This is a genomic window from Psychrobacter sp. TB55-MNA-CIBAN-0194 (genome assembly GCF_040309505.1).
Classification (GTDB): Bacteria; Pseudomonadota; Gammaproteobacteria; order Pseudomonadales; family Moraxellaceae; genus Psychrobacter; species Psychrobacter fozii.
Map to the genome: position 1 here is coordinate 634386 of NZ_JBEOOW010000001.1, position 45422 is coordinate 679807.

37 protein-coding genes and 1 tRNA gene (1 of these 38 only partly in view) are annotated in these 45422 nt (G+C 42.2%); 21 read left to right on the forward strand and 17 right to left on the reverse strand.

Annotated elements, in window-relative coordinates; genetic code table 11:
- A protein-coding gene (gene glpK, locus AAEY75_RS02465; RefSeq protein ID WP_352258199.1) for a glycerol kinase GlpK crosses the window boundary here: on the reverse strand, positions 1 to 110 show its 5' portion. The gene continues 1474 nt to the left of window position 1, outside the view; 110 of the gene's 1584 nt are visible here — the first part of the coding sequence; the start codon lies at positions 108 to 110; its stop codon lies beyond the left edge, outside the window.
- 453 nt (positions 111 to 563) lie between these two features.
- Between glpK and AAEY75_RS02470 the strand changes: the two genes are divergently transcribed.
- From AAEY75_RS02470 to AAEY75_RS02490, 5 genes are all read left to right on the forward strand, one after another.
- On the forward strand, positions 564 to 2201 hold the full coding sequence (locus AAEY75_RS02470) for a TolC family protein (RefSeq protein ID WP_197216284.1): 1638 nt from the start codon (positions 564 to 566) through the stop codon (positions 2199 to 2201).
- 50 nt (positions 2202 to 2251) lie between these two features.
- Positions 2252 to 3118 carry a YihY/virulence factor BrkB family protein gene (locus AAEY75_RS02475; protein ID WP_197216286.1) on the forward strand — a complete coding sequence of 289 codons (867 nt, stop codon included), beginning with the start codon at positions 2252 to 2254 and terminating at the stop codon, positions 3116 to 3118.
- Positions 3119 to 3343: 225 nt separating this feature from the next.
- A complete protein-coding gene (locus AAEY75_RS02480; RefSeq protein WP_352258202.1) occupies positions 3344 to 4543 on the forward strand; it encodes an HlyD family secretion protein in 1200 nt (399 codons plus the stop codon).
- A 3-nt stretch (positions 4544 to 4546) separates the two neighbouring features.
- Entirely contained in the window at positions 4547 to 5833 is a 1287-nt protein-coding gene (locus tag AAEY75_RS02485; RefSeq protein WP_352258204.1) for an ABC transporter permease, read from the forward strand.
- Positions 5833 to 7029, forward strand: a complete 1197-nt coding sequence (locus AAEY75_RS02490) for an ABC transporter permease (RefSeq protein WP_197216292.1) — start codon at positions 5833 to 5835, stop codon at positions 7027 to 7029. The genes AAEY75_RS02485 and AAEY75_RS02490 overlap by 1 nt, the downstream gene beginning before the upstream one ends.
- 156 nt (positions 7030 to 7185) lie before the next feature.
- On the opposite strand, the gene sthA is transcribed toward AAEY75_RS02490, so the two are convergent.
- The 3 genes from sthA to ppsR all read right to left on the reverse strand — a co-directional run bounded on the left by sthA (position 7186) and on the right by ppsR (position 10287).
- A complete protein-coding gene (gene sthA, locus AAEY75_RS02495) occupies positions 7186 to 8835 on the reverse strand; it encodes a Si-specific NAD(P)(+) transhydrogenase (RefSeq protein ID WP_352258206.1) in 1650 nt (549 codons plus the stop codon).
- A gap of 78 nt (positions 8836 to 8913) precedes the next feature.
- Complete coding sequence (locus AAEY75_RS02500; RefSeq protein WP_197216294.1) at positions 8914 to 9309, reverse strand: DUF4377 domain-containing protein; 396 nt, start codon at positions 9307 to 9309, stop codon at positions 8914 to 8916.
- Positions 9310 to 9390: 81 nt separating this feature from the next.
- Complete coding sequence (ppsR, locus tag AAEY75_RS02505) at positions 9391 to 10287, reverse strand: posphoenolpyruvate synthetase regulatory kinase/phosphorylase PpsR (protein ID WP_110923067.1); 897 nt, start codon at positions 10285 to 10287, stop codon at positions 9391 to 9393.
- Positions 10288 to 10866: 579 nt separating this feature from the next.
- Here ppsR and ppsA point away from each other — a divergent pair.
- The 8 genes from ppsA (at position 10867) to AAEY75_RS02545 (ending at position 19274) form a co-directional block, all read left to right on the forward strand.
- Entirely contained in the window at positions 10867 to 13251 is a 2385-nt protein-coding gene (gene ppsA, locus AAEY75_RS02510) for a phosphoenolpyruvate synthase (protein WP_197216296.1), read from the forward strand.
- Between the two features lie 114 nt (positions 13252 to 13365).
- Positions 13366 to 14361 carry an RDD family protein gene (locus AAEY75_RS02515; protein ID WP_197216299.1) on the forward strand — a complete coding sequence of 332 codons (996 nt, stop codon included), beginning with the start codon at positions 13366 to 13368 and terminating at the stop codon, positions 14359 to 14361.
- Positions 14362 to 14652: 291 nt separating this feature from the next.
- Positions 14653 to 15057, forward strand: a complete 405-nt coding sequence (gene rpsF, locus AAEY75_RS02520) for a 30S ribosomal protein S6 (RefSeq protein WP_045446907.1) — start codon at positions 14653 to 14655, stop codon at positions 15055 to 15057.
- 16 nt (positions 15058 to 15073) lie between these two features.
- Complete coding sequence (rpsR, locus tag AAEY75_RS02525) at positions 15074 to 15304, forward strand: 30S ribosomal protein S18 (protein WP_010198808.1); 231 nt, start codon at positions 15074 to 15076, stop codon at positions 15302 to 15304.
- Between the two features lie 24 nt (positions 15305 to 15328).
- On the forward strand, positions 15329 to 15835 hold the full coding sequence (gene rplI / locus AAEY75_RS02530; RefSeq protein WP_197216300.1) for a 50S ribosomal protein L9: 507 nt from the start codon (positions 15329 to 15331) through the stop codon (positions 15833 to 15835).
- 337 nt (positions 15836 to 16172) lie between these two features.
- A complete protein-coding gene (locus tag AAEY75_RS02535; RefSeq protein ID WP_197216302.1) occupies positions 16173 to 16397 on the forward strand; it encodes a hypothetical protein in 225 nt (74 codons plus the stop codon).
- A 317-nt stretch (positions 16398 to 16714) separates the two neighbouring features.
- A complete protein-coding gene (locus AAEY75_RS02540) occupies positions 16715 to 18073 on the forward strand; it encodes a GntP family permease (RefSeq protein ID WP_197216303.1) in 1359 nt (452 codons plus the stop codon).
- 67 nt (positions 18074 to 18140) lie between these two features.
- On the forward strand, positions 18141 to 19274 hold the full coding sequence (locus tag AAEY75_RS02545; protein ID WP_197216304.1) for a glycerate kinase: 1134 nt from the start codon (positions 18141 to 18143) through the stop codon (positions 19272 to 19274).
- 84 nt (positions 19275 to 19358) lie between these two features.
- On the opposite strand, the gene AAEY75_RS02550 is transcribed toward AAEY75_RS02545, so the two are convergent.
- A complete protein-coding gene (locus AAEY75_RS02550) occupies positions 19359 to 20228 on the reverse strand; it encodes a LysR family transcriptional regulator (RefSeq protein WP_197216305.1) in 870 nt (289 codons plus the stop codon).
- Between the two features lie 108 nt (positions 20229 to 20336).
- Between AAEY75_RS02550 and AAEY75_RS02555 the strand changes: the two genes are divergently transcribed.
- A complete protein-coding gene (locus tag AAEY75_RS02555; protein ID WP_352258211.1) occupies positions 20337 to 20837 on the forward strand; it encodes a lactoylglutathione lyase family protein in 501 nt (166 codons plus the stop codon).
- A 750-nt stretch (positions 20838 to 21587) separates the two neighbouring features.
- Here AAEY75_RS02555 and AAEY75_RS02560 read toward each other — a convergent pair.
- The 7 genes from AAEY75_RS02560 to AAEY75_RS02590 form a co-directional block, all read right to left on the reverse strand.
- The gene (locus tag AAEY75_RS02560; RefSeq protein ID WP_110923107.1) at positions 21588 to 21926 is read right to left on the reverse strand and encodes a RidA family protein; all 339 of its coding nucleotides are present in this window, start codon (positions 21924 to 21926) and stop codon (positions 21588 to 21590) included.
- A 59-nt stretch (positions 21927 to 21985) separates the two neighbouring features.
- Positions 21986 to 23233: an NAD(P)/FAD-dependent oxidoreductase gene (locus AAEY75_RS02565; protein WP_197216307.1), complete on the reverse strand. Its 1248-nt coding sequence runs from the start codon at positions 23231 to 23233 to the stop codon at positions 21986 to 21988.
- Positions 23234 to 23548: 315 nt separating this feature from the next.
- Positions 23549 to 26044, reverse strand: coding sequence for a DEAD/DEAH box helicase (locus AAEY75_RS02570; RefSeq protein WP_352258213.1), 2496 nt, complete (start codon positions 26042 to 26044; stop codon positions 23549 to 23551).
- 33 nt (positions 26045 to 26077) lie between these two features.
- Positions 26078 to 27400 (reverse strand): ATP-binding protein, encoded by a 1323-nt coding sequence (locus tag AAEY75_RS02575; protein ID WP_352258215.1) that lies wholly within the window; start codon positions 27398 to 27400, stop codon positions 26078 to 26080.
- A 48-nt stretch (positions 27401 to 27448) separates the two neighbouring features.
- Positions 27449 to 29869 (reverse strand): tellurite resistance TerB family protein, encoded by a 2421-nt coding sequence (locus tag AAEY75_RS02580; protein ID WP_352258217.1) that lies wholly within the window; start codon positions 29867 to 29869, stop codon positions 27449 to 27451.
- 128 nt (positions 29870 to 29997) lie between these two features.
- The gene (locus tag AAEY75_RS02585; RefSeq protein WP_352258219.1) at positions 29998 to 31521 is read right to left on the reverse strand and encodes an ATP-dependent helicase; all 1524 of its coding nucleotides are present in this window, start codon (positions 31519 to 31521) and stop codon (positions 29998 to 30000) included.
- Positions 31467 to 32177 (reverse strand): UvrD-helicase domain-containing protein, encoded by a 711-nt coding sequence (locus tag AAEY75_RS02590; RefSeq protein ID WP_352258221.1) that lies wholly within the window; start codon positions 32175 to 32177, stop codon positions 31467 to 31469. Before AAEY75_RS02590 ends, AAEY75_RS02585 begins: the two co-directional genes overlap by 55 nt.
- A 323-nt stretch (positions 32178 to 32500) precedes the next feature.
- Between AAEY75_RS02590 and ychF the strand changes: the two genes are divergently transcribed.
- From ychF to AAEY75_RS02610, 4 genes are all read left to right on the forward strand, one after another.
- Positions 32501 to 33592 (forward strand): redox-regulated ATPase YchF, encoded by a 1092-nt coding sequence (gene ychF, locus AAEY75_RS02595; protein WP_352258223.1) that lies wholly within the window; start codon positions 32501 to 32503, stop codon positions 33590 to 33592.
- Between the two features lie 129 nt (positions 33593 to 33721).
- Complete coding sequence (locus tag AAEY75_RS02600) at positions 33722 to 34309, forward strand: hypothetical protein (protein WP_352258225.1); 588 nt, start codon at positions 33722 to 33724, stop codon at positions 34307 to 34309.
- Positions 34310 to 34388: 79 nt separating this feature from the next.
- Positions 34389 to 35822: a deoxyguanosinetriphosphate triphosphohydrolase gene (locus AAEY75_RS02605; RefSeq protein WP_352258227.1), complete on the forward strand. Its 1434-nt coding sequence runs from the start codon at positions 34389 to 34391 to the stop codon at positions 35820 to 35822.
- Between the two features lie 104 nt (positions 35823 to 35926).
- Positions 35927 to 36607, forward strand: coding sequence for a TetR/AcrR family transcriptional regulator (locus tag AAEY75_RS02610; RefSeq protein ID WP_110923082.1), 681 nt, complete (start codon positions 35927 to 35929; stop codon positions 36605 to 36607).
- 159 nt (positions 36608 to 36766) lie between these two features.
- Here AAEY75_RS02610 and AAEY75_RS02615 read toward each other — a convergent pair whose 3' ends face one another.
- Together AAEY75_RS02615 and AAEY75_RS02620 are read right to left on the reverse strand one after the other, a co-directional pair.
- The gene (locus AAEY75_RS02615; RefSeq protein WP_110923083.1) at positions 36767 to 37450 is read right to left on the reverse strand and encodes a TetR/AcrR family transcriptional regulator; all 684 of its coding nucleotides are present in this window, start codon (positions 37448 to 37450) and stop codon (positions 36767 to 36769) included.
- Between the two features lie 218 nt (positions 37451 to 37668).
- Positions 37669 to 38457, reverse strand: a complete 789-nt coding sequence (locus AAEY75_RS02620) for a TatD family hydrolase (protein WP_352258229.1) — start codon at positions 38455 to 38457, stop codon at positions 37669 to 37671.
- A gap of 295 nt (positions 38458 to 38752) precedes the next feature.
- Between AAEY75_RS02620 and AAEY75_RS02625 the strand changes: the two genes are divergently transcribed.
- Positions 38753 to 39418 carry an acyltransferase gene (locus AAEY75_RS02625; RefSeq protein WP_352258231.1) on the forward strand — a complete coding sequence of 222 codons (666 nt, stop codon included), beginning with the start codon at positions 38753 to 38755 and terminating at the stop codon, positions 39416 to 39418.
- 21 nt (positions 39419 to 39439) lie between these two features.
- On the opposite strand, the gene tfpB is transcribed toward AAEY75_RS02625, so the two are convergent.
- Together tfpB and tsaA are read right to left on the reverse strand one after the other, a co-directional pair.
- On the reverse strand, positions 39440 to 41227 hold the full coding sequence (tfpB, locus tag AAEY75_RS02630) for a type IV pilus assembly ATPase TfpB (RefSeq protein ID WP_352258233.1): 1788 nt from the start codon (positions 41225 to 41227) through the stop codon (positions 39440 to 39442).
- A 50-nt stretch (positions 41228 to 41277) separates the two neighbouring features.
- Positions 41278 to 42120, reverse strand: coding sequence for a tRNA (N6-threonylcarbamoyladenosine(37)-N6)-methyltransferase TrmO (gene tsaA, locus AAEY75_RS02635; RefSeq protein ID WP_352258235.1), 843 nt, complete (start codon positions 42118 to 42120; stop codon positions 41278 to 41280).
- Between the two features lie 355 nt (positions 42121 to 42475).
- Between tsaA and AAEY75_RS02640 the strand changes: the two genes are divergently transcribed.
- Positions 42476 to 43249, forward strand: a complete 774-nt coding sequence (locus AAEY75_RS02640; RefSeq protein WP_110923088.1) for a ferredoxin--NADP reductase — start codon at positions 42476 to 42478, stop codon at positions 43247 to 43249.
- Positions 43250 to 43408: 159 nt separating this feature from the next.
- Positions 43409 to 43494: transfer RNA gene (locus AAEY75_RS02645), tRNA-Leu, on the forward strand.
- Between the two features lie 284 nt (positions 43495 to 43778).
- On the opposite strand, the gene AAEY75_RS02650 is transcribed toward AAEY75_RS02645, so the two are convergent.
- Positions 43779 to 44570: a tetratricopeptide repeat protein gene (locus tag AAEY75_RS02650; RefSeq protein WP_197216326.1), complete on the reverse strand. Its 792-nt coding sequence runs from the start codon at positions 44568 to 44570 to the stop codon at positions 43779 to 43781.
- Positions 44571 to 45422: the final 852 nt, after the last annotated feature.

Genomic DNA, 45422 nt, shown 5'->3' on the forward strand with positions numbered 1-45422 from the left:
TGCAGCGTTGTCGGCTGCTGTACCATTTTTATCGGACGTGCATGGTCATCGTACAATATCGCGCGACTCGATGTTGTCCCTTGATCTAAAGCCAAAATGTATCCTGCCATGCCACCCACCTTCTACTGGTATTGTTTATACGATTCATTAATTGGTGCAATGATTCAATCATTCATTACGTATTACTGCTTACATTACCTAATAATGTCATTTAATAATAATAATTATTGAATACTAATCCGCTCAAACCTAAAAATACGCCACCCATGGTATTCGCTATCACATTACTTATAAACGAATATTTTAAAACTAAATCAGCTCTCTATCATACTGCTATTGACTATACAATAGAAAACAGGAGAATATTGAGCATTGACCCGTCACCATTGTGGCACTACAGTGTACGCTTTGTTATTGATAACAAAGTTCTGGTCTCTGTAATAGACTGGTATTTCGGCTTTTCTCCATCAGTAAATAGCTACAATGGTTCATACTTTCGCTATAGTTAAGACGTTATCTGACACCAAAACACCTTGCACTCTAATTAATGGCTTATGTGACTTATGAAATTTGCTTTATCGACTCTATCTAATTCGGTGATGATGGTTGCGCTTATAGCTTCAGCGGCATCCAATGTCGCAAGCGCAAACGAGAGTAATACTGAGCTCCAGAATAATGTGACACAAATTACTGATGCCGACTATCCAAGCGATATTCAAAAAACCCGTGCCCAAGACAGCTCAATTACTACAAACCAAGAACTGAATAAAGCTCAGCAACCAATTGGTCTATCTACGGTTATCGACCCAATTACTCATAAAAGTATCGATGATAGTTATTCTTTAGAAGTACCTAGCTTATTGAGTCTCGAACAAGCCCAAAATATTTTATTACAAGTATCGCCGAAAATCGCTGCCAATCAAGCAGCAATCGCCGCCAGTGATTATCAGACTGATGCGCTAAGCACCTTAGACAACCCATTGGTATTTGCACGAGTATCAGCGACTGCTTACCATCTGGACACTGATGTTGATTTATCATCACTCAAAAGTGGTGTTGTCAGCGAAATAGACAGCATCGTCCCAGCTATACCAAACTTGCCCGATTTTGATGGATTGGTTGATGAGCGTATCCCAGATTCTTATAATATAAAACGCTCGGGCTCAACATCGGGTGCAGGACTTGGTGTCTTATGGCCTATCTATACCGCTGGACGCACAACTGCCTTAATAGGCGCTTCTGATGCTCGTACTCAAGAAGCCGTCGCAGACAGCTTGTTGGATAAAAATGAGCTATATAACACGTTGATTGAGCGGTATTTCAAAGCGCAGTTGGCTATCATTGCGGCCTACTTACGCGAAGATGCTTATGATACTCTGCAACAGACTGACCATATGGCTCAGCGACTGTTTGAAGAAGGCTTCATCTCTCGTGTTGATCGGTTAGAAGCACAGTCTGCACTGGCCGATGCAAAAAGCGAATCCGTCAATGCCAACAATGATGCACGCCTTGCGATGATGGCCTTGCAACGCCTATTGCGTACCGAATATCGCATCAAACCTACCACACCACTATTTGTCTCTAGTCGTCCCTTACCAGATGTAAATTACTTTCAAGATTTGGCACTGACCAATCATCCAGGTTTACAAAAAGTAGCGGCCAAGCGTGCGCAAGCACAGCAGTTACACGCACTGTCCGATACGGGTTACAAGCCTACTGTCATGCTGTATGGCTATAGTCAAGTTGAAAAAGACCCTAGTTGGGTTACTGGTATTTCGGCAAGCTGGAAATTATGGGGCGGACTAGATAAAACGGCATCGCTGGCATCGAGCAATGCCCAAATCCGCCAAGCAGATTTGTCTGAAATTGAAGTCAGTGACAATCTATTATTATTAGTAGAAAAAAACTGGCACGATGTCAACAATGCTCAATCACGTTATCAAGCATTACAAAGCAATGTTGATCTGGCTGCAGAAGTACTGCGTTTACGCCGATTGGGGCTGCAAGAAGGCGTGAATACCCCTATCGAAGTGGTGCAGGCTCAGACACAGTCACTCAAAGCACGTACGGAACAAGCACAAGCAGCAAACAGTTACGTACAGTCGCTGGCGGCGCTCATGCAAAGCTGCGGCACGCCTCTCGCGTTTAACGCTTATCTGAATGCTGCCGACATTCAATTGCCGACTTTATATAACGAATAATAATTTGATATGAGTAATTAATTAATCAGCCTATTGCGAATACCTGTCTTATGAAAGAACCAACTTCTACATCAACAAATAGCTGGCTACAGACTTTACTAGAAACCTGGCGTATCGCGAACAGCTCTAATGTTTGGGCACATTGCGCGAGCGTGGGGTTTTTTGGTTTTCTCTCCATTTTTCCAGTAATGGCGGTATTTGTACTGCTTTATGGTCTCGCATTTTCACCCGCTGAGATGCAAGAACAGATTGCGCTTTTACAGCCATTTATACCTGATACAGTATATGAAATCCTAAATTCACGTCTGAGCGACTTGGTCTCTAGCACCACGTCTACACTAACGCTCAGCCTTGTTTTATCGAGCTTACTCGCTCTTTATGCTGGCTCTAAAGGTATCAAGTTTTTAATTATTCTGATCAATCTTGCCTTTCATATCACTCAAGAGCGCGGCTTTATACAAGGCACCATCAGAGCCGTTGGTTTGACCCTTGCAGCAGTAGTTGTGTTGATTATCGCGGTTTCCTCTATTGCTATCATACCGTTGGGGGCGGCCTACTTTCCTTTCCCTCAGATAGCTAAGACCATTGCGCTTTGGAGCCGATGGCCGATATTGGCAGGTATCATATTTTTAAGCTTTTTAGGCTTGTATCGCCTAGCACCAAACCGTGATGCCGTAGCGCTAAAAAAACTGGTGCCAGGAGCAGCGCTAGCAACCGTTCTTTGGATTTTACTGTCTGTCATATTTTCAATTTATGTACAGAACTTTAATAACTATAGCGCTGAGTTTGGCGCGCTTTCAGCGGCTGTGGTCATTATGCTGTGGCTCTATTATTCAGCATTTATCGTGGCCTTTGGTGCAATTTTTAATTCTGAAGCCATAGAAAGTGCCAAACCTTATGCTACCCGTGTTTACTAGGCCATGTCATCAATTAGATTCTGATTCTGAGGCTAAAAATGAGAAAATTGTAGATATACAAGGAAGGAATTGCCGTTAATATGAATATATTGACAAAATTACTGACGATGTTTAGCAAAATTTAGCCATTTTAAGGCCACTAAATGTATTAATGTGCTAATTGATGACACGCCCGAATTATAAACCCTTTATTTTCAACTTTGTTGCTTTAGGAATCTCACCGTCATGACTGAATTTCCAAACGAATCAGACCACTCACAAAAATCAGCTGATTCAACCGAGCCAGTAGTCTCTCAAGATGGCGAAACTTCAGTTGATGCTGCAGAAGATATACCTGATACCCAACAAGAGCAGACAGTGCCTCACTATAAGCGCGATGCAGCAAAAGCTGATAAATCTGCCATGATAAAAAAAGGGCTTCTAGCACTATTTATTTTGATTGTATTAGGCATGGTGGCTTACGGTCTATATAAGAGTAATCAGCACAGTGAACCTGAAGTGATTACCTTACAAGGGCAGATGCAGATGCAGCAAACGTCCATCGCTGCAAAAGTACCGGGGCGTATTTCTAAGATTTTGGTAACCGAGGGTGATGCTGTCACCGCTGGTCAACAGCTTATTGAAATGGACTCGCCTGAGATTAATGCCAAAATTGATCAAGCACGTGCTGGCAAGCAAATGGCACAAAGCCAGTTAGATAAAGCAGAAAATGGCGCCCGCCCACAAGAGATCGCTCAAGCAAAAGCGGCATGGCAAGCCAATAAAGCGGCATCGGACTTGGCAGAAAACACCTATCAACGTGTCAACCGTCTGTATGAAGAAGGACTAATGGCACGACAAAAACGCGATGAAGCATACGCTCAATATCTGGCCACCCAAGACCAAACTGAAGCAGCACGCTTGCAATACGACTTAGCGATGGAAGGCGCACGTAGTGAAGACAAATCAGCTGCCACCGCACAAGTGGCACAAGTCGATGCAAAACTCGATGAAGCCCTAGTCGCAAAAGATGAAGCCAATTTACGAAGCCCAATAGCAGGTATCGTGGACAATGTCATTGTGAATGCTGGCGAAGTCATCGGTCAAGGTGTGCCACTGCTCACGTTGGTCGATACCAGTGATCAGTGGGTCGTGCTCAACGTCACTGAGACGTATTTGAACCAGTTGGCAATTGGCCAGCAGTTTACGGGGACGATTCCAGCGCTATCCTCGGCAAATAAACCTTATACAAAGCAGTTTACGGTCTACGCCACTTCGACATTGTCTGACTTTGCCACTTGGCGTCCGACCAATAATGATGATGGGTTTGATGTACGTACTTTTGAGGTAAAAGCACGCCCAACGACGCCTGATGCACGGATTCGCTCAGGTATGAGTGTCGTTGTGCGCATCAACCCTACTCTTACTAATAAAAGCCCAGAGTAGCCCATGCGCCTGACCAAGCTAAGTGGGGCTTTTTTACGTAGTGCGGCCTATGAGCGGCGGTTTTTAGCCAAAAATCCGTGGGACTTAGCCATGGTAGTTTGGATACCATTAGCAACTGTACTGCTGATTTGGTGGATATTTTCACAAACTCAGATTACGGATTTGCCCATTGGGGTCATCGACCGAGACAACAGCCCAGTGGCCAATACGGCTGTACGCTACTTAGAAGCCAGTCCGACGCTGATGGTAAAACAGACTTATACCTCAGAATCTGACGCAGAGGCCTCTATCTTGCAACGCGATATCTATGCAGTCGTCATTATTCCTGAAGACTTCTCTCGTAATATTTTATCTGGCAAGCCCGCCCCGTTGGTGTTGCAAGTAAACGCGCAGTACGGTACGCATTCGGGCATTATTCAAACCAGCGTACAAACGGTGGCTAGCACATTATCCGCAGGCGTCGAGATACAGCGTTTGGTCAAGCAAGGTATGGCACCTTCACAAGCGGCAATTGCCTACTCGCCGATTAGCATACAACGTATCAGCCTGTTCAATGCTGCGACCAACTATCAACAGTTTTTGGCCTCAACTGTCATTCCTGCCCTGCTGCATATCTTGGCAATGGTGATTGGTGCAACGACGATAGGCCGTGAGCTACGTGATAAGAAAATCGGTCACTGGTACGATGTTATTACTAATAGCAATGTTGATGAAAACCAGCATAACAATCAGTATGACATTACTAATGAAAAAACAGGCTTTTCTGAGAATGGCACTCAGTCCAGACAAGTGTGTATTTCAATATTGTTGTTTGGATTATTGGGCAAGTATTTTTGGCCATTATTGGCTTATAGTATCTGGTCGATGTTGGCAATCTGGTTCGCTGCACCGCAAGCGTCCGTTGCTATTAGCTCGATTGTTGCCACTTATATTGGTCTCTTACTATTGATGATGCTCTCGTTCTTTCTCGGTGCTATCTTAACGTTGAATTCGTTTTCACTGCGCATGGGCTTGTCTTCTACCGGTTTTATTTCCGCACCGTCTTACGCATTTGCGGGTGTGACTTTTCCGTATATCGCCATCAGTGACAATGCTCAGCATTGGTCAGATGTGCTCCCGCTTACCCATTACTTAAAATTGCATATTGCACAGTTACAAATGCATGCGCCTGCTGCGGTGTCATTACCGATTGTCTATGGACTTACCCTAGCCACGACGATTGCGATGCTCCTGACCACATTATTGACCAAACGTGCGTTGGCACATCCTGAACGCTGGGGAGCACGCTAATGCCAGTTTCACCGAAAGAGAATGCGTCCACGACTGATGCAAAATTACACGCACAGACGCAGAATTTTCTTGGTGGGTTTTTGCAAACCCTAAAAGATATCTTTACTGACAAAGGTGTTCTTTTACTGTTGATGATTGCTCCTATGATTTACGGTTTCTTTTATCCTTGGCCCTACTCAACCGAAGTCATCAATCATGTGCCCGTTGGCATTATTGATTATGACAATAGCAATATGTCACGGACTATCGTTCGTTATGCGAGCGCTAGCCCGCAATTAGATACAGAGCGTTTTCTAAATGAGCAAGATGCTAAAGACGCCATATGGTCAGATGAAATCGCTGGATATATGGTCATTCCAAGCGGACTTGAGCAACAAGTCATGTCTGGCAAAAAGGCCAGCGTCAGTGTATTGGGCAATGGTGGTTATTTTTTATTAAATAAAAATGTCCAGATGGGATTTTTGAAAGCCATTAGTACGGTGTCAGCAGGTATCGAGGTTAAGAAAAGCGTGGCTCAAGGCATTTATCCAACGACCGCGACGGCCAATACCCAAGCCGTACCATTGCAAATTATACCTTTATACAACCAAACTGAAGGATATGGTGCATACGTCGTGCCAGCCGTTTCTATTCTGATTTTGCAACAAACGCTTTTGATGTCAACGACGATGTTGATTGGCACATGGTATGAGAAACGTCGTCATAGGACTACTATCCGTGGATGGCTGGGTCGTATTGCAGCGCTTAGTATGTGCAGCTTTATCATCGGCTGCTTTTATTATGGCTGGGCATTTGAGCTGCATCACTATCCGCGCGGACAGAACATGCTCGGTAGTCTATTGTTTCTACTGTTATTTTGTCCAACCGTGGCAACACTTGGCTGTGTATTGGGGTTATGGTTTCGCCAACGTGAACGTGGTATGCAGATTCTCATCTTCAGCTCTTTGCCCATGTTTTTTATCAGTGGCTATCCGTGGCCGGCTGACCAATTACCCGCGTTTTTACAAGCTATACGCTGGCTGATACCCACGACACCTGGCGTCAACACATCGGTACAGCTTAACCAAATGGGTGCAAGCGTCTCACAGGTCGCTATTGGGTTTTATGCACTTGCCGCTCTATGGCTATTTTACTTTATGCTGCTTATGCTTATTCTTTGGTATCACACTGATAAACAAAGTCAGACAGTCGCATAAAACATAGCTCTATTAAAAGTTCTGCATATATGCTTGGATTACAGACTCTGAGCTATGCTTAGATTAATAAATAAGCCACAAAAAAGCGCCTGCACTATTAATAATATAGTAGCAGGCGCTTTTTTATTGATATGACTTTATTTGAATAAGCTTGTTTTAAAAGACGCGATTCAAACCGTTCAATGCCGCAACACGATAGGCTTCCGCCATTGTTGGATAGTTGAATGTCGTATTCACAAAGTACTCAAGCGTGTTATTGCTCTTACACTTCATGACGGCTTGACCAATATGAATAATTTCTGACGCATGATTACCATAACAATGGATACCCAAGATTTCTAGCGTATCACGATGGAACAAAATCTTTAGGACACCCGAACGTTCACCGATGATTTGTGCACGTGCCAGATGTTTAAAGAATGCCTGACCCACTTCATAAGGGACTTTTTCATCCGTCAGTTCTTGCTCTGTTTTACCAATACAAGAGATTTCTGGAATCGTATAAATACCAGTCGGTACGCTAGATACTGGCTCAGCATCATCGTCGCCTACCATAAAGGCAGCGGCACATCGCCCTTGGTCATAGGCAGCAGATGCCAAAGACGGCCAACCAATCACATCACCAGCGGCATAGATATTTTCGATACCTGTGCAATAAGTATCATCGACTTTCAGCTGACCACGGCTATTGGCTTTTAGACCAATGGCTTCTAAGTTTAAGCCTTCTGTATTACCTGAGCGACCATTTGACCAAAGAATGGCGTCTGATTTGATGCGCTTGCCACTCTTTAAGTGCAAGACTACATAATCATCATGAGTTTCAAGGTGATCAATCTCCTCGTTACTACGAATCAGTACACCAAACTGCCTAAAGTCATGCGCGATGGCATCACTAATTTCGCTGTCTAAGTAATTCAGCAGCTGATCTTGGTTATTGATTAAGTCAACTTTATAGCCGAGACCGGTAAAAATAGACGCATACTCACAACCGATCACGCCTGCACCATAAATGATGATTTTTTTAACGACATAATCCATTTGCAGGATTTTATCAGAATCAAAAACGCGTGGATGATCAAAGTCTAGAATGTCAGGACGGTAAGGACGGCTACCGACAGTAATGATGGCTTTATTAAAAGTAATGTTTTCAAAAACATTGTCATCGGTTTCAATGCGTAGCGTGTGCTCATCGACAAAGCTTGCCCACCCTTGAATCACTTCAATGCGGTTGCGCTCATAAAAACGTGTATGCGTACTGACTTGACGACGTATTACTTGACGGGCTTTGGCCAGCACTTCATTGAGTGGTACTTGCTTATATTCCATCGCCTTGGTAAACATCGGATCACGGCGAAAGTTGATCAAGTTAAATACGGATTGGCGCAGCGCTTTACTTGGGATGGTACCCACATGAGTAGAGTTGCCACCTACTTGGTCACGCGGGTCAACGACCACGACTCTTTTGCCAGACTTAGTCAGCTTCATGGCAGCAGCTTCACCAGCAGGGCCTGCTCCTAAAATAACTGCGTCATATTCATACGCATGATCATCGCTCTTTAGGCGGCGAGAGTCTTTGGCAAAACCAGATTTGACATCGATTCGTGTGTCATCAAGTGGATTCACAAGATCAGGGTGATGTATAAAATCATCAGTGACTTGCTCGTGAGTCTGTTCAATATTTTGTTGTTTATTTTTGCTTTCAGTGTGCTCAGGATTAGGTATGTGACCATCCGCTTTATTAGATACTTCGGTATGGGTATCTTCACCGATATCATTAGTCGCGTCGCTTGGTTTTTTACTTCCCATCGTATCCTCTTTATATTTACTGGTTTATTTGATATCTAGACCGTGAGTGAGTCAATAGTTAAATGAGTCAGAGTCACATTATTGAGGGTTGCTCACCATACGTTGTGACACAATATTTTGTAATGTCCAATACCCAGTGAGACTCTGCTTTCCCTCATCGATCTGCGGGCGAGCACTGATCACATATTCAGTACCGAGCGCTGGCTGAAAATCTTCAATCCAATCGTAAGGAATCTGAAACACACTACCATCTTTGGACTTGGCCAGCAGACACTGCATCGGTAATGCAGAGGCACAGGCCACCCGATTTGGCATAATCGTTAACGTTTGTGCATCACCCAATACGATAGACGGCACATAACGTGGCTCAGGTACTGGCTCACGCGACGTCTGACAAGCCGTCAGTAATGTCGCTACACTCAGTAAGCTCGCCAATAATAAAGGGGTTTTGCTAGATTTGTAAGCTGAACTCATAATGTTCTCTATATGATAATGAGATTATATTGAACCGACTATGGTCAAATCGATTAACATTTGATTTGATTAAACGAACCCTTAACCAATACGACGTTTAAGGCCTGTCTTCTGTAAAATACGAGTCGCAATTTCTTCAACGGACATCTCAGACACATCCAAACTTGGAATGCCATGAGTGATATAAATGCCTTGTATCGCGCGCTGCTCTTGCTGACATTGCTGATAGCTCGAATAACGACTGCCTGCACGGCGCTCTTGGCGGATTTTTACCAAGCGATCGGTATCGATGAGCAAGCCGAATAATTTGTCTTTATGTTCACGCAATGCTTTTGGTAATTGATTGTCGTACAAATCATCTTCGGTCAAAGGATAGTTGGCTGCTCGAATACCGAACTGTAATGCTAAGTATAAAGATGTTGGCGTTTTGCCCGAGCGAGAGACCCCAACCAAAATAATATCGGCTGCATTATAGTGACGTGTACGTGCACCATCATCATTGTCTAAGGCAAAATGGACCGCGTCAATACGTTCTTTATAGGTCTCAGAATCGACATTATCGTGGGCATGACCTGAATGTCCATCTGGCTCTACCCCTGTCTCTTCTGCGACACGCCCAATCAAACCCTCATACATATCCAAATTACAGCTTTGTGCTGCGTTAATTTTTTCACGAATATCAGGGTTAACAATCGTATCAAACACTAAAGGCAAAAATCCGTCTCGTTGATAAGCCATATTGATTTGCTCAACGGCATCCTCTGCACGCTCAATACTGTCCACATAGGGCAATACGCGTGTCTCAAAGGGTATCGAAGCAAACTGACTCAAGATAGCACGGCCAAGTGTCTCAGCTGTAATCGCCGTACCATCTGAGATAAAAAATGCCGTTCTAACCGTTTGAGAGCTGTCCAAATTCAGTGCATGATGATTTTGGATAGTGGACTTGACTGGTTCAGATGGATTGCTTGAGTACATAACGTTGACACCTCAATTAGAAACACACATGGTAATCTTTATCTGGTTTTTATTTTCAATCTACTTTAGACTCATCTAACTCTCGATATAAGCACTAAAAGTCGACACATATATAATGGCAGGCCTACATTCTTGATGCCCTACATTATACGCATAATAGCCACCTAATAGAAATCAATGTTACAGGCGCACACTTAGAAACCCACACTACTTTTGATGTCCTAATTGCTGTCCATAGGTCTGCTCACTTCACCTTCTTACTTGTATCGCTTTAGTACTTTCTACTATATATAGGTATTTATTATGAGTAGCTGCTAACCCACTTTTTCCTCACTCCCAAACCCTCTATTTATAAACCCATAAATGATTATCAAATGGCATTTATATCAGCTTTTACTTATATTTCATAAAAACTCTAAAAAGTAAAATCTGTGATACTTGCCATAAATTATGTAGCAAATGCCATAATTTGTGTGTTTTTAACAATTTTTTTGATTTAAGCCCTCGAAATTCTCAAAATATAGCGGTATAATCCACCGTTATAATCTTTACTAAATAACCTTATTTTCTGGAGTTATCATGGCAGCGCAATCTACAGCACTTGTAATCAATCTTGATCAGCTAGGAAAAGACGACATTGAAATGGTCGGCGGTAAGAACGCTTCATTAGGTGAAATGATCAGCCATTTGTCTGATTTGGGTGTTAGTGTACCAGGCGGCTTTGCCACCACATCAAATGCGTTTAACCGCTTTTTGAATGAAACTGGCCTGCTTGACAAAATCAACAGCGAACTAAAGACGTTAGATGTTGATGATGTAAAAAAACTTGCAGAAACTGGTAAAAAGATTCGTACTTGGATTATTGAGCAAGAGCTGCCAAAAGATCTTGAGCAAGAAGTGCGTCAGTCATTTGAAGCCATGAGTGGCGGCGAAGACATCGCTGTTGCTGTACGTTCTTCTGCGACTGCCGAAGATTTACCAGATGCTTCATTTGCTGGTCAGCAAGAGACATTCCTAAACATTCGCGGTATTGATAACGTTCTAATCGCTATTAAAGAAGTATTTGCCTCTTTATACAATGACCGTGCTATCTCTTATCGTGTACACAAAGGTTTTGAGCACGAAGGTGTTGCACTATCTGCAGCCGTACAACGTATGGTACGTTCAGAAACTGGCGCAGCCGGTGTGATGTTCACGCTAGATACTGAAAGTGGCTTTGATCAAGTGGTATTTATCACGTCAAGCTATGGCCTAGGTGAAATGGTCGTACAGGGCGCGGTTAACCCAGATGAATTCTATATCTCAAAACAATTGCTAGCCAACGGTAAACCTTCGGTTATTCGCCGTAACCTAGGCAGCAAGCATAAGAAAATGATTTATGGTGATGAAGGCAGTACTGCCAAATCAGTCAAAACTGTCGATGTTGAAAAACAAGATCGCATGCAGTTCTCCCTCTCTACTGAAGAGCTAACCTCTCTTGCCAAACAAGCCGTAACGATCGAAAAGCATTACGGTCAAGCAATGGATATCGAGTGGGCAAAAGACGGCGATACTAACGAAATCTTTATCGTTCAGGCACGTCCAGAGACGGTTAAGAGCCGCCAAGACAGCAATGTCATGGAACGCTATATCATCAACACGACTGATGCAAAAATCTTATGCGAAGGCCGCTCAATCGGTCAACGTATCGGTTCAGGTAAAGTACGTATCGTTAGCAACTTAAACGAGATGGACAAAGTACAAGAAGGCGACGTACTCGTATCAGACATGACCGATCCTGATTGGGAACCAGTCATGAAGCGCGCTTCTGCCATCATCACTAACCGTGGTGGCCGTACGTGTCACGCAGCTATCATCGCGCGTGAGCTAGGTGTTCCAGCTATCGTTGGTTGTGGTAATGCGACTGAGCTGTTGGTTGACGGTCAAGATGTGACTGCTTCTTGTGCTGAAGGCGATACTGGTTTCATTTATGAGAGCCAAATTGACTTTGAAGTACAAACCAACTCTGTTGAAACGATGCCAGAGCTAGCATTCAAAGTAATGATGAACGTTGGTAACCCAGATCGCGCATTCTCATTCACGCAAATGCCAAACGAAGGTATTGGTCTTGCGCGTCTAGAGTTCATCATCAACCGTATGATTGGTGTGCATCCAAAAGCGTTGCTAAACATGAACAGCTTGCCACGTGAAATATCACAAGCTATCCAAGAGCGTATCGCTGGTTATGCCTCACCTGTTGACTTCTATGTTGATAAATTGGTCGAAGGCGTTTCAACGCTAGCCGTTGCCTTTATGGATCAGCCAGTCATCGTTCGTATGTCAGATTTTAAATCTAACGAATATGCTAACTTGCTTGGTGGTAAGTTATACGAGCCATCAGAAGAAAACCCAATGCTTGGTTTCCGCGGTGCCAGTCGTTATGTGTCTGACAACTTCCGTGACTGCTTCGAGCTTGAGTGTAAAGCACTGAAGCGCGTACGTGATGAGATGGGCTTGACCAACGTCGAGATTATGATTCCTTTCGTACGTACCGTTGGCGAAGCAGCACAAGTCATCGAGTTACTTGAGAAGAACGGTCTGAAACGTGGTGAAAACGGTTTGCGCATCATCATGATGTGTGAGCTACCGACCAACGCGCTATTGGCAGAAGAGTTCTTAGAATACTTCGATGGTTTCTCAATCGGCTCTAACGATTTGACTCAGTTGACACTTGGTCTAGATCGTGACTCAGGCATCGTCTCACATCTATTCGATGAGCGTGATCCTGCGGTTAAGAAGCTGTTGACTATGGCTATCGATGCTTGCCGTAAGCAAAACAAATATGTCGGTATCTGTGGCCAAGGCCCATCAGATCATCCAGATCTTGCTTACTGGTTGATGGAACAAGGTATCAGCTCAGTATCATTGAACCCAGATTCAGTACTAGATACTTGGTTATTCTTGGCTGGTGAAGACTCAAAGTAAGCCCTTACGTTCATTCGTAGCGGTCATTTACACAGTCACTAAGAGTACCACCATTAGGGTCTATTTGATTTTTTCAAATAGACCCTAATATAATGTACGAAGACATGACTAACTATGCAGGCAATTATGCAGATTTTCCTTGCTCGAAATAACGTACAAGCTGGGCCATATAGTTTGGATCAGCTCAATATCATGCTAACCTCTGGTGAAGTATTGCTAGACGATTTGATATGGCATGACGGCCTAGACCAATGGCAGCGCGTCGGTAACTTAACCAATAACCAAACGGTTTATCGACCGACCAACGTTAATAGCCCTCAGGCCAATGACTCTATCATCAATAACGTTACCGTTTTTCCTGAAGATAACGTCAATGATGCACAGGACGGCAAGTCAGTATCGTTAGATAGATTATATGGTAAGCCTGAACGTCCAAAAGACACCAGTAAAGACGCGAAAGCAGACATGACAACCAATCGTCATCATACGCCGCACAACAATGTGTCATTGAATAAATCTACTAACAGTAAAGCTACCTCGAGCAAAGACAAAGTCGTTGGTAATGTTGTCCTTGCCCCCATCATGTCACGAGTCTTGGCAACTGCACTTAATGGTTTGCTTTATATCTTGGCCATTTTTCCGCTAGTCATGGCATTGACTAAAATGGATGTGGATTACACTAAATTCCAAAACATCCAAGATATGGACGCGGCTTATCAATACTCAATGACACTGATGGAGAGCCTTCCTAGCAGCACATTGATGATATCGCAAGTCATGGTTTTTGGCTTGTTTGCGTTACAGTTAGTATTCATCACCATGCGTGGTCAATCACTGGGCAAGCTGATTACAGGTATTCGCGTCGTGGATCAAACCACGCATCGTCTGCCTTCTTTTATCAAGCTCATCGGCATGCGTACATTGCTGCTATTTATTATCTATAATTTGCTATTCTCATTCACAAGCTTTTTAGGTTTTGTGATTATTGCTATTCACTATTACATGGCATCGAAAAGCCCTGAAAATATTGGTTGGCATGACAAACTTGCTAAAACCTTAGTCGTAAAAGCAGATAGCAGTCAGATAGTGAAAGAGCCAAAAATAAAATAACCGTCTTGTTAGTTTGGTTATTATTGATATGTCTTATATATAATAAAAAAGCAGCGTACGATCGTTGCTTTTTTTATTGGTAAAGACATATTCATCATTTTTATATTTTATTGACAGTACCGTAGAGATTAACCTTTGTGTTAATGGCTAAGTACTGTTATAATACGGCGCTTTATAAACTAAGCTTATTCCTCATTATTTTTTATAAAATTTGATAGGATTCGGGCTTACCTTATAAATCTCCTTGCTATTAACATAGGGTTAATAGCTACTAATCCGTAAGGAGTCATAATGCGACATTACGAACTGGTGTTACTTGTACACCCAGACCAAAGCGACCAAGTGGTCGGCATGGTTGAGCGCTATATCAAGTTAGTTCAAGACAACAACGGTGTTATCCATCGTTTAGAAGATTGGGGCCGCCGTCAATTGGCATATCCAATCAACAAGATTCACAAAGCTCATTACGTTCTTTTCAACATTGAAACTGACGGTGAAACTTTAGCTGAACTTGAAGAATTATTCCGTTATAACGACGCGATCATTCGTAGTCTAGTTATGCGCCGTGACGACGCTGTCACTGAAGAGTCGCAGTTAGCCAAGAATGCCGATGAAAAACGCGCACGCAAAGCAACTACTCGTCGTCCAGACAGTCGTGAAAACGATAACGACGACAACGACAACAGTGAAGACTAATTAAAGGAGAATACTCATGGCACGTTTCTATCGCCGTCGCAAATTCTGCCGTTTCACTGCTGAAGGCATCACTCACATCGATTATAAAGATGTTGAATTGCTAAAACAGTATATCAGTGATAATGGTAAAATCGTACCAAGCCGCATTACCGGTACATCTACTAAATATCAGCGTCAACTAGCTACTGCTATCAAGCAAGCTCGTTATTTATCGCTACTTCCATACACTGATAACCATCAGGGTTAACCGTTAATTAACTAGGAATGACTCATGCAAATTATTTTGTTACAGCGTATCGTCAACCTTGGTAAACTCGGTGAAACCGTCGATGTGAAACCAGGTTACGGACGTAACTTTCTTATCCCTTTGGGTAAAGCACTACCTGCTACTAAAACTAACATTGAAAAGTTCGAAGCACGTCGTGCTGAACTTGAAGCTGAAGAAGCGAAAGAAGTAGCTGTTGCTCAAGAACGTGCTGATGCACTAACTGACGTTAATGTCATCATGCGTGCTAAATCAGGCGACGAAGGCAAGCTATTCGGCTCTATCGGTACTCGCGATATTGCTGAAGCATTGACTAACTCAGGTCTAGAAGTAGACCGTGCTGAAATCAAGCTTCCTGAAGGCACTTTACGTCAAGTTGGCGAATATAATGTTGATATTCAGCTACATCATGACGTTACTGCTAGCATCTTAGTTACTATTCTTTCTGAAGAAGGTAACAATGATGACGAAGACGACGTTGCAGATGAAAGCGAAGACTATTCTGAAGAGTAATCTTTAGCATATCTAGTTTCAGTCTACATAAAAAACCAGTGATGTTATGTCACTGGTTTTTTTACGTCTGCACTTTACGATAGTAGTCTACTATTAATTGAAATTGAGGTTTAAACAAACAATATTTTCCTTTCAAACACCGTGATAACTGTCCTTTTATTAATGATTTCTGCAATGACATAATCCAGTAACTAGCCGTAATAAATATCCAAAAAAACTTATACTTAACAACAAGATACCATATATAAAGCATCTATATTATCGTGCAGTGAATTGCTATTATAGCCATATCTAATCTACTGGTTCCGAGTTGTAGATAATAATAAGGTACGATAATATGATAAACACTAACGACAAATTAATATGTATCAAAGGTAATGACGTGTACTCAGAAGGTGAGATATATACCGTGGGTAGAATCGTCAACGATAAGTATTTTCAACTAATGACAGGTAGTAATGACGACCATTGGTACGCAACATTAGATAAAGAAGGTATCTGTGTGAGTTTCGACTCAATAGTAGCAGAAGGTAATAAAGCACGATTCGATAAAATCGCGTAATTACCAACTAAATACTGCTTTGAACATGCTGTGCACAACGACTGGTCATTTAAAATGGCCAGTTTTTTTGGTTAAAATTCAATAATCACTGTTCTATAAGCTAATAACCCTCATAAAAGTATCTTAAGATATATGTATTACCTCTTCGCTATACCTAGTAAATCGTAAAAACCTTATCGACAACCCCATATATTTCACGAATGTATTTCCTAGTCGCGTCTATTTACTATAAAATGTGCCCCTTTAAAATTTCGTATCGTTATTGATGCCTGTTCGCGTGAATAATCCATTAAGATATAAACCATATTGAGACAGTAATGATTGTATTTTGGCTTGTGCTGACCATTCTTTTTATTATTTTCGCTACCGCAAAATTAAAGTGGCATCCTTTTTTAGTGTTGATTTTGTCCGCATTTTTGGTAGCACTATTCTACCAAGTACCACTTAATACTGTCGCTAAGACAATCTCTGATGGCTTTGGTGGTATCTTAGGTTATATCGGTCTAGTAATTGTATTCGGTACCATTATCGGCTTAATCCTTGAGAAAACTGGTGCGGCTATTGTGATGGCAGAAACCGTTATCAAAGTTTTGGGGCCACGCTTCCCTACTTTGACCATGTCTATCGTCGGTGCAGTCGTTTCAGTACCTGTATTCTGTGACTCAGGCTACATCATCTTAAACTCATTAAAAGAGACGTTGGCCGAGCGTTTAAAAGTATCTAGTGTGGCGATGAGTATTGCCTTAGCAACTGGCTTGTACGCAACCCATACTTTCGTACCACCGACACCAGGTCCGATTGCAGCGGCAGGCAACTTAGGATTAGAATCCAATCTAGGTTTGGTCATCATGGTCGGTGTGGTCGTGACAGCCGTTGCTGTATTGGCTGGCTGGTGGTGGTCCAACCGTTTTCTGAATGTGACGCCTGACAATATAGATGCGCTGGATGCACCAGCCGTGACATTGCCCGAAAATATGAAAACGCGTGACGACTATAGTAATATGCCGTCAGCAACGATGGCGTTTTTACCTATTATCGTGCCTATCGTATTGATCTGCCTATCGTCTGTTGCCAACTTCCCAAGCGCACCGTTTGGTAGTGGCACGTTGACAGATATCTTAGTATTCATTGGTAATCCACTAACAGCTCTGCTCATCGGTCTGTTTTTGTCATTCTTACTTATCAATACTGAGCAAAAAACACAGCAGATCAGTGACAGCATCTCACAAGGTCTGGTCGTAGCCGCTCCTATTTTATTGATTACTGGTGCTGGTGGTGCATTTGGTGCCATGTTAAAAGTAACACCAATCGGCGACTATTTGGGCACGACACTATCTGCGTTGGGACTCGGTATTTTTATGCCATTCATCGTCTCTGCTGCACTAAAGACGGCACAAGGCTCGACCACCGTAGCACTAGTCACCACCTCTGCGATGGTTGCACCGTTATTGGATCAAATTGGTCTAGACAGTGAGCTGGGTCGCGTATTTTGTGTGATGGCCATTGGTGCAGGCGCTATGACTATCTCACATGCCAATGACAGCTTCTTTTGGATTGTCAGTCAGTTTAGCCGCATGAGTGTGTCACAAGCATACAAAGCCCACTCGATGGCGACTGGTATTCAAGGTGTGACCAGTATTGTGTTTATCTGGCTGTTAACTTTAGTATTTATTTAACAGTGTTCATTTAACACATTCGTTGAAATATCAAAAAAGACGTTCAAAAATACCCAGAGAGACATTCATGAAGATTTTAATCGCCCCCGACTCGTTCAAAGAAAGCTTAGAAGCATTGGATGTTTGCCGCGCCATTCAATCTGGTTTTAGTCAGGTGTTTCCAAATGCTGACTATACGTTATTGCCCATGGCTGATGGCGGTGAAGGCACCTCTGCAGTATTGTCTTATGTATTAGGCGGACGCTGGAAAGAAGTGGTGGTACACGACCCACTCATGAGACCCATTACTGCAAAGTACTTATTATTGCCTGATGCCACAGCAGTTATCGAGATTGCTCAAGCTTGTGGGTTACATCTACTGACCATCGCAGAGCGTAATCCTGTCATTGCTAGTAGTTACGGTGTCGGTGAGCTGATTGCCGATGCTTTAGATGAAGGCGCCGAGCGTATTATTATCGGGCTGGGTGGTAGTGCCACCAATGATGCAGGTCTTGGTATGCTAACGGTATTGGGTATGACATTTCATGATATTAATGACAGTCCATTAGCACAAGGCGGTGGTGAGCTTGCCAAGTTACACAAACTCAATGATACAAGTTTCCATGCAAAAGTGGTAGATACCGTGTTTGAAGTGGCGTGTGATGTGACCAATCCACTATGTGGGCAATTAGGGGCCAGTGCTATATTTGGACCACAAAAAGGTGCATCTCCACAACAAGTTAACGATTTGGATAAAGCCTTAAGCCATTTTGCAGCTGTTCGCGCGAACAGCCATCAGGACTGTCAAGAAGTCGCAGGTGCTGGCGCAGCCGGTGGTCTTGGCTATGCGTTGATGAGCTTTTGTGGCGCGCAGCTGAAATCGGGTTTTGATACGGTCGCTGAAGTGACCAAGTTGTCACAGCATATTGCCGATGCGGATTTGGTTATCACTGGCGAAGGCAAGCTCGATGCACAAACAGCCATGGGTAAAGTCGCTGGTGGTATCAGTCATATCGCTAAAGCCAATAATACGCCTGTCATCGCCATCTGCGGCAGTGTTGACGGATTAAAACCTGCTCAGACTAGCCAATTCGAGGTCGTCATGCCCAGTATCCAAAAGGTAGATACCATCGAAAACGTACTCAGGCAGGCTTATGACAATATTGAAACCACGGCTGTAAACATTGCTGCGAGTATCAGACTTGGGCAAAGCATGAAATAGCTTCATTTTTAGAATAAAGATAAGTCTTAGGTATACGGTTATTAGAGGTTTTTAACAGTTTTTTGGATATTTGTCTTAAAATCTCTATAACCATTTTTGCACTTCATGAATAACGGTTTGCATTCTGTTAGGCAGTACAGACTGACTGCGGACAGCAAGGTATAAAGTTTCGCTGACAGGTACTGGTAGGTAGTGACTTTTGATAGCTTGAGGATTTGGGTATGCGGCAACCGCATGCGCTGGTAAAACGGTAAACCCAAGTCCCCTGCTCACTGGCTCCAAAATCAAGCTAATCTGGTTTGAAAATCCTTTTTTATCAAAATCATTGACGTGCTGAAACTCAGGATAATTAGCACTTAGCAGCAGACTTGCATGGTGCGCACCATCTGGATGATCTATAAACCCAAGCTGATTTAGTGTCTCCCAACTCGTCTCAGTAGTCGTTGCAGGAGTAATCAATAGCAACGCTTCTTGAGCCACTGGCTTGCAACTCACTGTCTCATCACCTGAAATATCCGTCATAAAACCAATATCAATCTCATGCTTGGCAAGTGCCCGCTCTATATCAACATTGGGTGCAAAGCGATAATCAATCACTAGATTCGGATGCTGCTGCTGTAGTGTCAACAGCTGCGGATACAGCTTAAGCCCCACACTACCCGGTGACATCAGTCGCACCAATCCTTCATAAGCAGGGTCTTCCCCAATGCGCTGCTCTAAGCGTGCCAATCGCTGTAAGATATCTTCTGCTTCCTGATAAAGCTGTTGACCGGCATCAGTCAATGAGAACTGCTTACCCTGACGAATAAGCAAATCAATATCTAACTGATTCTCTAGCTTACTGATGTGTTGACTGACACCGGACTGGGTCATGTGTAAGCGCTCGGCTGTATGCGTAAAGTGACCGACGTCAACAAGCGTGCAAAAGGTGCGTAACCATGTGATATTTATCATTACAATATATACTTATCTTTATAATAAATGATAATTTTACGTAATTATCTTCTGTTTGTATACTGGCTCCACGTTAAACAAAGCGCACATCAAACAGGAGTATCAACAATGAATAACGTTTATCCAAGAAGCTTTTCGCACATCGGTCTTTCAGTCCCTGACCTCGATGCAGCCGTAAAATTTTATACTGAAGTGATGGGTTGGTACATCATCATGGAGCCAACGAAAATTGTCGAAGATGACAGCCCGATTGGTGAAATGTGTACTGAAGTATTTGGTGCTGGTTGGGGCAGCTTTCGTATTGCTCATTTATCGACGGGTGACCGTATCGGGGTTGAGATATTTGAATTTAAAAACCAAGAAAACCCTGAAAACAACTTTGAATACTGGAAAACAGGTATCTTTCACTTCTGTGTGCAAGATCCGAATGTCGAAGAGTTGGCTGAGCGTATGGTGGCAGCAGGTGGCAAGAAACGTATGGCAAAACCACGCTACTACTACCCTGGTGAAAAGCCATATCGTATGATTTATATGGAAGACCCATTCGGCAACATCGTTGAAATCTATAGCCACAGTTATGAGCTTATCTATAGCGAAGGCGCATACTAAATTCGCTTGAACAGACTATGGTATGTGGTAGTAAAGTAATAGCTTAAAAAAATAGCGTACTCAGGTTATGAGTACGCTATTTTTATGTATTAACGTTGCATCGAGTAGTAAACGGCTTCAAATATCTGACCGCTTTATTCACTGTTATAACTCTAATACGATGGAGATGGAGATGGAGATGGTGAAGCCATCATAGACCCTACGATCATAAATGCAACTGCTATTAATAATTTCAAAAATGGTGACTTACATTCTGGCCAACGGGTGATAATAAAATACAAGCTTGCAGGTAGAATAAAAAAATACAACAACCCCCACAGCACCGACTCTTGAAAAGCAATAATTATCAATTTGATGCTATAAACAAGACACATGATACTTGCAACAACAAGTAAAAGCATTCCTAAAATTTCCACGTAATTTTCCTCAAAATATTCAATAAAAAAACGAGCTATAACCAGCTTAAAAAAAGACATTCACAATATAGCTGCTATTCACCCTCTTAACTATTAGCACTAAAAGACTGCCGTTTTAAGAGACTATTTATTATCTCAGAATTGTTGCTGGCGTATAATAGCAGGTAACGTGAAAAACACATAATATTATAAGACATAAGTTGAATAAATATAATCTAGCCTGTTTTAGTAATTTATGAAAATAGATTCACAACCAAACTATAAGACAATAAAAAAGGCCATGATAACGCTATCATGGCCTTTTTTGCTTAATACGGATACTACGGGCAATCTATTACTCAGCAGCGATGGCGATCATCTCAACCAATAGCTCAGGACGTGCTAGAGCTGACTCACCACAAGCACGAGCTGGAGGCTGAATGCCTTCAAAAAATTTGTCATAGACTTCATTCATAGCAGCAAAGTCTGCCATGTCTTTGATCCAAACCGTCACTGATAGTAGCTTTGATTTGTCGCTACCCACTTCTTCTAGCAACGTTTGGATTTTTTCTAAACACGTCAAAGTTTGTGCCTTGATATCGTCTTCGGCATTACCTACTTGACCACACAAGTATACGGTCTGGTTATGGACGACAATTCTACTCATGCGTGGCGTGCTGTGTAGCTTCTTTATCATATTATATACCTTCAATTTATTAATTTAAGTCTGTGCTAAATCTAACAGATATGCGCTTATTTTGAAAAACGCTGAGCACTAAATGGTGCAAGATTTACTAATGATGGCTTTTCATGAATCATTTCTTCAACCAGACGCCCTGTCATAGGCCCTAAGGTGAAACCCTGATGGCTATGACCAAATGCGAACCATAATTTTTCATGCTTGTCTGCAGGACCAATAACTGGCTTCATATCTGGCATACAAGGACGCGATCCTGCCCATGCTTCAGATTCTACCGCGTCTTCTAATGGTAAGATTTTACGAGCCAGTTTCAGAACTGTTTTTAATTGACCAAAGTTCTTGGGCGCATCCATAGTGGTCATCTCAGCACCAGTCGTAATACGGATACCTTGCTGCATTGGGCCCATTACAAAGCCTTTGTCCATATCAAACATACTGTGATTGATGGTATTTTTTTCTGTCACTTTGAAATGCTGATGATAACCACGCATTGGGAACAATGGCAGATTATAACCAAGTGGTCTGATCAAGTCATTCGACCATGGACCCGCTGCAATGACCAACTTATCACTATAGTAAGTGTCATTATCAGTGATGATTTTCCAGCCTTCGCCATCTTTTACGATTTCTTTTACATCGCTCTCTTTGATCGTACCGCCCATCTCTTGAAAGTTTTTCGCATAGGCTTTTACTAGCGAGCTTGGGTTCGATACTTGCCAAGAGTTTTTCCAATGAATCGCACCAACGAAACCTTCAAAATTAGCACTAGGCTCCATGGCTTTTAGTGCTTCAAGGTTTAATACGTTATGTTCAACCCCTTGATTGCGTGCATCAATGGCTGCTGCTTGCGCTTCTTTAAATGTCTCTTCAGAACGATGCAGCTGTAACCAGCCGTCACGCGTGATTAGCTCGTCAGCACCAGATGCTTCAATCATTGTTTGATGTTCACTGGTGCAATGCTCAATCAGTGTCTGCCACTCTGATTCGATTTGCTTAACAGTCGCAGGTACAGAGTATTTCCAGTATTGTAACAGTGCTTGATGGTAACGCAGAATCGCTGGGATACGATAGCGAATATCAGTACCTTGGTTCGGTAATACTCTGATCATCTCAGTCAATTGACGAGGAAAAGGATGGGTGTGAATGGCTTCGCGCTGAATCAACCCAGCATTACCATACGAGGTCTCTGATCCTGGCAGCTTCTTGTCTAACATCAGTACTTGTGAATTGTTTTTTTGTAAATGCCACGCAACTGACGTGCCAACCATACCTGCACCGATAACGATCACTTCATAGCGCATAACCTATCCTTTTCTTAGGGTGTTAATACAGAGTATCAAATATGAGGGTCTAACAGAATTAGGTGGTAATAGTAACGCATTGAGCTAAATATTAAACCCTTATCTGCAAAATATTTTTGGGTTGAACACTTTTAGTTATGGGGTTTTTGAAAATGTATTTTTGATAGGAATAATTTAATAAGTTAACGAAGGTTTTGCCTTTAAATTATTCTTTCTAAACTGAATATATGTAATTCTAGTCAGTTATTTAGAAACGCTATTGAAATAATAAACATACTTTACAAGAAGGTGATATGTTGAGTAGCTTCAAAAACTTTATTTGTAATCAACTTCTCTTTCAAATAATAACTGTAACCATTCACTGAGACTATCAATATCAAAGGCCTTTGCACCATAGCCAAGATTTAATAAATCCTCAGGCAAATATTCATCGAACTTCTCAATTATCTTGTTGGGTACATTTTCGGCAAGTTCAGTAGCACTAGGCATAGCATTTGATGCTAAAAAGCTCAAAAACCTGATAATTTGAACCGAATCGACTTCGTGAACACAGATTACACCTGCATATGCTTCATTAGAGAATCCATGTTGCATAAGCAAAGCTGCTAGGGTATTAACGACTTTATCATCGCGCCACGTGAAAATGTAAGTATTGCCGTCTTGATCTATGATTGGTCGATGACGTAATTGACACCTATCAAAAGTCTCAATGCTTTCTTTGAAAAGTTCACGCGCTGTTTTATCAGCGAAGTCTACTTTTTTATCACCGACTGAAATAAGATAATCACCACTACTCAATATGTCGTACATTTCTTGGCGGACTCGGTCATGTATCGACATATCTCCGCCGCCATCAAAATCTGGAGGCTGACCGCCGCCTTGGACAGCGCTCACATAAATAACCTTTTTATCCATATCGATATCTTTGACTTGCCAGCGTATACCAGCGAAGATGATGTATTGTTCGGGTAGCAGCAGAGTAGTGACGGGTAATGTACCCAGTGTTTTACTACCAGCCACAAGACGATACTCTTCTGGCGTTTTAAACACCGCATAAAAAGTATAATGACCAACGATACGCTCGCCTACTACCCCTAACACTAATTGCTGATTGCCAAGCTGAGTAATCAGTTGCATCGCGCCCATTTGTGATAATAAGGATTTAAAATGAGTAGGTGTTATCTTTTGAAAAGGACCTTGTCTACATAGCAAAGTATAAATTTGATCGGCACGAATACCACCCCATTGACCGATAGTCGCTAGCACTTGATGCAGCAAAGTTGAAAAGTGATAAAGCGACGTATCTGCGGGCTCAAACCATCGGCTAGCGATAAGCAGTCTTATCATTGCTAATGACTGAATAAGCTGTAAGCGTAGTCTATCCACCAAGCTAGTATCGACATCGATTTGTTTTTCGGTGATGAGCATGCGTAGCACTGATGAACCGCCTCGCCTACCCGAGCGCCCAAGCCGTTGCCGCAAGCTTGAAACTGAATGCGGTGCTGTTACCTGTACAACAGAATCTACTTTACCGATATCGATACCTAGCTCTAAAGTCATCGTACAGACAGCAGTAGTCGGCAAATCCTCTTTTTGCAAACGCTGCTCTAATCCTTCTCTTAACTCTTTTGCTAACGAGCCATGATGAGGAAAAAACTCATTTGGAACGATGTTTTGTTCACATTTCTCACTTAGCAGTGTGGCTATAAGTTCAGTACGCTTACGGCTATTGGCAAAGATCAGGTGATTACCGCCACGACAAAAGCGATATAAATCCGTACATATTTGTGATTGAGCATCATAGGGAATCTCAAAATTACTACTTTTAATAATGGCACTCTCTAGACCAATACCTGTAAAATTTTCTTCTTCAGTTTTATTACTTTCATAATTAGTCTCAACACCATCAATTTGTACCATTTGCATTATCTGACTAGGTTCCATACCACCTTTTAGCTGAATATTAACATTTGAGGTTGAGTTAGTATCTTCGACAATAACGTAAGGTAGCAAGCTGTTAGAACGTAGCAATAAAGGAACCCTTTCTAAATCGCCCAAATCAGACTCAACGCTATTATTTTGCACCGCTTGCATTAGCTGACTAGGCTCTACGTAACCTTTTAGCTGAACTTTAACGTTCGAAGTCGATTCAGTGTCTTTAATAATGACGCAAGGTAAGGACTTATTAGGGCGTAGCGATAAAGGCACAGTTTCTATATCGCCCAAAGTGGCGCTAAGCGCGACCCTAGGAATAGGAGCATCTAACCGCCCCGCCACATGCTCAAGACGGTTCAGTAAGGACAATAAGTGCTGTCCACGCTCACTACCCAAAAACGCATGAAACTCATCTATGACAATATATTTTAGCTCACCAAAAGCTTGCTTTACCCATCCTGCATCTCTTATCAATAAGGATTCAAACGATTCAGGAGTAATCAAAATAATGCCTGAAGGTGACTTTTTCTGTTGTTTCTTTTTACTTAGCGGACTGTCGCCATGCCATGGAGTCACTTGCATGTCTAGTAGTTCCGCTAGACTTTGCAAGCGTCGATACTGGTCATTAATCAATGCTTTTAGCGGGCTGATATAAAGAATACCAACGCCCTTGTTTTGATGAGCAATAGCGCTGCAAGCAGGCAAAAAGAAAGCTTCTGTTTTACCTGCAGCGGTTGCCGCACTGATAAGCACATCCTTTTTTCCTGATAAAATAGGTGCGATAGCTTTGGATTGTACTTCGCGTAATCCGTGCCAGCCTTGGTTAAAAATCCAGCGTTGCACACGTTTATCAAGCTCGGTATGGGCATCTCTCAAAGTAATTTTCCGTCCTAAAGTTATATATCAAACTTATAAGCTAAAGTCTGCAAGTCCATCATCTTCATCCATGTCACTAAGGTCGCTCATATCGATGTCCATATCGGACGGCGTCTCAGGGTCGATAGCTACCGAATGAATGAGATGATCCCATGAGATCGTAGGGTTTTGGTCGATGACAGCTAGCATATCTAAAAATGCCTTGATGGTATTACGTGGCGTTCTAAAATAAGCATCACCAATCGTTTGGCTACAGTGTTGCAAAAAAGCTTGTAGTGACTCATCAGGCACTAGATATGCAGACTCATCACCGCCCGCATAAACGTGACGTAGGTTTTTCAGCAAGATATAAAGCTCCTCTGGCGTTAAACTAGCTAAATGTAATGCGGGAGATGAGTAATCAATAACCCCTGCCTTCTTGGCAAAGCTGTTGTCCGCTAAACGAGTTTGCAAGGCATCATAGCTATATAAACCCTTGCGCGGGTCGAGTAAGAACTCAGGAGTACCCCCTAATAAGAACCCTAAGTTCTCAGCCGTACCTTGCAAACAGTCATTTAATATACGCAGAATTTGCTCATAGTTACCTTGACGCGCTTGCGTACTATTGAGCTTATATAGATTGACCATCTCGTCCAAATTAACGAGTAATCCTTGATAACCAGCTTGGCGAACGAATAAACTCATGATTTTTAGGGAATCATAAAAGGAAGCATCAGAGATAATCGTGCGCACGCCTAAGTCTCTTTTGGCATCAGTTTTAGTAGAGTATTCTGCACGTAGCCAGCGAATAGCGTTGACTTTTAACTCGTCATTACCTTCTTCGTGTCCTTGCCAATAAGCTTCAATGACTTTTGCAAAATCATAACCACCTACCAACTCAGTCAATTCAGCTAAATTTTGCTGTATAACGTCACTGATAGCTTCTCCGCTACTGTCCGCTTGTTTGCGTGCTTCGGTAATAAAACGCTCAACTACACTGGCAAGCCCATTGCCATCAGGCTTATTGCGCGTTGATAAGTTACGCATCAGCTCAGAATATAAATTCCTCGCTTGGCCTGACGATGCTTGAATACGTCTGTCAGGCGATAAATCCGCATTAACCGTGACCAATTTACGCTCAAGTGCGATGGCGCGAACCACGCTCAAAAAGAAAGTCTTCCCCGACCCATATTCCCCAATAATCAGCCGAAATGCAGAACCGCCATCAGCCACACGTTCAATATCATCTATCAAAGCTTTGAGCTCATTAATACGTCCCACTTGGATATGCTGAATACCAACTTTGGGGGTAACGCCAGCCTTGAGCGACTGGATAATCGCGTCGCGTTCTTTGGCTCTAATTTTTTTACCACTCATCTTTATTCCTTTTTAATCTATTATTTTTAGTGTGCTAGCTTTTATGTGCTATGAATTCAACGCTTTTAACTCGTCAACAATCTCAAAATCAACGACCACTTCATCATCATCTTCTAATACAGGTGCATCAACTTTATCGTATGCCCAGTCGTTAATAGTTTCGATAGCGCCATTTATCATTAGATTTAACGATTCGCATAATTCGTTGACGGCTTCACGTTGCCATACCTCGGCACTAATAAGCTCTTGATACAGCTGGCTGTGACTACTATCTAGTCCGTTTATGATCACCTCATTACCTGAACTATGATTGTTAACAGGCACGTTACTCTGATGCTCAGTCACCGTCTTACTGCTTATCTTTAATAGTACACTCTCTTTTATATCATCTTCGCTTTCTTCATCTTCTACAGCAAAGATCTTACTTAGCATCGCTTTAGCCACTGCGGTCTCACGTTCATGTAGCGCCAATAGTTCGGCATCAAAACTAAATGAACGGCTATTTTTGTCGCTATTGTCTTTGGTTTCAGGCGCATTATTTATGCCCATGTTTACTTTTTTATTCGTCGTCAGCTGATGAATATCACTAGTCACCATCGTTCTATCCAGACCTAAAGCTTGATATAACTTTTCGATTTGTTTGATTTGACTGGGTTCAATACTGCCATTCGCTAAAGCAACGGTAATGATAAAGCGGCTGATAAAGCCAATATATTGGTCGTCAAGATCAGCCAATGTCGCTTTTAGACCTGCCATATTTGCTGGGGTATTTAACTGCCATAGCAAATAAGCGGTCAGAGAGCCTTTTTCAATAGTGGTCAGTTGACTGTCTTGATTGAGCAGCGTCAATAGTGTATCCACTTCCCTTTTATCAACATAGCCATTAATAGTCGCTACCATTGCCCCTAATCTCATAGCTAGGCTGACTTGATAGAACGATGAGCTCGGTTCAAAATCTTCACAATGCGCACCATGACCGCCAGCAAATAACACAGCATAACCGTCCGATTGTAAGCGCGTCTGATGATAACGTTGGTCTGGAGCAATACCAAAACCAGCAAGCTCTACCAAATGGATAATCAGCTCGTTTTGTTTTTTGCTCAGCGTTTTGCTAGATGTTTGTGGCAAGGGCTCATCCAAATATGCCCATAACTCTTTAGTCGTTGTTAGCCCTTCATTGTTTTTTATAATGGACTGGGCCCATGTTTTAAATTTTCTAATAGTAGGGTTGTCATTTAGATAATCTTGCTGATAAATAAGCGTCTTAGGTAATAACATGATAGCGGCAATGTCATCAGCCGAGCTATCCTCCTTGCCCAAATAACGACTGTAAGCATCTAAAGCATCATTGCATTGTTCAGCGATAGTTATAATTTTTTTGACAGGCGCTCGCAGGATGCTTGGGTCTGGCAAGTCATCAAGCGTAAGCTCTACGCTAACGATAGAACGACTGGCAGCGTTATAGCTGAGCTTAAGCCTAGTTTTATTGGCAGAAACTACGAAACCGTTTTGGTAAATATCTTGGTAAAGGATTGCGAATAACGATTTAAACACCGCTTCACAGCGCTTGGCGGGAGTTTTAAAATTGTATTCATTAGAATATACCAACCACTCCCATGCTAATGATGCAGGAATAGGCAACTGCAACGCTACAGTCTTTGCCAAATGCATCTTAAATTTTAGGTTTTGGCTAGTGAAAGGCGGTGGCAGTAAATCCCCTGTTTGCGCTTTATCTTCAAATAACAAGGACCGAATAAGTGTCATAAACGCTAAAAAATGTGCTGAATAACTGTCGAACGAAGCAGACTGGCTGCCATAGATGCGATTGAGTCGTGTCACTTCTTCATAGATAGCCATAAACTCAGCATCGGAGACAACATCATCGTTAATATGTTCAATAATACGGCGCTCAAAACCGCCAAAATAAATGAACACATAGCCAATAGGCGTACTTGGATGCGCGCGATTTGAAGCTAGCCAATCAAGATAAGTACCTCGGCATTTAACGGACAAACGCTCGTAACTTGGCCAATAACCAAGCGATTCATCATGATAAATTGGCGATATACTGTAGATGACGTTTGGAGAGCTGGCAGGTAAACTATCATCGACTAGCGAAGGTTCAATACCAAACCCCGTTAGCATTGTAAGCTGACCGCCAACATAATGAAAACCGCGCTCAATAGAACGTCCTTTAATATTAAAGGCTTCGTTTTCTTTGAACCAGCGTCCTAACTGCTTATTGGCTGAAACACCAGAAGCATTGTTAGATTTACCAGATGAGATGATAAATGACGCGAAATCATCTGTATCGTCATTTTGACTAGACTGACTTACTCTATGTCGGTTATCGGGCTTTATATCAGGTGGTAAGTCTATAAAGGCGGGCTTTGTTGTTTTATTACCTTGAGCATCGGCATCATATTTTTGTCTAAAGAGTGCCTTTACATCGGCGATGAAATTCTTCATTAATTATAAAGTCCATGCTAAGTAGTACGAAGGTTGGTATAAAGAATCAGTCGCCAATACTATTCTAACAACAAACGTGCATTAATTATGCCTGTATTTTTATATTATTTATCGAATTACAATACCCTTCACCACCACACTGGGTCATCATTTTCCAGACTAGGATGTTTAGCTGTCTCTACCTTTACCTCATCCGTAGATAGCTCTGCGATGAAGCGTGATGGCTTGTCAAAATACCCTGAATAACTGGCAAAGTAATCAGGTGCCGTTAGATACAGTCTGGTCTTGGCTCGACTACAAGCAACATAGAATAATTTACGCTCTTCTTCCAACTCCTCAAAATCATCCAAAGAGCGATGGTGTGGCGTGATACCATCGACCAATGAATTGACAAATACCACTGGCCACTCTAGCCCTTTGGCACTGTGGATAGTCGAGATAGTGACTTTATCACTGTCATTATCATCAGGTTGACTGGTTGTGGCTACCGAATCATTGGGTGGATCGAGTGCCAAATTTTCTAAGAAGTTATCAAGGCTACTGTGTTCTGTTGCCAAGTTTTTGAGCACACGAAAGTCCTCGTTACGCTCTCGCCAATTCTCTTCAATCGTTTTTAAAACAGGAATATAGAACTCTAAAATATGCTCAATGACCGTCTCGACTGATTCAGCCTGATTTGCCTTCGTAAGCGTATTGTGTAAAGGCTCAAGCTGTTCGCTTTTTTTAGCAAACTTCGCTGTAAGTAGTGGCTCAAAGGAATTGTTATCCGCATTGATCGCTTGGGTCAAACGCGTTGCGGTAACTGTCCCAACGCCTTGGAATAAGGTCAAAATACGATGCCAAGCAATCGTATCATTGGGGTTGTAAAGAATTTTAATAAAGGCTAAAACGTCTTTGATATGTCGCCTTTCAACGAACTTTATACCACCCACCACGATAAATGGAATATGACGCTCCATAAACTCTAGCTGGACATAGTTGGACTGAAACGACGTGCGGCACAGTACCGCAAAATCATTGTAATCATGATCTGACTTTAGCTCGATGATTTTATCGGCGATATACTTGGCTTCTTTTGTCTCATTGGTTAGGCGGCTAAACACTGGCTTATGCCCACTTATCGATGCGCCAGAGTACAGTTGCTTTTGATAGCCTAGCGTTATTTGCTCAGACAAAGCATTGATATAATCCAAAACAGCGGGCGTACTACGATAATTTTGTTCGAGCTTAATGAGCTTGGCCTCAGGATAGGTCTCACCGAATAACAGAATGTTTTCATAATTGGCACCGCGAAAAGCATAAATACTTTGATTGTCATCACCGACCACCATCAGCGATACCGACTCAGGTTCACAAATCAAATCTATCAGCTGCTTTTGCGGAATATTGGTGTCTTGATATTCATCAACCATGATGTAACGATATTGGTTTTGTAGCATCTGGCGAAAGGTATCATTGGTCTTTAAGTGGCGCACGACCTGACTAATAATATCGTCAAAGTCGTAGAGATGATTGGCACGCTTATATTCATGAAAATCAACTGCTAATTGCTCGATAATCGGAATGTGCACAGCGATGTCAGGATAACTGCTTTCGATTAAGTCGCGGATATGAATGCGTCTATTCCGAGAGCTAGAAATGATATTTTGCAATGTTTTCTTGCGTGGAAAGGCTTGGCTTTTGGTTTGCGCAGGATACTTTTTTCTTTATGAATTAAGTCGATGGCATCTTCACTATCGCCTGTATCTAAAATCGTAAATCGCGGATTGATACCGAGTAGCCCTGAGTACTGGCGCAGCAACATATTGCAAAATGAGTGAAAAGTACCACTAGTGATATCGTTGAGCCGCTTATCAGTTGGCAGTTCATCCTTAGCCAAATCCTCATCAGATAAACTATTGGTCAATAAAGTCTTTGCACGACTTTTGATTTCATTAGCGGCTTTACGCGTAAAGGTCAGTAGCAAGATGCTTTTAGGCGTGACCCCATTCTCTAACAAATAACTGGTCCGGTATGTGAGTGTTTTAGTCTTGCCTGAGCCTGCACCGGCTATGACTAAGACCTTGCCTTCGATAGTTGTGGCTGCTAATAACTGGTCAGGATTTAGCTCACGGGCATAGTCTATTTTTAATCCTAATTCATCATTCAACCTTTCTTTTAACAGCTCAATATTTGCATCCTCATTAGCATCAATTAAATTTGCCTCTAGCTTTTTAATCGCCTTTTCCAGACGCGCCAGCTTGGGCTTGATCTCCATGAAGTTCTGCGGATAATGATAGTGGCGCGTGTCAAAAATCGTGATAGTCATTATAGAATTTTGCCTTTCATTTTATTTTAGCTGCATTTGACTGAGAGCATTTGGTGTTCATAATGAAGATTACTCGTAAAGTGTAGCAAGTCGCAAATGCTTACCTTTTATATGCCTACAAGCCAAACTGTTATTTTATAACACAGCTTACCATAATCGATAAAACAGCAAAATTACCAGTAATGAGCAGAAGCAAAATCTTAGTATACAATACAACAACCTCACCCCTATTCCGGTAAATTTGCTACAATGTGCCCAATTTTGATTTATCATTTAACCAATCTTTATACCAACTGATTTTATTAATACATTGAGAGAATGTTATGGGTTTTAATTGCGGCATCGTCGGCCTACCAAACGTGGGTAAATCCACCTTGTTTAATGCGTTGACCAAAGCGGGTATCGCCGCTGAAAACTTTCCATTTTGTACCAAAGATCCCAACACGGGTATCGTACCAGTACCAGACCCACGCCTAAAGAAACTGGCTGATATCGTCAATCCTGAACGCGTACTACCAACGACCATGGAGTTTGTTGATATCGCAGGTTTAGTTGCAGGCGCGTCAAAAGGCGAAGGCATGGGCAACCAGTTCCTAGCCAACATCCGTGAGACTGACGCGATTGCTCATGTCGTGCGCTGTTTTGATGATGATAACGTCGTCCACGTTGATGGCCGCGTTAGCCCAATTGATGACATCGAAACCATCAATACTGAACTGGCACTCGCTGACTTAGAAGCAGTTGAACGCGCTGTATTCAACTTGACTAAAAAAGCCAAAGGCGGTGATAAAGACGCTGGTGCTATGCTTGATATCTTCAAAAAAATCGAACCATTATTAGCAGATGGTCAGGCAGCACGTGCCGCCAATCTTGATGCGGATGAGAAAAAACTCATCAGAAGTTATGGCTTAATCACGCTAAAGCCTACCATGTATATCGCTAACGTCAGTGAAGATGGTTTTGAGAACAATCCTTACCTTGATGCCGTTCGTAACTACGCCACTGGTGAAGACTCTATCGTCATCGCACTATGCAACCAAATCGAATCTGAAATCGCTCAGCTTGATGAAGATGATAAAAAAGACTTCCTAGCTGAGATGGATATGGAAGAAGCCGGTCTTGATCAAGTAATCCGTGGTGGTTATGACTTACTTGACATGCAGACGTACTTTACCGCTGGTGTAAAAGAAGTGCGTGCTTGGACTGTCGCTATTGGCGCAACTGCCCCACAAGCTGCTGGCGTGATTCATACTGATTTTGAGCGCGGTTTCATTCGTGCCGAAGTCATTGCTTATGATGATTTCATCGAATATAACGGCGAAAAAGGCGCAGGCGCTGCTGGTAAATCGCGTCTGGAAGGCAAAACCTACATCGTGCAAGATGGCGACGTGATGCATTTCCGTTTTAACGTATAACTTCAAGCGGTAAATAGCATTTAAAGTTAATAAGCCGATGTTGGAGATTCTCCATCATCGGCTTTATTTTACATACTAATTGTTATATTATAACATATCTTTATTTTTGCTTATTTGAGGATTTATATTATGGCTGCTTATTTCTCTTTTTCTAAACTCGCAGGTGCTGCGCTCATAGGCAGTGTGGTGACAGGTTCACTATTGGGCTGTCAACCTAGTACAGAAACGACAAAATCTGAAGACGTGGTACAAATGGATGAACATGCCGACCATGATCATGAAACACATGAGCACGAAGAACATGAGGGAGGTGAGCACGAAGGTCATGATCATGAAGAACATGAAGGGCACAATCACGAAGATCATGAAGGACATGAAGGACACGATCATGAAGGACATGAGGGTCATGACCATGCCAATGCAGGCACGCCATTCTCTTGTGAGCCTACGGCTACTATCGATGTTTCTTACCATAACGACAGTACACCACAGACAGCAACCTTGCTCATCGATGGTCTAGAGTATGACTTGACTGCTGCCTCTGATCTTAATGAAAGCACCGATAAAAAAATCTATATGAGTGATATTGGCTTAGATGATACTCATGGCATCATATGGCAAGTAAGTGGTGACAAGGCAACACTACTCAATAAAACATTGGGCAGTAATGTGGCTATCGAAAAGGAAGAAGTGCTTTTTAACTGCCAGAAATCTTAATGTAGTTCTCTGACTATATATCTGTACCAAGGGCGCTATTTTGCTATGCTAGAGGCTCCCTTGGTTTCGGATGTCTAATATGCTAAGTACACCCACCTCTTTGCCGTCTCCTACCACACAATGGTCTCATCTTCTCAACTCACAGCGTCTTGGCGCTTCCAAAAAATTCAACGCCAATACGAGTACTCGATCCCAGTTTCATAAAGACTATGACAGACTGGTATTTTCGCACTCTTTTAGACAGCTCAATCAAAAAACTCAAGTCCATCCGTTGACCAATCAGCTCGGCATTCATACTCGCCTAACACATTCGCTTGAGGTCTCATGTATTGGACGCTCTTTAGCCATGATGGCAGCAGAAAAGCTCCATGATAAATTAGGCAATGGTCTACCAGCAGGTATCTCGCCCGCAGATGTCGGCGTCATTGTACAAGCCGCATGCCTCGCTCATGATATTGGCAACCCGCCTTTTGGTCATGCAGGAGAGTATGCCATTCGGGACTGGTTCAGGCTGCCTGAGCCGCAGACGATTTTGCAAACCTTAACCGCCCATGAACAGCTAGATCTACTAGCATACGAAGGTAACGCACAAGGGTTTAGATTGCTCGTCAATAACGAGCACCATCCGGACAAAGGTGGCATGCGCCTCACTTGTGCGACCTTAGGTGCCTTTATGAAATACCCTTGGCTAGCAACACATAGCAACGATACCTCTCAAATCACAAACCTAGGCGGCATCGCGGCCAACGTACAAAAATTCGGCTGTTTTTATAGCGAGGCGCCTCAGTTAGAAGAGCTAGCAGCTTGTTTACATTTGCCGCGCTCAGCGCAACACGATGGCTTTGCCAGACATCCACTGGCGTATTTGCTAGAAGCGGCCGATGATATTTGTTATGCGCTCATAGATTTAGAAGATGGCATCAATCTAAACATGCTCACTTATCATGAGGTCGCCACGATATTTTATGAGCTGATTGGTGAGCGTCCTGATAGTATCAACTTACCAGCACATATGTCTGTTAGGCAAAGTTTGGCCTCATTGCGAGCACGTGCCATGATGCGGCTGGTCAATACAGTGACCGATGCCTTTGTGGTCAATAATAAAGAGCTACTAGCAGGCACGTTGCAGGGCAGTCTATTTGACCACTGTGATATCAGTGTGCGAAGTGGCATCAACCAAGCCAAACAGTTGGCACGTGAGAAAATATTCAATCATCCAAGTAAAGTACGCATGGAGCTAATGGCCAATCAATGCTTACATCGTCTATTAGATGCTTTTATGCCATTGGCTTGGGCAGGCAGTAGAGCAACATCTGACCCTCAATCCATGTCCTTTGAGCAGCAACGTCTGTCTATGCTGCTACAGCCCCACCTGTGTGAACATCGCCGCGAGTTATCAGATGATATCTATCACAATATTTTAAATATTTTAGATTTTATTACTGGCATGAATGACCATGAAGCGTATCGATTGGCGCAGGAATTGCAGGGTCATTGGGGCACAATGGTTTAAAAGACCAGTGCAGGGTTAGTAAATGAATACAAGTTGCGTATTTCATTCGTATTTTTACGCTGAAATGAGTATGATAAACACCTACCGGACAATTTTGAAATATTATGAGCAGTCGCGAACAAAAGAAACTTCAAACTCGGCACGCCTTTTTTAACGCCGTGCTCGATTTATGTATGACAGGGCAATCTTTTAGCTCTATCAGCCTAAGACAAGTCACGCGTGAAGTCGGTGTCGTGCCGACCGCATTTTATCGACATTTTGATGATATGGAATCGCTCGGACGTGCGTTGGTGGTTGAGGAGTTGGGAGGCACGTTGGCCATATTAAGCGATAGCTTACAGATTGGCCGCAAGCGTAGCTTCGATCGTCAAATTGCCAAGAGTATTCAGCTGTTTTTGTATATGGTGAGCGATCAGCCTTATTACTGGCAGTTTTTGGTCAGTGAACGTTATGGCGGATCGGAGTCTGTCCGTAAAGCCATCAATGAGCTCACAAAGAAGCATGCTCAAGGCTTGGCGGATGATCTAGCACTACAGCCAGCATTTACTCATATCAATGACTATGACCGTCGGTTATTGGCCGAAGCTGGGGTCAATATGTTCTTCTCTTGGATTATCGACTGGTTGGAGCTGACGTACACGGAAGACCATGATGACGAGATCGACTTGAACGAGATTGAAGAAAACAAGCAGATGATGCTGCATAACTGTACTCGTCAAGCACAGATGCTATTTTATGGTGCTTATAATTGGAAATCTACGGAAGAAACCCTATTAGAAGATTAGGGTTCGGTATGCTTTATTAATCTTTAAAGGTTATAAAAAGCTAAGTGCTGGTGTTGCCATAATCAATATGACAACACAAAGCACTTATAACGATACTGCTTACGACATGCAAACTGCATAGACAGTATTAAGAGGCAATATTAAAAGTCAATAAACCGCTTAATAATTGGTATTGCGATGCTCTTCTGACTCGGTCTCAATCTGTTCTACCAATTCCTGCATATCTTCATCCATCACCTCATCGTCCACAGCAGGATAATGGCTAGGCAACTCTAGTATTTGCTGGACAAACGCATAGCGTAAAGTATCTCGGCGACCCAAATAACGCTGATAAAAGCTTGAGTTTAATAGCCCTGCACCACCTTGACCCATCGCCCAAATAGACGATAAATAATCTCGCGTACTCAAACTGCTGTGCTCATCTTTCAAATAAGCACTGATAATATCAATCAAACGCTTCATACGCTGACGGCGGATATCATATAGCTCACCAAATAAGCGATTTAGGCCCGTTACTGATGCAGCCAAACGCTCTTCGATTTGATTCAGTAGCATGGCTTTTTGTGGATTAAATAACTGCTGAAAAATCATCCTCGCGACACCGGCCGATGGACAGTCATCGATGCGATTGATATCAAACAGGTGCTCTTCGTAACGGATAATAATACGCAAATAGAGCTCATCTTTGCTGGAGAAATGCTTATATAGTGTACCTTTAGCCAAATCTAGCTGGTCTGCCAAACTGTCTAAAGTGATATCACCATCGCCCGACTCAAGTAGCAATTGCTCTGCCATTGCTAAGATATTTTCTTCTCGTACCTTGAACTGATGCTGACGACTCATAGTCTCTCCTAAAACTTGATAAGATTAAGCATACGACTGTCGTTTACGTTAACACACCAACATCAAGAGTATGGATCCATACAGAGACTGCGCGAGGACGACAAGGAATATGCTTATATTTTCTAAATAGTCATTAACAATCATATAATTACGCCTGCTTGGAACAGATCATTATAAGGCTACATGATAAATGACTGACTGGTCATAGCATAACCATTTTAATGATACTGTGCCAGTAAATTTTCAAAGTTTTTTGCAGTCAATGCGCCAACCTCTTCGCTACTACAGCCATACATCTCTGCGATACAACTGGCCACGTAGGGTACATAGGCTGGCTCATTGGGCTTGCCACGTTTAGGCACAGGTGCTAGATAAGGGCTATCGGTTTCGATAAGCAGTCTGTCTCTAGGCATGTTTTTTGCGGCATCTTTGATTTGTTGCGCACTTTTAAAACTGACAATGCCAGAAAATGAGATATAAAACCCTAAATCGAGTGCTTTTTTTGCGGTCTCCCAATCCTCGGTAAAGCAGTGGATAATGCCGTGTTCTGCACCTTCAGCTTTTAAGATATCGATTGTGTCTTCTTTGGCATCACGCATATGGATGACGAGTGGCTTCTTTAGGCTTTGACTGGCATGGATATGACGGGCAAGGCTAGCTTGTTGTTCTTTTTTATTTTCTGTTGACCAGTAATAATCTAATCCAGTCTCTCCTATTGCCCATACATGATCAGCATTGGCTGTTTCTATCAGGCGCTCGACGGTCGCTGATTGTAATATAGCCATATCTTCACAAGGATGAATACCCACACTCATACCAAGATTCAGTGTTTCATCCGCATACGTTTTGATAATGTTAGCGATATCATCATATTCGGCAAAATCACACATAATCGCCATCGCACGAGTGACATTGGCTTCTTTCATAGCGGCTATCGCGCCAGACAGTTGGCCATCGTACTTTGTTAAATCTAAACGGTTAAGGTGACAGTGAGTATCAGTAAACATAAAAATCTCGTTAATAAAATTGATAAATAAAAAATATTAAAGTTAAAGCTTCGAATATAGTTGATTCAGTTTAAAAGAGATACAAGGCAACCGAGTGCAGATGTATATCTGATACTTCAAGCGAGGTTAACGCTGTAACTCTTTTATAGAGGATTAACTATAGATAACTGTATTTATTGCTCTAGAATAAGCTATTTTCAAGTGCTGTTTGACGGTACACTATAAAACGCTTAACCAGCAGACACTTTTATCCTTTTGACGACTTCTATTTGATGACTTGTATAAGCCCTTTATTATGACCCATAAAAAAACCATCACCCTGCCTCCTATCATCAAGACACTATTACCCAAACAGCTGTACGGACAACGGTTTTTATTACAAGACAAAGGGCTTCGTAACTGTGTCGATATTGCCGCAGATGCACGTATTATTGGCAATTCAGTTATTACCATTCGTCAAGGTCATGACAATCAAATTAATATCGGTGAGCATGGTAAATTTAATAAGCTAAAAATAGACATCAATGGCAGTCATAATCGCATAACCATTGGAGAGAAAGTTAAATTCTCTGGGCAACTATTGATTGTTGGTAATCATTTGCACATTCATATTGGTAATCATACTACGGCCATTGACTGCTATATTTTGGCACGTGATAAAAGCGTGACCATTGGTGAATCTTGCATGATATCTCGTGGTATCGAAATTCGTGCTACCGATGTCCACAAGGTTTACGATATAGACACCAATGTACGAGTAAATAACGCACATTCTGACGTCATTTTAGGTGACCATATCTGGATTGCTGCCAATGTGACCGTTTCTAAAAACGTCTCTATTGCCAGTGGCTGTATCATTGCAGCAGGTGCTTTCGTCAATAAGCCAGTCGAAACACCAAACTGCATGGTGGCCGGCACGCCAGCCAAAATCATTCGTCAAAATGTACGTTGGGAGCGTTAAAAGCGGTGCATGATTTGCCCATTAATTCAGTGGTACTACTCGCATTACCTCTTCTATGGTCGTCACCCCATCACTAATACGTTTCGCACCAGACAACCTTAGTGGCTGCACACCTTCACGGTATGCTTGCTGCTTAAGTACATCTAAGCTCGAATCAGCCGCAACCAGTTTTTTTAGCTCGTTTGACAACGGCATGATTTCATAGAGGCCCACACGGCCTTGGTAGCCTGTATGACGGCAGTGTTCACAGCCATTTGCAGTATAAATTTGTGCTGGGGCTGGCGCGCGCCAAGGCTGTACCAACTCTTGCCACTGAATCGCAATCTCACTGTCTGGCGTGACATCAACGGCTTGCTTACAATGCGTACATAACGTACGTAGCAAGCGCTGTGCCATCACTCCTAGTATAGTAGCAGAGGTTAAAAACGGCTGAATACCCAAATCATGCAAACGGGTAATAGAGCTGGGTGCATCATTGGTGTGTAGCGTCGAAAGCACCAAATGCCCAGTTAGAGAAGCTTGCACAGCCATATTGGCCGTTTCAGCATCTCGAATCTCCCCGACCATAATAATATCAGGATCCTGACGCATCAAAGAACGAATACCCTCCGCGAAATGCAAATCAACGCCTGGATTCACCTGCATTTGGTTGAAAGCAGGCTCAATCATCTCGATAGGATCTTCAATCGTACAAACGTTAACCTGTTCTGTGGCGAGCTGCTTGAGCGTGCTATATAACGTTGTAGTCTTACCCGAACCCGTTGGACCTGTGACCAAGATAATACCGTTGGGATGCGCTGTCAGCTCATGCCACGTCTCAAGCTGCTTGCCGGATAAGCCAAGCTGCGCAAATGAACGCACTAGCACTTCAGGGTCAAAGACACGCATGACCAATTTTTCACCAAATGCGGTAGGCATCGTAGATAGACGCAGCTCCGTCTCTAGCCCTTTTGGCGTACGGGTTTTTAGTCGTCCATCTTGTGGTTTACGCTTTTCTGCAACATTGAGCCGTCCTAGAATCTTGATTCTTGCCGTGACTGCGACGATAATTGCTAAAGGCATCTCATAGACGGTATGCAGCACGCCATCGATACGAAAACGTACCTTGCCAGTCTCACGCCGCGGCTCTAAATGAATATCACTAGCACGCTGCTCAAAGGCATATTGCAACAGCCAGTCAACGACTCTGACGATATGTTGATCGTTCGCATCGGGATTGGTGTTGTCACCTAACTGCAGTAGCGCTTCGACGTTAGTGACATCAGCTGCCGCACGCTTATGAATACTATTCGCGCCTGCAATAGCTTGCGTAACTTGATAGAACTCTTGTCGATAGCGATTGATCTGTTCAGGATTAATATAGACCGTACGATAAGTTTTAGACTTAATCAGCTTTTCAATATTTGAGTGCCAATCGGTATGAAACGGCTGATCTGTGCCGATGACGACTTCATCGAGTGCGACTTCAATAGGCAAAATATGCTGTGAGCGTGCATATTCAAAGGACATCAGCTGCGTCACAGCAGGGACATCAACTTTTAGAGGGTCGATACGCACAAGTGGCATACCCGCTTTAGCTGCCAACCATTGATTGAGCCACGGCAATGCTAACTTGCTCTCAGAGTCACTATCAAGCGCATGGCCATTTGGCAAACCAAACTCGCTGATGTTCAATAGTGGATGCTGTGTCTTATCACGGCGACTAGTAATGACTAAATTATAGCCCCGTTGGTCAATCACTTTATCTGCCAATAGCTCATCTAGACACCAACGCAAATCAATCACTATTGAATATTTATGCTCAGACATATTTTTCTTCTTTTATCATTTTAGAGTATATGGTTAAGAATGATATCAATTCACATCACTTCTACAACGGCGGTTATTTGTAGCTCATCTACCGCTATCAACTGAAAGCTCACATCAACAGATTTATAGCGCATGGTAAACGGCATATTTATTTGAGTACGACGATACGCTGGACGAGGATCTTGCGCAATGAGTGCCTTAATAATATCGATATCAGAGAGTAATAATTGATTTTGCATCTGATGCATAAGCGTCGTAAACGTATCCTGCTCTATATTTATCTCTTTCTCATTATTAATAGCCTGTCCAGTATTAGCTAGCGCTAAAAACTGCTCATAAGCAGCCTTAGTTATCGTCACCTCTAACAGCTCAGGAGCCGTGGGTGCAAAGCCACTCTCTGCCTCTACAAGCGCATCGCTATACGCCACATACGGCTTAATGTCTATAATCGGTGTGCCATCTATCATATCTGCACCGCTAATAATAAGAAATGCTCGTCCCTGTATTACCTCTACGCGCTCAAGCTTGACGACAGACAACCCTAGTGCCGACGGACGATACATACTACGACTGGCAAACACACCTATTTTTTGATTGCCACCCAACCGTGGTGGTCGTACTTGCGGGCGAAAGCTACTATCTGCCTCATTCACAGCATTATCTTTTGCTTTATAGTTATGATGAAACTGCCAACTGATCCAGATATGGCTGAACGATTCCAAGCCCACGAATGCTTCTGGTGTATCGTAAGGCGCAAGCATTTCGATAACACTGGTTAGCACTACCAAATTTGGCTGACGTGGCGCACCAAACTTTTGTGATAATGGTGCACGGTGATAGCCCACTATGGGCGCATAATGATGGTTATCTAACTGTGCATCGTCACCAGACATAAAAGTCTCCAAGAAATCTACTAATAACCAAAACCTGCTAATATAAACCAGTTTTATCCAGTGATACACAATTACTCACTAACGATATTCCATTTTATCATGCCACATAGTAGCGGCTAGGCGGATTTTTATTTTAAATTTTGGTATTATGAGCGAGAATTATTATTGAGAATAGATTGCATCACGATAATTGTGGCCTTTATCTCATTAATAAGATATAAAATATACTTCGACATTTGGACACTGCCTGACCATTTAATCGTCATCATAATAAAAATTTGATGCAGTGCTAACCCCTAATGACACATTCAATTAATACTGTTGACGCACACAGCGACTACTTAACGAGGACTTTATGTCAAAACTTCGCACCGAAACGGTTACAGAGGTTCGTCATTGGAATGACTCTCTATTTAGTATAAAAACCACTCGCGACGACGGCCTACGTTTTCGTAATGGTGAATTTGCGATGATTGGTATCGTCGTCGATGGCAAGCCATTATTACGTGCTTACTCGATTGCTAGCCCCAACTACGAAGACCAATTAGAGTTTTTCTCTATCAAAGTACCAGATGGTCCACTGACCTCACGCCTGCAACACATTAAAGTAGGCGACGAGCTGTTGGTTAGCAAAAAACCAACTGGGACACTAGTACTAGATGATTTATTACCGGGCAAGCATTTATACATGCTATCGACAGGCACAGGACTGGCACCATTTTTGGCGTTAGCACGTGACCCTGAAGTGTACGAGCGTTTTGATAAAATCATTTTGGTACATGGCGTTCGTCATGCCAAAGATTTGGCCTATCGTGAGATGTTTGAAACTGAGTTGGCCAATGATGAAATCTTTGGTGAATGGTTCCGCGAAAAATTCATTTACTATCCGACTGTTACTCGTGAAGAGTTTAGAAACCAAGGCCGTATCACTGACCTTATGAAATCGGGCAAGTTCTTTGAAGATATTGGCTTGCCTCCGATGAATAAAGAAGATGACCGTGTGATGATTTGCGGTAGCATGCCATTCAACGCAGAAGTTTCTGCTATTTTGGATGACTTTGGTCTAACCGTCTCACCACGTATGGGTGTTCAAGCAGATTATGCGGTCGAACGTGCCTTTGTAGGATAAGTGATATATAGAATATATCGGTTTTTTTGATTTAATCGCAAATTATATAAAATAATTCTTGACGATCAAAAATAGCCTGCTATAATACGCAGCCTATACAGAGTTAACCCTGTAGCCCAATTCGATAATACCTATATAATAGATATTATTACCTAACATGCCAGTGTGATGGAATTGGTAGACATGACGGATTCAAAATCCGTTGCCTAATAAGCGTGTCGGTTCGAGTCCGACCACTGGTACCAATACATAGTTCTATACTATCTTATAGAATAGCTAAAGCCCCTGATATCAGGGGCTTTGTTGTATCTGGTGTTCTATACTGTCCTGCTCTATCTATCCCAATCCATGCACATTGAGTGTACTGAATTTGAAGAACCATTCTGCTCTGCTAAAACATTCATACTTTCAAAAAACTCATCGGCTCCAGCTGACAAAGTTATATCAAATGATAACCTCATGGCTAACACTTAATAAATAAATGTATATTTTAACTTTTTTAAAATCACAGTTTTTCCTATTCAATTGGCTACAACTCATCACAACTGGGCTGATATCCGTTGTCACAAGATTTGCTATACCACTCTTGGGATTGAGCTTTATCTTGCTCCACGCCTCTGCCCTCAAAGTACATCAAGCCAAGACTGTTCTGCGCTTCGGCTATTTCTTGATTTGCAGCTTTCAGATACCATTCAGCTGCTTTTGCATCATCAAGTTTAAGCCCTCTACCAGTTTCGTACATATCACCAATATTGTTTTGAGCTCCCGCATATCCTTGAGCAGCAGCCTTTCTTAGCCATTTGAGTGTCTCTGCATAATCCTGACTCACCCCTTGGCCTTTATCGTACATTCCAGCAAGATTATACTGAGCTAGTGCAAAACCTTTATCAGCCGATTTTTGATACCATTGAACTGCTTTATCATAATCTTGAGGAATACCTTCACCGTGCTGATAAAAAGTTCCAAGATTGAATTGAATCTCAGCATTGCCCTGATTAGCAGCTTTTTCATACCACTCAATGGCCTTGGCATCGTTTTGACGTACGCCAGTGCCATTGCTGTACATCTCTCCAAGTGCATATTGGGAAAATGCCCTTCCTCTATTAGCAGCGGCTTTAGTCCATTCAAATGCTTTAACATCATCTTGACTAATATCATCACCAGTACTGTACATATAGCCAAGAGTGGCTTGAGTAGTAGCGAATCCTTTGTTCATTAAAGTATTTACAATGCCAAGATCTGCAACAGCAGGTATGGCTAAACCACTTGATAATCCTACTATCATCATTTTATGAATTAATGTCTTATTAAGTTTTTGCATGATAACTATTCTTTCTCATTCAGTTTTTGATGAGCGTCATAGCTGAGCTTATAGTCGATTTAATTTAAAAGTAGTACAAAGCAACCTAGTGTAGATGTATATTAAATATTTCAAACTAGGTTAACGCTGTAATACTTTTATAGTGGAATGACTATATAACCATTTTTTTAAGCTTTGCTATACCACTCTATCAATTCGACCTTGTCTTTAGCGATACATCTGCCTTCCAAATATAACTATATAGAATTATATAAACATTTGTTTTTTAATACATCTTTTATTTCATCTTATTGCTGATAAATATAAAAAATAAACCACCCTAATCTTAGCCTTAAAACCGATTAACAGGTTTAGGATGAACGCTCAGCAATACTAATATTAATTCATTCTGCAATCTCGCTTACTACCCACATTACCCCTACTTGTGTCAGCTGTACTTTCTTAGGGAATATTGAATCGCAACGATCAGAGCTTTCAGTAGTCATTGAAAGTGACTGTTGAAAAACTAAGCTATAAAAAATTATTAGTTTGTATTAACTAAACAGTCTTTGACTTTTACTAAAAAATAACATGAAAAGTTTTATCAAAGAGACCCATCCACCTTTATTTAAAGCTATAACTTTTAGTAATAGATAATTGAAATGTTTAACGTAAAAATTAGCTTTAACTTGAATAAGAATATCAGTAGCATGAAATTACGACTCGATCAGGAAGATCAGTTGAAGGTATTTAATATACCTTTCTCACAACAAGGAGCAGTTAATGTTATATCCCCATCCAAACACAGAAAAAAGCCAAGTCCAATTCCGCGAAAAATACGACAACTTCATCAATGGTGAATGGGTTGCACCC

Coding starts and splice junctions, on each gene's coding strand:
- AAEY75_RS02470 (WP_197216284.1), top strand. CDS start 564: ATGAAATTTGCTTTATCGACTCTATCTAATTCGGTGATGATGGTTGCG.
- AAEY75_RS02475 (WP_197216286.1), top strand. CDS start 2,252: ATGAAAGAACCAACTTCTACATCAACAAATAGCTGGCTACAGACTTTA.
- AAEY75_RS02480 (WP_352258202.1), top strand. CDS start 3,344: ATGACTGAATTTCCAAACGAATCAGACCACTCACAAAAATCAGCTGAT.
- AAEY75_RS02485 (WP_352258204.1), top strand. CDS start 4,547: ATGCGCCTGACCAAGCTAAGTGGGGCTTTTTTACGTAGTGCGGCCTAT.
- AAEY75_RS02490 (WP_197216292.1), top strand. CDS start 5,833: ATGCCAGTTTCACCGAAAGAGAATGCGTCCACGACTGATGCAAAATTA.
- sthA (WP_352258206.1), bottom strand. CDS start 8,835: ATGGGAAGTAAAAAACCAAGCGACGCGACTAATGATATCGGTGAAGAT.
- AAEY75_RS02500 (WP_197216294.1), bottom strand. CDS start 9,309: ATGAGTTCAGCTTACAAATCTAGCAAAACCCCTTTATTATTGGCGAGC.
- ppsR (WP_110923067.1), bottom strand. CDS start 10,287: ATGTACTCAAGCAATCCATCTGAACCAGTCAAGTCCACTATCCAAAAT.
- ppsA (WP_197216296.1), top strand. CDS start 10,867: ATGGCAGCGCAATCTACAGCACTTGTAATCAATCTTGATCAGCTAGGA.
- AAEY75_RS02515 (WP_197216299.1), top strand. CDS start 13,366: ATGCAGGCAATTATGCAGATTTTCCTTGCTCGAAATAACGTACAAGCT.
- rpsF (WP_045446907.1), top strand. CDS start 14,653: ATGCGACATTACGAACTGGTGTTACTTGTACACCCAGACCAAAGCGAC.
- rpsR (WP_010198808.1), top strand. CDS start 15,074: ATGGCACGTTTCTATCGCCGTCGCAAATTCTGCCGTTTCACTGCTGAA.
- rplI (WP_197216300.1), top strand. CDS start 15,329: ATGCAAATTATTTTGTTACAGCGTATCGTCAACCTTGGTAAACTCGGT.
- AAEY75_RS02535 (WP_197216302.1), top strand. CDS start 16,173: ATGATAAACACTAACGACAAATTAATATGTATCAAAGGTAATGACGTG.
- AAEY75_RS02540 (WP_197216303.1), top strand. CDS start 16,715: ATGATTGTATTTTGGCTTGTGCTGACCATTCTTTTTATTATTTTCGCT.
- AAEY75_RS02545 (WP_197216304.1), top strand. CDS start 18,141: ATGAAGATTTTAATCGCCCCCGACTCGTTCAAAGAAAGCTTAGAAGCA.
- AAEY75_RS02550 (WP_197216305.1), bottom strand. CDS start 20,228: ATGATAAATATCACATGGTTACGCACCTTTTGCACGCTTGTTGACGTC.
- AAEY75_RS02555 (WP_352258211.1), top strand. CDS start 20,337: ATGAATAACGTTTATCCAAGAAGCTTTTCGCACATCGGTCTTTCAGTC.
- AAEY75_RS02565 (WP_197216307.1), bottom strand. CDS start 23,233: ATGCGCTATGAAGTGATCGTTATCGGTGCAGGTATGGTTGGCACGTCA.
- AAEY75_RS02575 (WP_352258215.1), bottom strand. CDS start 27,400: ATGAGTGGTAAAAAAATTAGAGCCAAAGAACGCGACGCGATTATCCAG.
- AAEY75_RS02580 (WP_352258217.1), bottom strand. CDS start 29,869: ATGAAGAATTTCATCGCCGATGTAAAGGCACTCTTTAGACAAAAATAT.
- AAEY75_RS02590 (WP_352258221.1), bottom strand. CDS start 32,177: ATGACTATCACGATTTTTGACACGCGCCACTATCATTATCCGCAGAAC.
- ychF (WP_352258223.1), top strand. CDS start 32,501: ATGGGTTTTAATTGCGGCATCGTCGGCCTACCAAACGTGGGTAAATCC.
- AAEY75_RS02600 (WP_352258225.1), top strand. CDS start 33,722: ATGGCTGCTTATTTCTCTTTTTCTAAACTCGCAGGTGCTGCGCTCATA.
- AAEY75_RS02605 (WP_352258227.1), top strand. CDS start 34,389: ATGCTAAGTACACCCACCTCTTTGCCGTCTCCTACCACACAATGGTCT.
- AAEY75_RS02610 (WP_110923082.1), top strand. CDS start 35,927: ATGAGCAGTCGCGAACAAAAGAAACTTCAAACTCGGCACGCCTTTTTT.
- AAEY75_RS02615 (WP_110923083.1), bottom strand. CDS start 37,450: ATGAGTCGTCAGCATCAGTTCAAGGTACGAGAAGAAAATATCTTAGCA.
- AAEY75_RS02620 (WP_352258229.1), bottom strand. CDS start 38,457: ATGTTTACTGATACTCACTGTCACCTTAACCGTTTAGATTTAACAAAG.
- AAEY75_RS02625 (WP_352258231.1), top strand. CDS start 38,753: ATGACCCATAAAAAAACCATCACCCTGCCTCCTATCATCAAGACACTA.
- tfpB (WP_352258233.1), bottom strand. CDS start 41,227: ATGTCTGAGCATAAATATTCAATAGTGATTGATTTGCGTTGGTGTCTA.
- tsaA (WP_352258235.1), bottom strand. CDS start 42,120: ATGTCTGGTGACGATGCACAGTTAGATAACCATCATTATGCGCCCATA.
- AAEY75_RS02640 (WP_110923088.1), top strand. CDS start 42,476: ATGTCAAAACTTCGCACCGAAACGGTTACAGAGGTTCGTCATTGGAAT.
- AAEY75_RS02650 (WP_197216326.1), bottom strand. CDS start 44,570: ATGCAAAAACTTAATAAGACATTAATTCATAAAATGATGATAGTAGGA.